The 42,048-nt window shown below is 68.8% G+C and carries 41 protein-coding genes; 23 read left to right on the top strand and 18 right to left on the bottom strand.

The window, feature by feature from the left end; translation table 11 throughout:
• Positions 1 to 60: 60 nt before the first annotated feature.
• From NBG84_RS06945 to NBG84_RS06925, 5 genes are all read left to right on the top strand, one after another.
• Entirely contained in the window at positions 61 to 1,038 is a 978-nt protein-coding gene (locus NBG84_RS06945) for a carbohydrate ABC transporter permease (protein ID WP_250918393.1), read from the top strand.
• Entirely contained in the window at positions 1,038 to 1,868 is an 831-nt protein-coding gene (locus tag NBG84_RS06940; RefSeq protein WP_250918392.1) for a carbohydrate ABC transporter permease, read from the top strand. The genes NBG84_RS06945 and NBG84_RS06940 overlap by 1 nt, the downstream gene beginning before the upstream one ends.
• A gap of 5 nt (positions 1,869 to 1,873) precedes the next feature.
• Positions 1,874 to 3,409 carry a glycoside hydrolase family 3 protein gene (locus NBG84_RS06935; RefSeq protein WP_250918391.1) on the top strand — a complete coding sequence of 512 codons (1,536 nt, stop codon included), beginning with the start codon at positions 1,874 to 1,876 and terminating at the stop codon, positions 3,407 to 3,409.
• Positions 3,410 to 3,926: 517 nt separating this feature from the next.
• A complete protein-coding gene (locus NBG84_RS06930) occupies positions 3,927 to 4,997 on the top strand; it encodes an SIS domain-containing protein (RefSeq protein ID WP_250918390.1) in 1,071 nt (356 codons plus the stop codon).
• A 394-nt stretch (positions 4,998 to 5,391) separates the two neighbouring features.
• A complete protein-coding gene (locus NBG84_RS06925) occupies positions 5,392 to 6,876 on the top strand; it encodes a sensor histidine kinase (RefSeq protein ID WP_250918439.1) in 1,485 nt (494 codons plus the stop codon).
• A 193-nt stretch (positions 6,877 to 7,069) separates the two neighbouring features.
• On the opposite strand, the gene NBG84_RS06920 is transcribed toward NBG84_RS06925, so the two are convergent.
• Together NBG84_RS06920 and NBG84_RS06915 are read right to left on the bottom strand one after the other, a co-directional pair.
• On the bottom strand, positions 7,070 to 7,327 hold the full coding sequence (locus NBG84_RS06920; protein WP_003953983.1) for a WhiB family transcriptional regulator: 258 nt from the start codon (positions 7,325 to 7,327) through the stop codon (positions 7,070 to 7,072).
• 317 nt (positions 7,328 to 7,644) lie between these two features.
• Positions 7,645 to 8,613 carry a diacylglycerol/lipid kinase family protein gene (locus tag NBG84_RS06915; RefSeq protein WP_250918389.1) on the bottom strand — a complete coding sequence of 323 codons (969 nt, stop codon included), beginning with the start codon at positions 8,611 to 8,613 and terminating at the stop codon, positions 7,645 to 7,647.
• Between the two features lie 122 nt (positions 8,614 to 8,735).
• Here NBG84_RS06915 and NBG84_RS06910 point away from each other — a divergent pair, with 122 nt between their 5' ends.
• Positions 8,736 to 9,152: a hypothetical protein gene (locus NBG84_RS06910; RefSeq protein WP_250918388.1), complete on the top strand. Its 417-nt coding sequence runs from the start codon at positions 8,736 to 8,738 to the stop codon at positions 9,150 to 9,152.
• 435 nt (positions 9,153 to 9,587) lie between these two features.
• Here NBG84_RS06910 and NBG84_RS06905 read toward each other — a convergent pair whose 3' ends face one another.
• From NBG84_RS06905 to NBG84_RS06895, 3 genes are all read right to left on the bottom strand, one after another.
• Positions 9,588 to 10,586 carry an RNA polymerase sigma factor SigF gene (locus NBG84_RS06905; RefSeq protein WP_250918387.1) on the bottom strand — a complete coding sequence of 333 codons (999 nt, stop codon included), beginning with the start codon at positions 10,584 to 10,586 and terminating at the stop codon, positions 9,588 to 9,590.
• Positions 10,583 to 10,996: an ATP-binding protein gene (locus NBG84_RS06900; protein ID WP_250918386.1), complete on the bottom strand. Its 414-nt coding sequence runs from the start codon at positions 10,994 to 10,996 to the stop codon at positions 10,583 to 10,585. The genes NBG84_RS06905 and NBG84_RS06900 overlap by 4 nt, the downstream gene beginning before the upstream one ends.
• Before the next feature lie 242 nt (positions 10,997 to 11,238).
• Entirely contained in the window at positions 11,239 to 11,499 is a 261-nt protein-coding gene (locus tag NBG84_RS06895; protein WP_250918385.1) for a UBP-type zinc finger domain-containing protein, read from the bottom strand.
• Positions 11,500 to 11,737: 238 nt separating this feature from the next.
• Between NBG84_RS06895 and NBG84_RS06890 the strand changes: the two genes are divergently transcribed.
• Positions 11,738 to 13,342: a Na+/H+ antiporter gene (locus NBG84_RS06890; protein ID WP_250918384.1), complete on the top strand. Its 1,605-nt coding sequence runs from the start codon at positions 11,738 to 11,740 to the stop codon at positions 13,340 to 13,342.
• On the opposite strand, the gene NBG84_RS06885 is transcribed toward NBG84_RS06890, so the two are convergent.
• Positions 13,315 to 14,247, bottom strand: coding sequence for a 1-aminocyclopropane-1-carboxylate deaminase/D-cysteine desulfhydrase (locus NBG84_RS06885; RefSeq protein ID WP_250918438.1), 933 nt, complete (start codon positions 14,245 to 14,247; stop codon positions 13,315 to 13,317). The genes NBG84_RS06890 and NBG84_RS06885 overlap by 28 nt on opposite strands.
• Positions 14,248 to 14,499: 252 nt before the next feature.
• Positions 14,500 to 15,090: an N-acetylmuramoyl-L-alanine amidase gene (locus NBG84_RS06880; RefSeq protein ID WP_250918383.1), complete on the bottom strand. Its 591-nt coding sequence runs from the start codon at positions 15,088 to 15,090 to the stop codon at positions 14,500 to 14,502.
• 284 nt (positions 15,091 to 15,374) lie between these two features.
• On the opposite strand from NBG84_RS06880, the gene NBG84_RS06875 reads away from it, so the two are divergent.
• From NBG84_RS06875 to NBG84_RS06855, 5 genes are all read left to right on the top strand, one after another.
• Complete coding sequence (locus tag NBG84_RS06875; protein WP_250918382.1) at positions 15,375 to 16,799, top strand: family 2B encapsulin nanocompartment shell protein; 1,425 nt, start codon at positions 15,375 to 15,377, stop codon at positions 16,797 to 16,799.
• 37 nt (positions 16,800 to 16,836) lie between these two features.
• Positions 16,837 to 17,190 (top strand): hypothetical protein, encoded by a 354-nt coding sequence (locus tag NBG84_RS06870; protein WP_250918381.1) that lies wholly within the window; start codon positions 16,837 to 16,839, stop codon positions 17,188 to 17,190.
• On the top strand, positions 17,165 to 18,196 hold the full coding sequence (locus NBG84_RS06865) for a family 2 encapsulin nanocompartment cargo protein polyprenyl transferase (RefSeq protein WP_250918437.1): 1,032 nt from the start codon (positions 17,165 to 17,167) through the stop codon (positions 18,194 to 18,196). The genes NBG84_RS06870 and NBG84_RS06865 overlap by 26 nt, the downstream gene beginning before the upstream one ends.
• Before the next feature lie 150 nt (positions 18,197 to 18,346).
• Positions 18,347 to 18,925 (top strand): dihydrofolate reductase family protein, encoded by a 579-nt coding sequence (locus tag NBG84_RS06860; RefSeq protein WP_250918380.1) that lies wholly within the window; start codon positions 18,347 to 18,349, stop codon positions 18,923 to 18,925.
• Between the two features lie 389 nt (positions 18,926 to 19,314).
• Positions 19,315 to 19,755: a DUF6304 family protein gene (locus NBG84_RS06855; RefSeq protein ID WP_250918379.1), complete on the top strand. Its 441-nt coding sequence runs from the start codon at positions 19,315 to 19,317 to the stop codon at positions 19,753 to 19,755.
• A gap of 337 nt (positions 19,756 to 20,092) precedes the next feature.
• Here the strand turns inward: NBG84_RS06855 and snpA are convergent, their stop codons facing one another.
• On the bottom strand, positions 20,093 to 20,755 hold the full coding sequence (gene snpA, locus NBG84_RS06850) for a snapalysin (RefSeq protein WP_250918378.1): 663 nt from the start codon (positions 20,753 to 20,755) through the stop codon (positions 20,093 to 20,095).
• Positions 20,756 to 20,990: 235 nt separating this feature from the next.
• Between snpA and NBG84_RS06845 the strand changes: the two genes are divergently transcribed.
• Complete coding sequence (locus tag NBG84_RS06845; protein WP_250918377.1) at positions 20,991 to 21,947, top strand: LysR family transcriptional regulator; 957 nt, start codon at positions 20,991 to 20,993, stop codon at positions 21,945 to 21,947.
• Between the two features lie 18 nt (positions 21,948 to 21,965).
• On the opposite strand, the gene NBG84_RS06840 is transcribed toward NBG84_RS06845, so the two are convergent.
• Positions 21,966 to 22,505: an NUDIX hydrolase gene (locus tag NBG84_RS06840; RefSeq protein WP_250918376.1), complete on the bottom strand. Its 540-nt coding sequence runs from the start codon at positions 22,503 to 22,505 to the stop codon at positions 21,966 to 21,968.
• A gap of 262 nt (positions 22,506 to 22,767) precedes the next feature.
• Here NBG84_RS06840 and NBG84_RS06835 point away from each other — a divergent pair, with 262 nt between their 5' ends.
• The gene (locus NBG84_RS06835) at positions 22,768 to 23,112 is read left to right on the top strand and encodes a hypothetical protein (RefSeq protein WP_250918375.1); all 345 of its coding nucleotides are present in this window, start codon (positions 22,768 to 22,770) and stop codon (positions 23,110 to 23,112) included.
• 254 nt (positions 23,113 to 23,366) lie between these two features.
• Here NBG84_RS06835 and NBG84_RS06830 read toward each other — a convergent pair whose 3' ends face one another.
• Positions 23,367 to 23,846 (bottom strand): hypothetical protein, encoded by a 480-nt coding sequence (locus tag NBG84_RS06830; RefSeq protein ID WP_250918374.1) that lies wholly within the window; start codon positions 23,844 to 23,846, stop codon positions 23,367 to 23,369.
• 596 nt (positions 23,847 to 24,442) lie between these two features.
• Positions 24,443 to 24,838, bottom strand: a complete 396-nt coding sequence (gene sodN, locus NBG84_RS06825; RefSeq protein WP_250918373.1) for a superoxide dismutase, Ni — start codon at positions 24,836 to 24,838, stop codon at positions 24,443 to 24,445.
• 150 nt (positions 24,839 to 24,988) lie between these two features.
• Here sodN and sodX point away from each other — a divergent pair, with 150 nt between their 5' ends.
• The gene (gene sodX, locus NBG84_RS06820; protein ID WP_250918372.1) at positions 24,989 to 25,411 is read left to right on the top strand and encodes a nickel-type superoxide dismutase maturation protease; all 423 of its coding nucleotides are present in this window, start codon (positions 24,989 to 24,991) and stop codon (positions 25,409 to 25,411) included.
• On the opposite strand, the gene NBG84_RS06815 is transcribed toward sodX, so the two are convergent.
• Positions 25,312 to 25,944, bottom strand: coding sequence for a CGNR zinc finger domain-containing protein (locus NBG84_RS06815; RefSeq protein ID WP_250918371.1), 633 nt, complete (start codon positions 25,942 to 25,944; stop codon positions 25,312 to 25,314). The two genes, sodX and NBG84_RS06815, sit on opposite strands and share 100 nt — an antisense overlap.
• A gap of 77 nt (positions 25,945 to 26,021) precedes the next feature.
• On the opposite strand from NBG84_RS06815, the gene NBG84_RS06810 reads away from it, so the two are divergent.
• On the top strand, positions 26,022 to 26,801 hold the full coding sequence (locus NBG84_RS06810) for a class I SAM-dependent methyltransferase (RefSeq protein WP_250918370.1): 780 nt from the start codon (positions 26,022 to 26,024) through the stop codon (positions 26,799 to 26,801).
• A 175-nt stretch (positions 26,802 to 26,976) separates the two neighbouring features.
• Here the strand turns inward: NBG84_RS06810 and NBG84_RS06805 are convergent, their stop codons facing one another.
• The 3 genes from NBG84_RS06805 to NBG84_RS06795 form a co-directional block, all read right to left on the bottom strand.
• Positions 26,977 to 27,744: an amino acid ABC transporter ATP-binding protein gene (locus tag NBG84_RS06805; RefSeq protein WP_285366399.1), complete on the bottom strand. Its 768-nt coding sequence runs from the start codon at positions 27,742 to 27,744 to the stop codon at positions 26,977 to 26,979.
• Entirely contained in the window at positions 27,741 to 28,679 is a 939-nt protein-coding gene (locus tag NBG84_RS06800) for an amino acid ABC transporter permease (RefSeq protein WP_250918369.1), read from the bottom strand. The genes NBG84_RS06805 and NBG84_RS06800 overlap by 4 nt, the downstream gene beginning before the upstream one ends.
• A gap of 207 nt (positions 28,680 to 28,886) precedes the next feature.
• Positions 28,887 to 29,870: an ABC transporter substrate-binding protein gene (locus NBG84_RS06795; protein WP_250918368.1), complete on the bottom strand. Its 984-nt coding sequence runs from the start codon at positions 29,868 to 29,870 to the stop codon at positions 28,887 to 28,889.
• A gap of 531 nt (positions 29,871 to 30,401) precedes the next feature.
• Here NBG84_RS06795 and NBG84_RS06790 point away from each other — a divergent pair.
• Both NBG84_RS06790 and NBG84_RS06785 read left to right on the top strand, forming a co-directional pair.
• Positions 30,402 to 31,613, top strand: coding sequence for an NAD(P)-dependent malic enzyme (locus NBG84_RS06790; RefSeq protein ID WP_250918367.1), 1,212 nt, complete (start codon positions 30,402 to 30,404; stop codon positions 31,611 to 31,613).
• A gap of 414 nt (positions 31,614 to 32,027) precedes the next feature.
• A complete protein-coding gene (locus NBG84_RS06785) occupies positions 32,028 to 32,993 on the top strand; it encodes a zinc-binding dehydrogenase (protein ID WP_250918366.1) in 966 nt (321 codons plus the stop codon).
• 377 nt (positions 32,994 to 33,370) lie between these two features.
• Here NBG84_RS06785 and NBG84_RS06780 read toward each other — a convergent pair whose 3' ends face one another.
• Complete coding sequence (locus NBG84_RS06780) at positions 33,371 to 34,264, bottom strand: PadR family transcriptional regulator (RefSeq protein ID WP_250918365.1); 894 nt, start codon at positions 34,262 to 34,264, stop codon at positions 33,371 to 33,373.
• A gap of 1 nt (position 34,265) precedes the next feature.
• The gene (locus tag NBG84_RS06775) at positions 34,266 to 35,258 is read right to left on the bottom strand and encodes a DUF4097 family beta strand repeat-containing protein (protein WP_250918364.1); all 993 of its coding nucleotides are present in this window, start codon (positions 35,256 to 35,258) and stop codon (positions 34,266 to 34,268) included.
• 162 nt (positions 35,259 to 35,420) lie between these two features.
• Between NBG84_RS06775 and NBG84_RS06770 the strand changes: the two genes are divergently transcribed.
• On the top strand, positions 35,421 to 36,236 hold the full coding sequence (locus NBG84_RS06770; RefSeq protein WP_250918363.1) for a hypothetical protein: 816 nt from the start codon (positions 35,421 to 35,423) through the stop codon (positions 36,234 to 36,236).
• A gap of 58 nt (positions 36,237 to 36,294) precedes the next feature.
• Here NBG84_RS06770 and NBG84_RS06765 read toward each other — a convergent pair whose 3' ends face one another.
• Positions 36,295 to 36,477: a DUF6104 family protein gene (locus tag NBG84_RS06765; protein WP_250918362.1), complete on the bottom strand. Its 183-nt coding sequence runs from the start codon at positions 36,475 to 36,477 to the stop codon at positions 36,295 to 36,297.
• Between the two features lie 3 nt (positions 36,478 to 36,480).
• Here NBG84_RS06765 and NBG84_RS06760 point away from each other — a divergent pair, with 3 nt between their 5' ends.
• The 4 genes from NBG84_RS06760 to NBG84_RS06745 form a co-directional block, all read left to right on the top strand.
• Entirely contained in the window at positions 36,481 to 37,221 is a 741-nt protein-coding gene (locus NBG84_RS06760) for a CU044_2847 family protein (RefSeq protein ID WP_250918361.1), read from the top strand.
• Positions 37,218 to 39,263 carry a VMAP-C domain-containing protein gene (locus NBG84_RS06755; protein ID WP_250918360.1) on the top strand — a complete coding sequence of 682 codons (2,046 nt, stop codon included), beginning with the start codon at positions 37,218 to 37,220 and terminating at the stop codon, positions 39,261 to 39,263. The genes NBG84_RS06760 and NBG84_RS06755 overlap by 4 nt, the downstream gene beginning before the upstream one ends.
• Before the next feature lie 202 nt (positions 39,264 to 39,465).
• Complete coding sequence (locus NBG84_RS06750) at positions 39,466 to 40,482, top strand: AAA family ATPase (protein ID WP_250918359.1); 1,017 nt, start codon at positions 39,466 to 39,468, stop codon at positions 40,480 to 40,482.
• 4 nt (positions 40,483 to 40,486) lie between these two features.
• The coding region (locus tag NBG84_RS06745; protein ID WP_285366398.1) for an SAV_2336 N-terminal domain-related protein at positions 40,487 to 42,048 on the top strand (1,562 nt) is incomplete at its 3' end.

The following is a 42,048-nucleotide window of genomic DNA, read 5'->3' as shown; positions in this document are numbered from 1 at the left end:
ACACGTGCCGCCCCCAGACTTCTGCTTCCCCCCAGTTGCCTAAGAAGAGATGGCAAGAGCATGACCGTGCAGACCGAGAGGCCGCCATCCGGCCCGATGAAGGTCCACCGGCGGACCAATGGAGGACACGGGAAACCTCCGGAGAGCAGACGAGCGGGAGCGCTTCTGCCCTATCTGCTTCTGCTCCCCGCGGTCGCGGTCACCCTGGTGTTCCTCGGTTACCCGCTGATCAACAACGGCATTCTGTCGTTCCAGAACCTGAACATGAGGCAGCTGATCCAGCACCTCACGGAATGGAACGGAATCGACAACTACAAGGAAATCCTGACCGGTTCGGATTTCTGGCGGGTCACCGGCCGCTCCATCGCCTTCACCGCCGCGAATGTCGTCCTCATCATGCTGCTGGGAACGCTGGTCGGGCTGCTGCTCGCCCGTCTCGGCAAGCGGATGCGTGTCGCCCTGCTCATCGGTCTCGTGCTGGCCTGGGCCATGCCGGTCGTCGCCTCGACCACCGTGTACCAGTGGCTCTTCGCCCAGCGCTTCGGTGTCGTCAACTGGGTCCTCGTACAGTTCGGCTTCGAGAACATGGCGGAGTACAACTGGCTAGGCGGCCAGATGTCCACGTTCTTCGTGGTTACCCTGCTGATCGTCTGGCAATCCATACCGTTCGTCGCGATCAACCTCTACGCCGCGACGACCACCATCCCCAAGGAGCTCTACGAAGCCGCGTCGCTCGACGGCGCCGGCGCGTGGAAGAGCTTCACCTCGGTCACGCTGCCCTTCATGCGGCCGTTCCTGTACGCAACGACCTTCCTAGAGATCATCTGGGTTTTCAAGGCGTTTGTACAGGTGTACACGATCAACGCCGGTGGCCCCGACCGTCTCACCGAGATCCTGCCCGTGTACGCGTACATCGAGGGAATCGGTAACCAGCACTACGGCATGGGCTCGGCGATCGCCATGCTCACCATCGTCCTCATGCTGGCGCTGACCGCGTACTACCTCCGGATCGTCCTGAAGCAAGAGGAGGATGCGTGATGAAGCGTTCTATCGCTGGCCGGCTCTGGCCCAACATCACCGCCGTACTGCTGATCATCGGCTTCATCTTCCCGGTGTACTGGATGTTCGCGACGTCGTTCAAGAAGACGCCGGACATCGTCTCGGACACCCCGGTCTGGTTCCCCACGAGCCCGACCTTCGAGCACTTCGAGACGGCACTGAACGCCGACAACTTCTGGACGCTCGTCCGCAACTCGCTGACCGTCACGATCCTCGCGGTGGTCTTCTCGCTGATCATCTCGCTGGCGGCGTCCTTCGCCCTGGCACGGATGCGGTTCAAGGGCCGGCGCGGCTTCATCGTCGGCTTCATGATGGCCCAGATGGCTCCCTGGGAAGTCATGGTCATCGCGATCTACTTCATCGTGCGTGACGCCGACATGCTCAACAGCCTCATCCCCCTGACCCTGTTCTACATGGTCATGGTCCTGCCCTTCACCCTCCTCACGCTCCGCGGCTTCGTCGCCGCCGTGCCGAAGGAACTGGAGGAGTCGGCGATGGTCGACGGCTGTACGCGCCGCCAGGCATTCCTCAAGGTGATCCTGCCGCTGCTCGCTCCCGGTCTGATGTCGACCTCCATGTTCGGCTTCATCACCGCGTGGAACGAGTTCCCGATGGTGCTGGTGCTCAACAAGGACGCGGAGTTCCAGACGCTGCCGCTCTGGCTGTCCAGCTTCCGCTCCACCTTCGGCGATGACTGGGGCGCCACGATGGCCGCCTCGACCATCTTCGCCATCCCGATCCTGCTCCTCTTCGTCTTCCTTCAGCGCAAGGCCGTCAGCGGCCTTACTGACGGCGCAGTGAAAGGCTGATCTCGGTGGGAATCCCGACCAGCGGAGTCCGTGCGCAGGACCCTCTGTACAAGGACGCCCTGGCTGTACTGCAGCCGGGCTTCGCAGGCACCACGGCACCCGAGTGGGTCCGCCGCACCGTCGCCCAGGGCCTGCTCTCGGTGGCCCTGTACGGTCGCAACTGCAGCGACCCCGAGCAGGTTGCGGCGCTCACCTCGGAGCTGCGCAAGGAGAACCCCGACATCCTCGTCGCCATCGACGAGGAGGGCGGGGACGTCACCCGGCTGGAGGTCATGGGCGGCTCGTCCTGGCCGGGTAGCCTCGCGCTCGGCGCGATCGACGACCTCGCGGTCACCCGCGATGTGGCCCGTGAACTGGGCTACTCGCTGGCCGCCTGCGGCGTCAACTTCAACTGGGCACCATCGGCCGACGTCAACGCCAACCCCGACAACCCCGTCATCGGGGTCCGGGCCTTCGGCTCCGACACCCAGCTCTGCGCCCGCCACACGGCCGCCTGGGTCGAGGGACTTCAGTCCGTCGGCGTCGCCGCCTGTGCCAAGCACTTCCCCGGCCACGGTGACACCGCGGTCGACTCACACCTCGGGCTGCCGACCATCGAGGTGGCCGAGAGCGTGCTCAGGGAGCGGGACCTCGTCCCCTTCCAGGCCGCGATCGACCAGGACGTCAAGGCCGTGATGACGGCACACATCATGGTCAACGCACTCGACACCCAGCACCCCGCGACCCTGAGCCGCAGCGTGCTCACCTCGCTGCTGCGCGCGCCGCAGTCCGAGGGCGGCCTCGGCTTCAACGGCCTGATCGTCACGGACGGCATCGAGATGGGTGCCATCGCCCGGACCTATGGCGTCGCCAGAGGCACCGTGCTGGCGCTCGCCGCCGGTGCCGACGCGATCTGCACCGGCGGTGACTCCTTCGGCGAGGACACCACCACCGGCCTCGCCGACGCCATCGTGGACGCGGTCCACGCCGGCGAACTGCCCGAGGAGCGGCTGGTCGACGCCGCGAACCGGGTCCGCACACTTGCGGCATGGACCGCCGAGCAGGCCCTGCCCGACGGCCGTCGGGCACCCGACGCGGCGGTCGGTCTGGCCGCCGCCCGGCAGGCGCTGCGCATCACCCGCGGCGCTCAGCACACCGCCGTCACCGGCCCCGTCCAGGTGGCGACCTTCTCGCCGCAGGCGAACTGCGCCGCAGGCGCGGAGACCCCCTGGGGCGCCGGCGCGGCGATCGGCGAACTGCTGCCCGGCTCCGGCCAGGAGACCTACACCAGCGAGCAGGCAGCGGCGGACGGCACGGATGTGCTGGTCGCCAAGATCCTGGGCGCCGCCGGAGAGCGTCGCACGGTCGCCGTGGTGCGCGACGTCCACCGGCACCCCTGGATGTCCGAGGCACTGACCGCGCTGGTGGCTGCCCGCCCCGACACGATCGTGGTCGAGATGGGTGTGCCGCAGGCAGCGCCGACCGGCGCCCTCCACATCGCCACCTTCGGGGCGGCACCGGTCTGCGGCCGGGCGGCGGCGGAGATCATCGCCGGCGGTTGACAGTGAGCGGGCCTCTCACCGCCGCACACCCCGACCAGGTGGGCAGTCGCATCGGGAGGCCCGTTCGTGCAAGCCCCAGGAAGGGCCGCCGCGAGTGTTGAGGGCGGCCGGCTCCAAGGGCCGGTGCCGGGCGTGGCACAGCAGGAGGGGACCACGCCCGCCACCGGCCTTTTGCGTAGCGGGAGGTACGCCCCGACAGGGCCGGATCCCACGGCCCGGGCGGGCGACATGCTGCCCCTGTCGGTAGACCTTACGATCGTTCCAGTGGTGCGCACGCTCCCGCCCGAAAGCGTCCCGCAGAGGGTTCCGAGGTGGCAGACACCGCGGAGGTCGCCTCGACCGGGTGACAGAAGCGCCGCGTACCGCGCCCATGGCGCCCGCCCGCTGAGGGCCCGACGACACCGCGAGAGGCCCGACACCGCGGAGGACGGTCGCAGCGGACCCCACCGCGCCGGGTTGGTGGCAGCCCGTCTGATCGCCGCCCCGGAGCCAGGAACGTCCTCTGGAGGCACATCGCATGTCAGCCACGATGCCGGCCGATCACCGCGAGCGCCCCGGCCGGATCATGTCCAGCGAGATGGCGGAGCAGCCCGCGGTGCTGCGGCGCATCCTGGAGCGGGGCGCGCCGAGGATCCGCGAGGTGGCGGCCGCGATCGCGGAGCGCGCGCCGAGGTTCGTCCTGCTCGCCGCCCGCGGCACCTCCGACAACGCGGCGCTGTACGCGAAGTACCTGCTGGAGATCCGGCTCGGGCTGCCCTGTGGGCTGACTTCCATGTCCACGACGACCGCCTATGGAGCCCGCCCCGATCTGCGCGATGTGCTGGTGGTCACCGTCAGCCAGTCGGGCGGCTCGCCCGATCTGGTCGCCTCCGCCCAGGCCGCCCGTGCGGCGGGTGCGATCACCCTGGCTGTCACCAACAACCCGGATTCCCCGCTGGCCGCCGTCTGCGAGTTCCATGTCGATGTCCTGGCCGGCCCGGAGCAGGCGCTCCCCGCAACCAAGACGTACACCGCCTCGCTTCTCTCGCTGTACCTCCTGGTGGAAGGTCTGCGCGGGGATGCCGGAGCCGCCGCGCACATGCTGCCTGACCTGGCCGCCGAGGTCCTCGCCCGGCAGGAGGAGGTACGTCAGCTGGCATCGCGCTACCGGTTCGCCGAGCGGATGGTGATCACCTCGCGCGGCTACGGCTACCCCACCGCGAAGGAGGCCGCGTTGAAGCTGATGGAGACCAGCTACATCCCGGCGCTCTCCTACTCGGGTGCTGACCTGCTCCACGGCCCGCTGGCGATGGTCGACAACATCTCACCGGTGATCGCCGTGGTCACGGACGGTCAGGGCGGCAAGGCCCTCCAGCCGGTTCTCGACCGTCTCCGGGGCCGGGGCGCCGATCTGGTGGTGGTGGGGCCCGCCCCGCAGGTCGCGGCCGCGTCGGCGGGGTTCACCCTGCCCACGGCCGGTGTCCCGGAGGAGCTCCAGCCGGTGCTGGAGATCCTGCCGCTGCAACTGCTGGCGTACGAGGTGACGATCGCCCGCGGACAGGACCCGGATGCGCCGAGGGCGCTGGCGAAGGTGACGGAGACCCACTGACAGCGAGCGCGCGTCCTGTCGTGGCCGCGAGCGGTCGCCGGCCCCGGTGAACGGGGCCTGGCCCGGAAATACCCGCGGGCCGCGGCGCCTGACGGGACCCTCAACCCGTCCGGCACCGCAGCCCGGAGTGCTCCGGCCGGGCGGGTGTGCGGGCCCGCCGGGCCGTGGGGGAGGACTCGATGCAGTCAGGGCAGAGAGCACCGGGGCCTCGGTTCCACTCTCCTGTGCGGGGAGAGCGGAAGTTTCTGTGTTCGTTATTCTGGACTAGACCATTCGATGATGTCCATCTATCTGGCGCTGTTTGTTCGTACTCTCATCCATCTCTCATCAAGTCTCATCAAGCCCACCCCTAACCCCGGACCATCCCGCGGGTACGCTCGCAGACGTGCCCTCCATGAACGACCTCGTACGCCAGCACACCGCGCTCGGCGAGACCGACCTCGAATGGCTGCATCTGCTGGTCTCGGAGTGGCAGCTGCTCTCCGACCTGTCCTTTGCCGACCTCGTCCTCTGGGTCCCCACTCGGGACGGTTCCCGCTATGTCTCGGTGGCCCAGATGCGGCCGAACACGGGCCCGACCTCCTACCACGACGACATGGTCGGCCATCTGGTGCCCCGGGGCCGCCGTCCGTTGCTCGACGCCGCGCTCGATGAGGGCCGGATCGTGCGCGAGGGCGACCCCGAGTGGCGCGAGGAGGTGCCGGTGCGGGTGGAGTCCATCCCCGTACGGCGCGAAGGCCGGGTCCTGGGGGTGATCGCGCGCAATACGAACCTGCTGACCGTTCGCACCCCGTCCCGGCTTGAACTGACCTATCTCCAGAGCGCCTCCGACCTCGCCCAGATGATCGCGGCGGGATCGTTTCCCTTCCTGGGGCAGCAGGTCGACATGGATGCCTCGCCACGGGTCGGCGACGGGCTGATCCGGCTGGACGCCGAGGGGATCGTCCAGTACGCCAGCCCCAACGCCCTCTCCGCGTACCACCGGCTCGGTCTCGCGTCCGATCTCGTCGGACACCACCTGGGGCAGATCACCGCCGACCTCGCGCCCTCACGCGGCCCGGTGGACGAGGCCCTGGTCAAGCTCGCCAGTGGCTATGCGCCTCGGGAGACAGAGGTGGAGGGCAACGGGGGAGTGATCCAGCTGCGGGCCATCCCGCTCAAGCCCAAGGGCGCCCGGATCGGCTCGCTCGTACTGCTGCGGGACGTCACCGAACTCCGGCGCCGTGAGCGGGAGTTGATCACCAAGGACGCCACCATCCGGGAGATCCACCACCGGGTGAAGAACAATCTGCAGACGGTCGCCGCCCTCCTGCGGCTCCAGGCCCGGCGGATGGACTCCCAGCGCGGGCGAGAGGCGCTCAACGAGGCCGTACGACGGGTCGGTTCCATCGCCATCGTGCATGAGACGCTCTCGCAGACCCTCGATGAGCGGGTCGAGTTCGATGAGATCGCCGACCGGGTGATCGCGATGGTGGCCGAGATCTCCCCGGGCAAGGTGGACTGCCGTCGTACCGGCCGCTTCGGCGTCCTGGACGCGGAGGTCGCCACTCCGCTCTCCATGGTGCTGACGGAGGTTCTTCAGAACGCGCTGGAACACGCCTTCCCGGCCGGCGAGCGCGGCTCGGTCGAAGTGGCGGCGGTACGCGGTGACCGCCCCGGCGATCCACAGGCCAGGGGACGGCTTCTGATCACCATTCAGGACGACGGCTGCGGATTGCCGGAGGGATTTGATCCGCAGCGAACGGGGAATCTCGGACTACAGATCGTACGGACCCTGGTGGAAGGCGAGTTGGGCGGAGGGTTCGACATGCTTCCTGTAGCAGAACCGGGACATGGCACCCGGGTCGTGCTGGATATTCCGGTCAGTGCTCAGAAATAGCGTCATGGGATTTCCGGGATTCCCGCATTTTCTGGTGAGAAGCCCGGACATGGCATAGCAGCGAGCCCCGGACCAATAAGACTGCGGTCCGGGGCTCGAATGCTGTGGGTTTATCTGCGCGCTGCGACTCGTGAGCGGTGAGTGCGTACTCGCTGTACGCGCCGCCGGAGGCTCAGGCTCGGTGCGGTGGCAATTAGGCGCTTGCGTTACGCGCCCGGTTGCGAGCGGCACGGCGCTTCATTGCGCGGCGCTCGTCCTCGCTGAGGCCACCCCAGACGCCGGAGTCCTGGCCGGACTCAAGCGCCCACTGAAGGCACTGCTCCATGACGGGGCAGCGACGACAGACGGCCTTGGCTTCCTCGATCTGCAGCAGCGCAGGACCGGTGTTGCCGATGGGGAAGAAGAGCTCGGGGTCTTCCTCGCGGCAAACGGCGTTGTGACGCCAGTCCATGGCTGCTACCTCTCCTTGTATGACATGTGGGTTGCTTGTGAATGTGAACGCTTTCACGAATCCCCCCGCAACGGAAGGGCCGAACGCCGAACACGCCGACGTGGTCCAGGGTTTAGAGGAGGGGTTCTGGCGGTCTGTGGGGCCGATTCTGCGGGCCGTCCCGATCGCCATGAAGAGACTCGCAAACCTCGGCGACGGATACAACCCCTTCCGGAAACTTTTTTTTGATTCCTCGGTGTCGACTAGGTCACAGCCGTACTTCTATGGGGTGGAGTCCAGTCCGTACGTTCGAGATAAAGGGCTATCGGCCCTTCCACTCACACAATCACACGCAGTGCACGGCGTACGCCTGTGAACGTCACGCTCGTACGCAGTCCCAGATGGTCACCGTCCATCTGAAAGGGCAGTGGAACCTTTGAATTCAAGGTGAAGTCAGTCAGGTCATGGAGTGTGGTCGCATGCTTACCGTGCGGCCCGCGCTCGGGGCTCGACATCAGCAGTTGGGTGGCATAGCGGGCCACGGCCGGTGTCGACAGCTTGGTGAGCCCCAGCACATCCAGACCGGTGTCGAAGGACGCCTTCGGGGATGCGTACAGCGGGCGATTGCCCAGGTAGCTCCACGGAGACGTGTTGCAGACTATGGAGAGCGCCAGATCGTTGACCGGCTCGGCGTCGGGGCGCTCCAGGGAGATCACCCCTCGTCTGCGGTGGGGCTCGTCGAGGAACTGCCGCATCACCTGACGCACATAGAGCGCGTGGGTCGAGCGCTTTCCGCGCTCTCGCTGCTGTTCGACCCGGCCGATCACACTGGCGTCAAAACCGACCCCGGCACAGAAGGTGAACCAGCGAGCCGGGACGGCTTCGTCCTCGGTGTCCGGCGTGCCGGAGGCGAGGCCGAGCCCCACGGTCCGCTCGCTCTGCTCACGGAGCGCGTCCAAAATCGCGCCGGTGGCCTCGACGGCGTCATTGGGGATACCCAGTGCGCGGGCGAAGACATTGGTCGAGCCACCGGGGACCACGGCGAGGCGGGGCAGTGCCCCCGGGTCAGGGCCGTGGTGGAGTAGACCATTGACCACCTCATTGACCGTGCCGTCGCCGCCGAGTGCGACCACCAGGTCGATTTCCCCGGACTCAGCGGCTCGACGCGCCAGATCCCGGGCGTGCCCGCGGTATTCGGTGGTGATGGCTTCCAGCTTCATCTCGCTGGCGAGCGCGTGGATCAACACATCACGGGTGCGGGCACTGGTGGTGGTTGCTGCTGGATTGACCACGAGGAGTGCGCGCATATGAGGCAGCGTACCTACTGAGAGGTACCTGGCCCCAGTCCGGGTGTGAGGGCGACCACGCCCCGGCGAGGGGCCCGCCCTACCCCGGTCCGGGGGCCGCGGGGGACGGCTACCCTGCTGGGGTGAGTACTGACCGGACCCCCCGCCCCGCCCGTCTGACCGCTGCGGCGGCCGTCTCCGGACTGGAGGGCCTGGCACTGGCTGGTTACGGCGTCTACATGCTGGTGATGGGGCTGCTGGGTCGGCCCGACAGCCCCACTCAGGCCGAGATGGGCGGGGTGACGTTGATCGCACTGGGTGCGATTCCGCTGTTCGCCGCGCGGGGGCTGCTGGCCCAGCGCAGCTGGAGCCGAGGGCCGGCGCTGATCACGCATCTGATGGCGCTGATCCCCGCGTACACCTTGCTGAAGTCCTCGGGCGGGCTGATTCCGCTCGGCATCGTGGTGGCCGCGGTCGCCGTGACCGGTCTGGTGCTGGTGGTGAACCCGGCGACGACCGAGGCCCTGGACATCCGGGGTCCGGGCGCCCGCGACGCATAGTCGTCCGGTCCTTTGGGCACCTGCCTTCCGTGACGGGGCAGCGGTCAGCACTTTCGTACGGTGTGGGAGTCCGATGAGACGCCGGCTCCACCCTCGGGTGCCGAACGGTCCAGCACCGCCATCGAGTCGAAGCCATCCGGCCACAGAGCTCCGTCGGTACCGGGCCGGGCGGGCGATGGGGCGAGAGGGCGTTTGAGGGGGCTCTGGGGCGATCTTCGGGACCTTCGAGGCATTGGAGTCGGCCCTCTGCTTCCGAGGGCGCGACAACCGTACTGAGCCCCGGGTGCGACCTGGACGGCTACCCCGTACCGGAGCCGGTCCCGGATGGCGGTGCGCTGGAGGACCGTCGGCCGACCGGAGCCGTGGTAGCGGGCTGTGACCGCCGAGACGGCCACAGCCCCTGATCCGGGCCGGGAACTGCGCGGCCCTCGTCCGCTACTCCTCCACCAGCAGTTTCTCCCGCAGTTGCGCCAAGGTGCGGGCCAGCAGCCGGGAGACGTGCATCTGCGAGATACCCACCTCCTGTGCGATCTGCGACTGCGTCATGTTTCCGAAGAACCGCAGCAGCAGAATGCGCTTCTCGCGCGGCGGCAGGTCCTCCAGCAGCGGCTTCAGGGATTCGCGGTACTCGACGCCTTCCAGCGCCTCGTCCTCCGAGCCCAAGGTGTCCGCGACCGCCGGGGACTCATCGTCCGTGTCGGGGACGTCCAACGAGAGAGTGGAGTAGGCGTTCGCCGACTCAAGCCCCTCCAGGACCTCTTCTTCGGAGATGCCGAGCCGCTCGGCCAACTCGTGCACGGTCGGCGAACGGCCGTGCTGCTGGGAGAGCTCGGCCGTCGCCGTCGTCAGCGAAAGCCGCAGCTCCTGAAGCCGGCGGGGCACCCGAACCGCCCAGCCCTTGTCCCGGAAGTGCCGTTTGATCTCACCGACCACCGTGGGAGTGGCGTAGGTCGAGAACTCAACACCACGTTCAGGGTCGAACCGGTCCACGGACTTGATGAGACCGATCGTCGCGACCTGGGTGAGGTCGTCCAGTGGCTCCCCGCGGTTGCGGAACCGTCTGGCCAGATGCTCGACCAGCGGTAGATGCATGCGGACCAGTCGATTACGCAGCTCGGCCTTCTCCGATGAGCCCTCCGGGAGCTTGCCGAGCTCGACGAACATCGCCCGCGCGCCGCTGCGGTCGCGTGGGTCGTGCGGCTGATCGTCGTTCATGAATTCTGCCCTCCCCCTGACGCTCGGCTGGCCTGGGTTCTCCTCGACTGGGCCAGGGGGCGCACCCCCCGCCTGTGCCTGCTCCGCCACGGCTGCCTGGCCACCGGGTCCGTCCACCGGGTGTGGCCTTGCCTGCTGTTCCGGGAAGTCATGCACCGCGGGTGGCTCGTTGCGCACCGGACCGTCCTCGTTCCGCACCGGACCGTCCCCGTCTCTCATGCCGGCCCGGGTCCGGCGCCGCGCTGTTTGTACAGACTGATGGAGACCGTGCGGTCATCGGCGACCGTCGAGTCAACCTTCCCCGCCAAGGCGGAGAGCACCGTCCATGCGAAGGTGTCGCGCTCCGGCGCTCGGCCGTCGGTCGTCGGCGCGGAGACCGTGACTTCCAGCGAGTCGTCGATGAGCCGGAACACGCAGCTGAGGACTGAACCGGGAACCGCCTGCTGCAACAGGATGGCGCACGCCTCGTCGACCGCGATTCGCAGATCCTCGATTTCGTCGAGGGTGAAGTCCAAACGCGCCGCGAGACCGGCCGTGGCCGTACGCAACACCGACAGATAGGCACCCGCTGCGGGCAGCCGGACTTCCACGAAGTCCTGGGTCCCGGGCTCGCCTGCGATCTGGGACACCCTCACCTCCAAGGTGACACATGCTCTTTCGGGGCCGCGGGAGAAAGATCCCGAAGCCGTCGCTACACAGTCCTTGCGTAGCAGTACTGGCCCGGCGACGCTATCGCGATCCACCGCGCCGTGTCGTCGGACCCCCATCTTCAGCAACTGTCACTCATGGTAGGCATACGGCGACACACAGTGGCTAGTGGTCTGCGTGACCCAATTGCGAGGAAGTGGGGGAGGGTTGACGTACCCACACCTCAGACGATCGAACCGTCGACAAAGCACCATCGCCAGCTCTCGCCGGGCTCGAAGCTCCGCATCACCGGGTGGCCGGTCTCGGCGAAGTGCGCGCTCGTGTGCCGAAGTGGTGACGAGTCGCAGCAACCCACATAGCCGCAGGTCAGGCAGAGCCTCAGATGCACGGGCTGGGCTCCGGCCGTCAGGCACTGCCGGCAGGTGTCGTCCAGTGGGGTGGGCTCCGGGTGAGGCAGTGCTGTGATGTGCGGACACTCGCTCATGGTGGCCAGGTTACGACGTGAGCGAAGGGCGCTCCGGTGGGAGTACCGAAAACGCCTCAAATTCCCAAAGCATCTTAAATCTATAGAAAAAACTGAAGAAAGACCCGAACTCGTCAGGCCGCGGAACGGCGCGCCCTGCTCGGTGGCGCCGCCATCCGAACTCGCCGGCGTACCGGGTGGTCGGGCGAAACCCATGTCAGATCATGAAGCTCGGTGACTCAAGCATGAGGGACGGCGCATGGACGCATTGCCACTGGTAGCACTGATCGCGTTCAGTGCGATGATCGCCGGAGCGGCCCGGCGGACACCCGTACCCGCGCCGCTGCTCCTGGTGACGGTCGGGCTGATCGCCGCGTACATCCCCGGAGTGCCGGACTACACGCTCGATCCGCATATCGTCCTACCGCTGCTGCTCCCCCCGCTGCTGCACACGGCGGCACTCGACAGCTCCTATCTCGATCTGCGCGCCAACGTACGGCCCGTCGCGCTGCTCTCGGTCGGCTATGTCCTCTTCGCCACCCTCTCGGTCGGCTATCTCGCCCACCAGCTGATCCCGGAACTGCCGCTGACGGCCGCGCTGGTGCTCGGCGCCGTGATCGCACCACCGGACGCGGTGGCGGCGACCGCCATCGCCCGACGGCTCCGTCTGCCGAACCGGATCACCACCATCCTCCAGGGCGAGTCCCTGGTGAACGACGCGACCGCGATCACCGCCTACAAAGTGGCGCTCGCCGCCGCGATCGGCGAGGGAGCGAGTTGGGCCGGTGGCGTCGGGGAGTTCCTCCTCGCGGCGGTCGGCGGGGTCGGCGTGGGTCTGCTGCTGATGGTGCCGATCCACTGGCTGCGAACGCATCTGAAGGAAGCGCTCCTCCAGAACACCCTCTCGCTGCTGATCCCCTTCGTCGCCTATGCCGCGGCGGAGCAGGTACACGCCTCCGGGGTGCTCGCCGTCGTCGTGGTGGCGCTCTACCTCGGCCACCGCCGGTGGCAGGTCGACTTCGCCACCCGGCTCCAGGAGGAGGCGGTGTGGAAGATGGTGGCCTTCATCCTGGAGTCCACGGTCTTCGCGCTCATCGGCCTTCAGCTGCCCTATGTGCTGGAGGGCCTCGGCACCTACGGGGTCGTTGAATCGCTGGGGTATGCCGTCGGCGTCTTCGTCTTCGTGGTCGCGATGAGATATCTGTGGGTCTTCCCCGCCACCTTTCTGCCGCGCCGGCTCTCCCGGCGGATCAGGGAGCGCGAGCCGGGCGTCGACTGGCGGGCGCCGGTGATCGTGGGCTGGGCGGGGATGCGTGGTGTGGTCTCGCTGGCGATCGCCTTCTCCATCCCGCTGACCACCGCCGATGACGAGCCCTTCCCGGCGCGCAACCTGGTCCTCTTTCTGACCTTCACCACCGTGATCGGCACCCTGGTGGTCCAGGGACTCACCCTGCCGGCACTGATCCGGCTGCTGAAGCTGCCGAAGAAGGACCTCAACGCCGAGACGCTCGCCGAGGCCCAGGCCCAGAACGAAGCGTCACAGGTCGCCGATGAACGGCTTGACGAACTGCTGACCGATGAGCGCAACAGCCTGCCGCAGCCACTTCAGGACCGACTGCGGACCGTGATGGAACGTCGGCGCAACGCGGTCTGGGAGCGACTCGGCGCCGTCAACGAACTGACCGGGGAGTCCGCCGATGACACCTATCGGCGGCTGGCCGGGGAGATGATCGAAACGGAGCGCGAGGTGTTCGTCCGGCTGCGCGATGCCCGCAGCATCGATGACGAGATGATGCGCACGCTGCTGCGACGGCTCGATCTGGAGGAGGCAGCCGCCTATCGGGAAGAGGAAAGCCCCAACTGATCCGCCTGGTCCGGCTGCCCCGTGATGATCGCGGCCAGCCTGGTGCCGGGAGGGAAAGCGCCCTCGGCGGCGAGGACGGTCAGACCCCAGAGCATTTTGGCGACATATGTACGCTCCACGGCCAGTCCATGACGGTCTTCGAACTCCTTGGCGAACGCGTTCAACTCGGGGGTGGTACGGGCGTAGCCGCCGCAGTGGAAGCGTTCGTCGAGCGACCAGTCGCCGACTCGCCCGCCGAAGGCGCTGTGCTGGATTCGCAGTGTCTCGGCTGCCAGGAAACCGCCCTTGAGCACCGGAAACGCAAGGGCACGCTGCCCCGGGGCAAGTCCGGCCGCGAGTCCGGCGATGGTCCCTCCCGTACCGCAGGCGACGGCGGCGACATCGACGCGACCGTGCAGCTCCTGGCCGAGTGCGGCGCAGCCCCGGGCGGCGAGGGCGTTGCTACCGCCCTCGGGGATCACATAGACGTCGTCGGGCCCGCTGTCGCGCAGTACGCGGGCCAGCACCTCGGGGTCCGACTTGTGGCGGTAGGTCGTCCGGTCCACGAAGACCAGCCGCATACCGTTGGCCACGCACTGGGCGAGGGAGGCGTTGAGCGGGCGGTCCGCCAGTTCGTGGCCGCGCACGACCCCGGTGGTGGGGCAGCCGAGCAGCCGGCCGGCCGCGGCCGTGGCGCGCAGATGGTTGGAGTAGGCGCCGCCGAAGGTCAGCAGGGGGCGGCCGGCGGCCGCGCGCAGGTTGGGCGCGAGTTTGCGCCACTTGTTGCCGGGGAGCTCGGGATGGATCAGATCATCCCGTTTGAGCAGCAGCTGGACGCCCTGGCGGGTGAAGCGTTCATCGTCGGCCGGCTGCAGCGGCGAGGGCAGCCGGGGCTCCAGGGCGGCGGTGGGGTCGGGTGCTGACATGGGCATGTACCCATTGTCACCTGCGAGGACGCTCACCTGCGCGGACGTTCGTAGGCGAGGGCGTTCATCGGTCAGGACGTTTCGCGCGAGGGCGTTCATGGGCGATACGGGTACGGAGGGGAGCCGGGCGGTTTGCGGCGGGGCGACGGGCCGCGGAAGAGAGGCATCCGCGGCCCGCCAAGCTGGCGGGAGGAGCCGGTTCTCCGGGATCGGAGGTTGCTGGTCGGTCTTGTCAGTCGGGCCTGTCCGCGGTCACTTCAGGCGCTCATGGACGCGCTCGCGCAGGGAAGCCATGGTGAAGCCCTTGGGGTCGGGCTTCCCCGGCTGCCACTCCAGATGTCCGATGACCGAGCGTGACCCCCAGCCGTGTACGCGGCAGATGGCGGCCGATGCCTTCTCGATGGCCTCCAGTTGCGCGTCGGGCCATGGGTCCCTGCCGTCACCGAGATTGATGCACTCGAAGCCGTAGAAGTAGCGATTGCCGTCGGCGTTGACTTCATTGTCCGGTGGTAGCTCCTTCTCCGCGATGACGGCCCGCAGCACGTCGTCATCCCCGGCGCCCGCGTGGTTGGCACGGCCGTAGCCGACGAGATGCACGGTGCCCTGCTTGTCGATGACCCCGTGGCACAGCGGCCCGGGCAGATCGCTACGGCCGTCGCGACAGAGGGCGACGCTGTTGGCGGTGCCCTGGGTGACGGTGTGATGGATCATCACACCGTGCACGGGCCCCCAGGGCCCCTTGTGGTTGCGGTTGTGGGTTCGCCAGTCGCCGACTTGGACGACGGTCAGTCCCTCGCCGCGGAGCGCGTTGAGGAAAGTACTCGCAGACATGGGTGTGGACATGGCCGACTCCCTGAGGTACGAGGAGTACGGAATGTTCCGTACTTGCCATTTACAGCTTTTACTCCACTAGCCCGGTGGGCGGCTATACGTACGAGTGCTGTGCGAGCCGATCCAGTCAGCGAATCAAACGGATTGTTGAATTCAGTCCAATGTGCCCCGTTTATCGGTAAGTAGTCCCATCCGTTTGTGTAATGGTGCTGGGGCGCATCGCGCTGGAAGTCTTTCCCTCGCAGACCAGACCAAGGGTCGATCTGCGGATCAAGCCATGATCGAGAGGGAGTTCTATGTCGGTTGGTTCGGTTGGCTCTATCGGCGACGACGTACGTGATCAGCAGACGCCGAAGCAGCAGAGCCTCGGCACCGCTGCCGCGCGGAATCTCGCGACCACCACCAAGTCCGTGCCGCAGATGCAGGAGATCACCTCCCGGTGGCTGCTGCGCATGTTGCCGTGGGTGCAGGTGCAGGGCGGCACCTATCGGGTGAACCGTCGACTGAGCTACGCGGTGGGCGACGGCCGGGTGACCTTTGTCCAGACCGGCGATCAGGTAGCAGTGATCCCCGCGGAGCTCGGTGAGCTGCCCGCTCTTCGGGAGTATGACGACGAGGCGGTCCTCGCCGAGTTGGCGAATCGTTGTGAGCAGCAGGAATTCAGTGCCGGCCAACTGCTCGCAGAGGCCGGTGCGGTCGCGGACCGCGTCTTTCTGCTGGCCCACGGCAGGGTCGAGCAGATCGGTACGGGTCCCTACGGGGACGAGGCGGTCGTCAATGTCCTCGCCGACGGCGCCTATCTGGGCGAGCAGTCCCTGGTGGAGGCAGACACCACCTGGCAGCACACGGCCCGTGCGGCAACGGCCTGCACGGTCCTCGTGCTCACCCGTAGCGATGTGCTGAACCTCGCCGAACGGGCGGAGTCGCTCCAGGCCCATCTGGCGCGGCTCGCCGCCCTACCCCGGCAGCGCACCAACAAGTACGGCGAGGCGGCGATCGACCTCTCCGCGGGCCATGTCGGCGAAGCCGTCGTTCCGCACACCTTCGTCGACTACGAAGCATCCCCGCGCGAGTATGAACTGAGCGTCGCGCAGACCGTCCTGAAGGTCCACAGCCGGGTCGCGGACCTGTACAACCAGCCGATGAACCAGACCGAGCAGCAGTTGCGGCTCACGGTCGAGGCGCTGCGGGAGCGCCAGGAGGATGAACTGATCAACAACCGGGAGTTCGGTCTCCTGGCCAACTGTGACTACGAGCAGCGGCTCCAGCCGCACGATGGCGCGCCCAGCCCCGACGACATGGACGAACTGCTGTCGCGGCGGCGCGGCTCCAAGCTCTTTCTCGCCCATCCGCGTGCCATCGCCGCCTTCGGGCGCGAGTGCAACCGCCGCGGTCTGGTTCCCCAGAGCGTCGAAGTGGGCGGTCACCATGTGCCGGCTTGGCGCGGTGTGCCCATCTTCCCCAGCAACAAGATCCCGATCACCGCGGCCAGGACCACCTCGATCATCTGCATGCGTACGGGCGAGGCCGAGCAGGGCGTCATCGGACTCCAGCAGGCGGGCATCCCGGACGAGATCGAGCCGAGCCTCTCCGTGCGCTTCATGGGCATCGACGAGCAGGCGATCATCTCCTACCTCGTCACGGCCTACTACTCGGCCGCGGTGCTGGTCCCCGACGCGCTGGGCATTCTGGAGAACGTCGAGGTGAGCCGCTGGAGCTGAGCGTGAAGAGCGGCCGGGGGCTGTCGTTGCTCACTCCATGCCCCCGGCCGCTCTCCCCTGCTTCCAGCTCCACGGCGCCGGCCGTACCCGTTCTGTCCGCTCGGGCCCGCGTACCCGCCCCGGTGGGGCCGTCGACTGCCGACCCCGGCCCCACCCGGCCGCGCTCCACGACACCCGGGACCTGGGCACCCGGGACCTGGGCACCCGGGACCTGGGCACCCGGGACCTGGGCACCCGGGACCTGGGCACCCGGCACCTGAGCACCCGGGACCTGGGCACCCGGCACCTGAGCGCCCGGGACCCGAGCACCTCGGTCCTGTGGCAGAACTGCCCCACCCACCCCCTGAGAGGACTGCCAGTTGACCATGTCGGAGGCCATCGAGGGCCGTGAGGCCCTTGCCCTTCTCGAACGCACCCGCGACGCCGTCGACCCTCGGATCCGGGCAGCCGTCGAGTCCCTGCCCGGCTCCCTGCGCCATGTCGCGATGTACCACTTCGGGTGGCAGAACGCCGATGGAACCTTCGCTGCCGGCCCTGGCGGAAAGGCCATCAGGCCCGCACTGGTGCTGGCCACCACGCGAGCCCTGGGCGGGGACCCGCGAGCGGCCGTCCAGGCGGCGGCGGCGGTGGAACTGGCGCACAACTTCACCCTGCTCCACGACGACGTGATCGACGAGGACTCCACCCGTAGACACCGCCCCACCGCTTGGACGGTCTTCGGTACCGCCGATGCGATCATCGCCGGCGACGCCATGCTCGCTCTCGCCCTGCGACTGCTCGCCGAGGATCTGCACCCCGCCGCCGCGGCGGCCTCCGAGCGGTTGGCGAACTGTGTGATCGAGCTCTGCGCGGGCCAGCAGGCGGACTGCGCGTTCGAGGAGCGCGCGCCGCACGAGGTCTCACTCGATGAATGCGTGGAGATGGCCACCGCCAAGACCGGCGCACTGCTGGGGTGTGCCTGCGCCCTGGGCGCGCTCTATGCGGGAGCGGGCCCGGAAGAGACGGATGCCATGGATGCCTTCGGCCGGGAGGCCGGCTTGGCGTTCCAGCTCATCGACGATCTGATCGGCATCTGGGGAGACCCCGGCCGCACCGGCAAACCGGCCGGCGCGGATCTCGCCGCGTACAAGAAGTCGCTGCCCGTGGTGGCGGCGCTCACCTCCGGCACCCCGGCCGGGGCGGAACTGGCCGAGCTGTATCGGGGTCCCATGACCGGCGGCGCCATCGGCTTGGCCGCGGACGCCGTGGAACGGGCCGGGGGCAAGGACTGGGCGCAGTTGCAGGCGTCGGACCGGATGGCCAGGGCGGTCCATGAACTGTCCAGGGCGGTTCCGGACCTGGCTTCGGCGGGGGAGCTCCTGGCCTTGGCGGAGTTCGTCACCCGTCGTACCCGTTGAGGGCGCCGGGGGGATGCGGCCGACCCGGTCCGCGGGGTGAAAGGCACTTGCTAAACCACTATAGGTGAAGCACTATGGGTGGAGTGGTCGCTGTTGGCGCTGTGACGCGCCGGGCGGCTCGATGACTACTCCACGACGAATGGGGCCGGTTTGCGCAAGCTCAGCTACTACGTCGCCGCATCGATCGACGGCTTCATCGGCGCCCCCGACGGGGATGCCGAGTTCCTCAACCGCTTTGTGGTCGGTGATCTCCTCGACTACCTCCGCACGGAGCAGGCGGACACCCTGTCGACCATGGCCCGCCAGTACTTCGGGGTCGACGACCAGCCCCTCAGTCAGTACGACACGGTGATCCAGGGGCGTGCCAGCTATGACATCGCCCTCCGTGAGGGGAACACTCGCCCCTATGCCCATCTGCGGGAGCTGGTCGCCTCGCGAACTCTCACCGAGTCCCCCGATCCCGAGGTGGAGATCGTCTCCGGCGACGTGGTGGGCCGGGTGCGGGAACTCAAGAAGGAGGACGGGCTCGCCATCTACCTCTGTGGCGGTGCGAATCTCGCCGGTCAGCTGCGCGATGAGGTGGATGAGTTGGTCATCAAGACCTACCCCGTGATCCTCGGTGACGGGATGCGGATGTTCGATACCGGCTTCCGGATGGACGAGTTCACGCTGATCTCCATGCGGAGCTTTGATAACGGTGTCATCGTCAGGAAGTACGCCCGCACCTAGTTTTTGGTCGATTCCGCTACCCCTGTGCCCCGCCGGAAGGCCCCTGGCGGTGGGTCGTCCCCGAAATGGCGCCGTTGAGCTTTCCGACGCCGACATATCGTAATATTCTGGTCATATGGTGAGTGAACGACGTCCGGCTGCCCGCATTCCGCAGGCCGACGACCGATGCCCGGTCTGCGGCCATCCGGTCGATACCGTCATTAAGCGCCGTAAAACGCTGGGGGCATTTGTTCCCTCGTGGGGACCTGGTCCCTGCCACAACCGGGACTGTGCCGCCTATGTCGAGCGGTCCGGGGGGCGTCCTGAAGAGCACCCTGGCCCGGCGGTCGGTAGCACCTGAGCCATCCCGGCTGTTCAGGGATGGGCCACATACCGCTACAGTCCGCGCCATGTCATCGGAGTCGACTGAAGTCTGGGCGGGCTGGTACCGCGACCGACGTGGCGCGGAAGCGGTCACGATCGCGGCGCACGGACGGCAACTGCGCACGCGCATCAGGGGTGTTGAGTACGAAGGGGCGACGTTCGCCGCCCTGGAGGTCGTGGGGGCGGAGGGAGTCCTTTCCTCCTGTGTATTGGAATGGGACATACCGCTACCGATCCATGCCGTCAGCGGAGTCGAGCGGGCCACGCTCAGCTGTCTGCTGACGCTGGGCGAACTGAGGCCCGAAGGGTCCCTCGATCGGGCGGATCTCAATCTGACCCTGCACTACGGCGGGGCCGCCTATGAGTCCGGGGTCGCGGGCGGCGACTTCGAGGACGCGCTCGATCGCATCCAGAAGCAGCTACCGCCCGGCGCCGAACTGGCCACCTACGCCGCCGCCGAGGCCTGAGCACCAGCCGTCGGCATGACCACCAGCCGTCGCTGTGAGCACGGCAAGGGCGTCCCCTCGTGAGGAGCGAGGGAACGCCCTTGCCGTGCCTGCCTCCCGTGGGGCATCAGCCAACGGGAGTGACGAGACCGGCAGCCGGTGCGGTCTGACTCGACCATCGCCGGGCCTTGACTGGTGTGTGTCGGTGGCCCTCGGCGCGACCCGACCGGTCGGCCGGTGAGCCGTGACACCCCAGCAGAAGGAGGGGGCGTCCCGCTTCCTGGTAACGGGACGCCCCCGGCAGTGCGGGCCCTGCCCCTGCGGTCCTGGCGGTGGAGACCTCAGGGCCCACTCATGGTCACGAGGCGCGGGCCACCGCGGCCGCGAGGCCGTACGCGAAGATGGAGTTCACCCGGGCGCGCTCCTGCGCGTTCGGCACCGCATTGGTGCAGGACGGGCCCGGGCCGCCACCCGACATCAACTCGCTGCACGGACCGCGGTAGTTGTCCGGCAGGCCGAGCACATGACCGGTCTCATGAGAGGTCACGCGGTACGAGTTGTACTGCTGGTTCTGCCGGTAGTCGAGGAAGATGTAGCCGCGTCCGCGCCCGTCGGTGCTGGCGTACGAGCCGCGTGCGTCATTGCCCTCGTAGTAGCGGAAGTTCGGGTTGTTGCCCTCCTGGAGCCGCACATTGGTGACGGAGCTGTTCCATATCTGGGCACTGCGGGCTATCTGCGCGCGGAAGCTGGGGGCGTTGGCGGCGTTGTAGGTGACCGTCACGGCCCGGGCGCCCGGGTTGGCGGCACGCTGCTCGGCGACCGACTTCACGACGGCCTGGAAGAACGCCTTGGTCGCCTTGGTGTCCGCGGTGGACCCCTCGTAGGCGACATAGGACGGGACGGCCGCGGTGGTGGGGGAGTCGGCCGGAGTGGCGGCGGTCGCGGGTACGGCACCGAGCGCGGCGGCCAGACCAAGGCCGACTGCGAGGGTGGCGGAGAGTACGGTTCTGGGGTGACGCATGGGGGGCTCCTACTCGTCCGGTTGGGAATCCGGTGAATCGGATGGGTGCGCACGCAACCGATGAGTCCTGCTGGACCCGGGGAACGGATGCGTAACGCAGAGTCTCGGGGAGACACCCCGGCGCGCGGATGATGCCAACTGCCGATAACACCGGTGCATCACACTGTCCCCGTCCGTCCCCTGTGCCCGAACTGTGTGTCTGGTGCGGCCGTTGGGACCGGCCTACTCTCGGGTCATGGAGCTTGAGGTGAGGCACCTGCGCGCCTTGTGCGCCATCGCGGAGACCGGCAGCCTGCACAAAGCAGCGCGCCAACTGGGCGTCAGCCAGCCGTCCTTGACCACCCAGTTGCGGCGGATCGAGAACTCGCTGGGCGCCGAGTTGTTCTCCCGGGAGCGCTCCGGCTGTCGGCCGACCCCGCTGGGGCGGGCCGTACTGACCAGGGCGCGACCACTGGTGGCCGAAATGGCCGCCCTGGTGGTGGAGGCCAAGGCCGCCGCCGCCAGGGCCCACGGCGCCCGGCTGCGGGTCGGCTCCACCGCCAGCAGCGCACTGCCCGGCTGGCTCGGCAGACTACGGCGGCGACTGCCGGACGCCGATATCTCGCTGAATGTGGATGTCTCGGCGAACGCCCTGCTCAGAATGGTCGCGGCAGGGCAACTCGACGTCGCCTTCGTCCATGAGGTGGAGGGCTGTCCGCTGCTGGTTCCCGACGGGCTCTTCCGCCGCGTGCTGATGGAGCGCGAACCGCAGTTCATCTCCATGTCCCTCGACCATCCGGCGGCCGCGGCAAGCGTGGTGGAGCTCAGTGATCTGGCCGAAGACCGCTGGATCGTCGACCCCACCGTCGACGGCGAATGGGACGGACTGCGCAGGGTTTTGACCGCGGCCGGACTGAACCCGCCGGTGCTGCACGGCGACTACCACACCGCGGCCTCCCTGATCGCGGTCGGCGAGGCAGTCGCCCCCTGCCAGCCGACGTCCGGCTCCCGTGAGGACATGGCGATAAGGCCGCTACGGGGGGACCCCCTCGCCGTACGGCTGCTGCTCTGCACTCCACCGGGACCGCAGGAGCCCTACGACGATGTGTACGCCGACCTGGAGTCGGCGTACCGGGAGTCGGCGACCCGGGCGGCCGTCTACCGGCAGTGGCTGCGCCACCACAAGAACCCGCTGTTCACCCCGGCTGCCTGAGCGCCCCAGGACTGACGGTCACGGCCCCTTGGTGGCCTCGTCCAGGAGGAGGTACAGCAGCCCGATCAGGCTGCCGCCGCTGACGACCTCACGACGGTCGATCATCGCGCGGATGTCCGTCAGCGGAAGCCACTCGATGCGGTCGGACTCGTTCAGTTCGGTCGGCGGTCCGGCGTACTCTGCGCCATCGGCGCGGAACACATGGTGCTCCGAGTCCGTGATGCCATTCGCCGGCTGCGCGTAGACCAGCGGTTTCAGTGCGCCGACCCGCCAGCCGGTCTCCTCTTCGACCTCCCGGGCGGCCGTCTGCGCCGGAGTCTCGTCCGGTTCGATCAATCCCATCGGCAGCTCCCAACCCCAGGTGTCGGTGATGAACCGGTGGCGCCACATCATCAGCACCCGCGCCCGATCGTCCACCACCGCGGCGACCGCGAGATGCCGCATCCGGACGATGTGGTGTTCAATGCGGTGGCCATCCGGCTGCTGAACATCGGCGAGCCAGAGGTTGACCCAGGAGTTGTTGTAGATCTGCCGTTCCCCATGGACGGTCCACCGCATAAGTCCAACTCCTTTACGAGGGCTGCTCCGCGCGATATCAGCGCCGGTTCGATTCTCCGGACTACTGTCTACGCCCATGACCGAGTCGCGTGGGTATCCGTCACCCGTGCGGCCTACGACGCAACGGCAGTTGACGACGCTGGCGCTGCCCTACCGAAGGCGAACGCGAGGTCCGGGCCGCTGCCGCTCTCACCGTCCTCGCGGAACTCGTCCAGAGCGAGGCGCTGGCAGCGGTCATCGAAGCGGGGAGCGGCCGGGGCGGGTGACGGCCTACCTCCACGCCGATGGCCTGGGCGCCCACGGCGGATCTGTCTCCGCAGCCGGTGGCGCCCGCCCGGAGGACCCCTCCGGGGTGCGGCCCGAGGAGGGCTCGACGCCGAGTCCGGCCGCGGCCGCTGGCTCCATCGGGCGGCCGGGCGCCCGGTACTCGACCATCCGCATCGTGCCGGAGCAGCCACCGGACGTCCGTGCGGAGTTCCCTCGGGTGCTGGCCCCGGGCGGCCGGTCGCTGCGCGCCTTCCAACTGGGCGACGAACCGTTTCACCAGGCCGCTGGCCGCTGGTCGAGGCCCTCGTCAGGGGCCTCTCGCTCGGCTTCCACCGGCTGAGACCCAGAACGGATCGCCGAGCTGCCGGATCGCGACGGACTGCCCGTACGGGTCACTCTGACGCGCGAACCCGAGCCGGGGAGCCGACCCCGCGTGGGCGTCCGCCGGTGGGGAAGCCCACCGCGGAATACGAGACTCCGCACTCAACTACCCGCGGGTTCCGGGGCGGCAGCGGGCCGCACGGGTCCAGGGCCGGAGGTGGCCACAGGGTCCGGGGTCGGCGGCGGTCGCGGTGGGGTGATCTGGGGATCGGCTCAGCGCTTGCGTTTGCGATGGGACTCCCAGCGGGCGATGAGCCCCTCCGCCTTCTGGTCGAACTCCCTGTCCAGCAGTGACAAGGGAGCCGCCAGGGTGAATCGCCTGCCGTCCTTCAGGGCGACCACCACCCGGCGCCCGAAGATGCTGGGCCCCACCTGGATCGCCACGACATCGGCCCACGGTATCCTTCCCCGTGCGCTGCGCCCCACGACCAGCGCGGACCTGGTGGCCTGCACTCCCTTGGGCCGAGGCAGGACAAAGCAGGCCGCACCGGCGATCAGGGCCAGCAGCAGCCCCTTACCGAGGTCGCCCGCCGGCAGCGGATCCTCGGTGAACAGCAGCCCCAAGTACAGCAACAGGGTCGCCACCACGATCGCGGACGCGGCAGGAAGCGCGATCTGCACCCGGCTGGGCCGGTACACGATGACCTCATCGCCCGCTTGGTCGGCCCTCGCCGGTCGCTTGAACTTGTTCACTGCGGCCACCATTCCCGTCGCCCGCCCTGAACGGGGCACCTCGCCCCACGGGTGAGCATGACAGTACGACAACGGCCGACGGCCCCGCCTGGAATCCGCCGCAGGCTGACACCGGGCGCACCCCGGCCACCTGCCGGGATGCGATCGCCGGCCGGCGCATCGCCGAAAAACACCGTCCGGTGGCTGGCCGGGAAGTGGCCGGGAGCGCGGTCGCCGGCGGCCCGGCTCCGGGGCGGACGTCCATGGCCCCACGGTCAGACTCTGCCGCATCCACGCTCGTACGTATGGGCGGGCGGGCGGACGTTCGGGCGGACGGGCATGGGCCCCATCCGCACAGTCCTACGATGCGCCATCTGCGACCATGCTGACCCCGGATGGGGCGTCTAACCTCCGCTCCCTGCGGCCTTCTTCCACCGCGCCGACGACGGTACGAAGCCCTGGATGCGGCGACCGCCCGCGGCGGTCCTCAGCAGCGCGCAGGGCGAGCCGTGGGCAGTTCCTCCCAGCTGGTCGACGCAACAGGGAAGGGTTCTACCGCTCGCGAGCGGTAGAACCCTTGTGATGTGCGGCTGAGCCTCCCGGAAGGGACGCTCACATCAGGCCTGCTTGGTCTCCCAGAAGATCTTGTCGACCTGGGCGATGTAGTCCAGCGCCTTCTGGCCCGTCGCCGGGTCAGTCGACGCCTTGGCGGCTGACAGCGCCTTCAGGGTGTCATTGATCAGCTGGTGCAGCTCCGGGTACTTCTCGAAGTGCGGCGGCTTGAAGTAGTCGCTCCACAGCACCGAGATGTGGTGCTTGGCGAGCTCCGCGCGCTGCTCCTTGATGACAGTGGCACGGGCCCGGAAGTGCGGGTCCTCATTGGCCTGGTACTTCTCCTGGACTGCCTTGACCGACTCGGCCTCGATCCTGGCCTGAGCCGGGTCGTAGACACCGCAGGGCAGATCGCAGTGCGCGCTGACCTTGACCTTGGGGGCAAATAGGCGGGAGAGCATGGAGCCGTCCTTCCTCGTGATCGTCTTCTCAGGTGGGACATTACTCCGTGAGAGAGCCGATTTCGCGAGTGCCCCCTAGGGCTTAGGACGAAAGTCCGGGGTCAGATGGGACTGGTGGCGGAACATACCCTGGTACCCGGAGGTGGCGGAATGACTGAGCGGGGGCGGGAGCCGACGGCTCCGTTCGGGTTCGCCGAGGTGTTCGGGCCCTCGATGTATCCGACCCTGAGACCCGGGGATCAGCTACTCGTCCACTACGGCGCACAGGTGAGGCCCGGAGACATCGCCGTCCTTCGTCATCCGCTCCAACAGGATCTCCTCATCGTGAAGAGGATCGCCGAGCGGCGGGACGGCGGCTGGTGGGTGCTGGGGGACAACCCCGGCGCCGATGGGGACAGCAGGGTGTTCGGGGCCGTCCCGCCAGAGCTGCTGCTGGGGCGGGTGCGCGGGCGCTACCGTCCCCGTGGCGAGGATCAGCGCTCCATGCTCGGAGCGGTCTCCTGGGCCCTGACCGCCGTACGGCCGGTGCTGGGGGATCGCTCGGCGCCCTCCAGCCGCTTGCGCGCGCGGTAGGCGGCCACATTGGCACGGGTGGCGCACCGGTCCGAGCAGTAGCGGCGGGAGCGGTTGGTGGAGGTGTCCAGATAGGCGTTGCGGCAGGGGGCCGCCTCGCAGAGTCCGAGCCGATCCACCCCGTACTCCGTGAGATGGACGGCCAGTCCCATCGCCGCGATGGCCGCATAGCCCGCGGTCGCGTTCGAGGAGTGCTCGGCGAGATGCATGTGCCACTTGGGCCGGCCGTCCTCATCCCGGAAGTCATGGCCGGAAATCTGCGGGCTGACGGGGAACTCCAGCAGCAGTGAGTTCAGCAGGTCGACCGCCTGGGCCTCATCGCCCGCGTCCGCCGCCGTGAAGACCGCCCGCAGTCGACCCCGTACCGAACGGAACCGGGTCACATCCGCGTCGGTCGCCCGCCGAGCGGCTTGGGCCGAGGCGCCGAAGAGCTCCCGGATCACCTCCACCGAGGTGAGCGAGTCCTTGTTGCGAGCCGGCTCCTCGGTGTTGACCAGTCGCACGGCGAAGTCCGAGTAATGGGCCAGTTCCACTTGTAGTCCTTACCGGGGCGGTTTAGGGTCGGTCTGCCGGGAGGTAATGGATGGTGCCGGTTTCAGGGTATTACGAGATGGAGGTTTACGTGATGGAGACGGTGACGGGCGCGGGCGGCGACTGGAGCGCCTGGCAGCGGAGCTGGGACCGGCAGCAGGAGTGGTACATGCCCGATCGCGAGGAGCGACTGCGGGTCATGCTCGACATGGTCGAGGCGACCGTGGGGCCCGCGCCACGCGTCCTGGACCTGGCGTGCGGTACGGGCACGATCACCGACCGGCTCCTGACCCGGTTCCCGGACGCGACGAGCACGGGGGTGGACCTCGACCCCGCCCTGCTGGCGATCGCCGAGGGCCACTTCGCGGCCGACCGGCGCGTCACCCTGGTCACCGCCGACATCGCCGACCCCGAGTGGCGGGCGAAACTGCCCCATGAGTCCTATGACGCGGTCCTGACCGCGACCGCCCTGCACTGGCTCCGGCTCGGGCCGCTCGCCACGCTCTACGGTCAGCTCGCCGGGCTCGTCCGCGACGGGGGCGTCCTCCTCAACGCCGACCGCATGATCGACAACTCCACCCCCAGGATCAGCGCCGCCGAACGAGCCCACCGCCATGCCCGGATGGCCCGGGCCAAGGAGGCCGGCGCCGTGGACTGGGCCGAGTGGTGGGCACTGGCCGCTCAGGACCCCGCACTCGCCGGGCCGGTCGCCGAGCGCTTCGCCCTCTTCGGCGAGCACGCCGACGGCGAGACCCCCTCGGCCCGCTGGCATGCCGAAACCCTCGTATCGGCGGGGTTCGCCGAGGCCCGGACCGTCTGGTCGTCGCCCTCGGACTCCCTTGTACTCGCGCTGAAGTGAGCCACCTCCGTGGCGATCCCGATCCCGGTCGCTCTCGTGCTCCCTGATGACGGCGGGAGCGCGCGGCTGTCGGGGCTCCTGGTCGCGCCGGGGTCACCAGCCGCTCGACGTCGAAGAGGGCGGTACGGGGCAGCGGCCCGTACCGCCCTCTTCCGTATCGCCCTCTTCCGCAGGGTCAGAGCACCTTGGACAGGAACGACTTCGTACGGTCGTGCTGAGGGTTGGTCAGCACATCACGTGGGTGGCCGGACTCGACCACCACGCCGTCGTCCATGAAGACCAGGGCGTCGCCGACCTCGCGGGCGAAACCCATCTCATGCGTCACCACGACCATGGTCATGCCGTCCTCGGCGAGACCGCGCATCACATCCAGCACATCGCCCACCAGTTCGGGGTCGAGCGCGGACGTCGGCTCGTCGAAGAGCATCAGCTTGGGCTCCATCGCCAGGGCCCGGGCGATCGCCACCCGCTGCTGCTGACCGCCCGAGAGTTGCGAGGGATAGCTATCGGCCTTGTCCGCCAGGCCCACCCGGTCGAGCAACTGCTCTGCCCTGGCGAGGGCCACGGCCTTGGACTCGCGCTTGACCTGGATCGGCGCTTCCACGATGTTCGCGATCGCCGTCATGTGGGGGAAGAGGTTGAAGCGCTGGAAGACCATGCCGATGTCCCGGCGCTTGACGGCCACCTCGCTGTCCTTCAACTCATAGAGCTTGTCGCCCTTCTGGCGGTAGCCGACCAGCTCGCCGTCCACGTAGAGCCGGCCGGCGTTGACCTTCTCCAGATGGTTGATACAGCGCAGGAAGGTCGACTTACCGGACCCGGACGGGCCGATCAGGCAGAACACCTCACGCGGAGCGACCTCCAGATCGATGCCCTTCAACACCTCGACGGGTCCGAAGGACTTGTGCACACCCTCGGCTTTGACCATGGCGTTCGCGCTCATGCGGTGACTCCCTTCGGACGGCGCACCGAGAACACGGTCGACTTGATCTTCTGGAACGGGGTGGGCGGCAGACTTCGGCTGGAGCCACGCGCGTAGTGCCGCTCCAGGTAGTACTGGCCCACGCTGAGGATCGAGGTCATCACCAAGTACCAGGAGGCGGCCAGGAAGTACATCTCGACCGGGGCTCCGGAGGACTGGCCGATGTTCTGGGCCTGCCTGAAGAGCTCGGTGAACTGCACCGCGGCCACCAGGGAGGTCGTTTTGAGCATATTGATGACTTCGTTGCCCGTGGGCGGCACGATCACCCGCATGGCCTGCGGGATGACGACCCGGCGCAGGGTCTTCCCCTGGCTCATGCCGAGCGCGTGCGAGGCCTCGCTCTGGCCCTCGTCGACCGAGAGCAGACCCGCGCGGCAGATCTCCGCCATGTACGCGGCTTCGTTGAGGCCCAGACCGAGGAGCGCCGTGAGCATCGGCGTCATGAAGTCCGACCACTCGTCCTGGTAGAAGCCCAGGTTGATGGTCTCGAAGACCAGTCCCAGGTTGAACCAGACGAAGAGCTGGACCAGGACGGGCGTCCCGCGGAAGAACCAGATGTAGAACCAGGCGATGGACGACGTCACGGGGTTCTTGGAGAGCCGCATCACCGCGAGGATGATGCCTCCGCCGATTCCGATCACCATGGACCAGAACGTGAGCACCAGGGTCTTCCAGGCGCCGTCCACGATGCGGTCGTCGAAGAAGTAGTCCGGGATGGCCCCCCAGTTGATCTTGCCCTGGGAGAAGGCGTAGACGATCAGCGCGAACAGCCCGATCGCGACGACCGCGGCCACATAGCGGCCGTAGTGGCGGACCGGGATGGCCTTGATGGCCTCCGGCTGGGTCGGTGGTGGCGGTGTGTCGTCCGGCCCAGTCTTTTCGATGTCGACTGTCACAAGGAGCCTTTCAATGCCGAGTCGGCCGGGTCATGGCCTGATCGGGGGTCCAGTACTCCGCCGGGGTCGGGTACCAGGGCAGGGTGCGGCGGTGGGGCACCTGCGTACCCTCGTTCGCCTGCGTGCCGCTGTAGTGCCCTGGTACCCGACCCCGACGGGGCCCCGGCCGGGGGTCGGTCGCCGGCCGGGGACGCATACCCGGTGCGGTCAGGTACCACCATTGATCTTGGCCTCGGTCACCGCGCCCGCGGAGACACCCCACTTGTCGACGATCTTCTTGTACTCGCCGTTCTTGATGATCGCGTCCAGCGCCTTCTGGATGGCGTCACGGAGCTGGTCGTTGCCCTTGGCCACGGCGATGCCGTACGGGGCCGCCTCGACCTGCTCGCCCACGATCTGGAAGTCGTTGCCGCCGCCCGAGGTCTTCACAGCGTACGCGGCCACCGGGAAGTCGGATGAGCCGGCGTCGGCGCCACCGGCGCGCAGCCGGGTCTGGGCCTCCAGGTCGTTGTCGAACGCCTCAATGGTGATCTTGCCCTTGGCGCCGCACTTGGCGTTCTCCGCCTTGGCCATGTCCTCGGAGACCGTGCCGCGCTGGACGGCGATCTTCTTGCCGCAGAGATCGGCCCAGGACGCGATGCCCTTGTCGTCGCCCTTCTTGGTGTAGATCGAGACACCGGCGGTGAAGTAGTCGACGAAGTCAACGCCCTCGCCGACCTTCTTCTTGGTCTCGGAGTCGACACCCTCCTGGCGGTCCTTGGTGTCGGTCATGGCCGACATGGCAAGGTCGTAGCGCTTGGAGCGCAGACCGGTGATCAGGGTGTCGAAGGTGCCGTTCTCGAACTCGAACGTGACCCCGAGCTGCTTGCCCAGGGCAGCGGCGATGTCCGGGTCGATGCCGACGGTCTTGCCCGCGCTGTCCTTGAACTCGACCGGCGGGTAGGCGATGTCCGAACCGACCTTGATCTTGCCCTTGTCCGCGATCGCCTTGGGCAGCTGATCCTTGAGCGGGGCTCCGGCCTGAGAGCTCGAATCGGTGCTTTCGGTCTTCTTGCTGCTGTTCGTCTGGTCGCCGCACGCGGTCAGCAGCATGGAGCCGGCGACCGCGACAACGCCTACCGCGAGAATCCGGGAGTTGAGGGTCTTCCGGGTCTTCGGGGTGGTCGTCTTGCGCGTGATGCTTGCGGTCATGAGCGGGGTCCTCCGGCGTGTCAGAAAGCTGCCATTTCTTGTTCGTATACCGGTCGTGTACTCGTCTTCGAGTGTCGCGACCTTGTGTGTTTTCGGCATCTTGCCACTCGGAATAGCCCATTCAGGGGGCCGCGCATGTCAAAATCGGGTAACGGGACACCCCCGACCTCCCCCTCGGCCGGTACAGCAGTGACCGGACCATTCACGGGATGGCCGCCTCTCAGCCGGAAGATCTGCGGCCCGTACCCCCTCGTGGCAGGGACATATCAGAGCAAGGCTCATGTGTCCTGATTTTCGGTGATGAGTCATGCCACCAATCTGGATATGGACTCGTCGTCAGTGGCCTCCGTCCGGTATGAAGGACGATTACACCCCTCATCCGGGGCTCAGGGCGCGTGTGCGGCGCGCCCGCGCGTGCGTATTCACCCTGCCCGGCGGGCCAACCGCCGAGGCGGGGCGCGGACGCGGTGCCCGCCCCTCCTCAACCAGGAGTGGAAACCCTCAACTGATGAAAAATTAAGGGGTCAACCCATGGCAGCGGAGATCGTCAATCCTCGAAGCGACAGCAGTACGGAGAGTGCTCCCGAGGAGCCCTTCGATCCGGCTTTCGCTTTGCACCGCGGGGGGAAGATGGCCATCGTGGCCACCGTCCCCGTGCGGAACAAGGACGACCTGTCCCTCGCGTACACCCCCGGCGTGGCCAAGGTGTGCTCCGCCATCGCTGAGCAGCCCGAGCTCGTCCATGACTACACCTGGAAGTCCCAGGTCGTCGCCGTGGTGACCGATGGCACCGCGGTGCTCGGTCTCGGTGACATCGGCCCCGAGGCATCCCTCCCGGTGATGGAGGGGAAGGCGATCCTCTTCAAGCAGTTCGGCGGAGTCGACGCCGTGCCGATCGCGCTCGACACCAAGGACACGGACGAGATCATCGAGACCGTGGTCCGACTCGCCCCCTCCTTCGGTGGGGTGAATCTGGAGGACATCTCGGCACCCCGGTGCTTCGAGATCGAGCGCAGGCTCCAGGAGCGGCTCGACATTCCCGTCTTCCACGACGACCAGCACGGCACGGCGGTGGTCACCCTCGCCGCCCTGCGCAACGCGGCCAAACTGACCGGCCAGGGCCTCGGTGAGCTGCGGGCGGTGATCTCGGGCGCGGGCGCGGCCGGTGTGGCCATCGCCAAGTTCCTGCTGGAGGCCGGCCTCGGCGATGTGGCCGTGGCGGACCGCAAGGGCATCGTCAGCAAGGACCGTGACGACCTCAACCCGGTCAAGCGGGAGCTTGCGGAGATCACCAACAGGGCCGGTCTGACCGGCACCCTGGAGTCCGCGCTCGCCGGAGCGAATGTGTTCATCGGAGTCTCCGGTGGCACGATCCGGGAGGAAGCGGTGGCGTCGATGGCCCCGGGCGCGTTCGTGTTCGCGATGGCCAACCCGACCCCCGAGGTTCACCCGGACATCGCCCACAAATACGCGGCCGTGGTGGCAACCGGCCGTAGCGACTTTCCCAACCAGATCAACAATGTGCTGGCCTTCCCCGGGATCTTCGCGGGCGCGCTCCAGGTGCGGGCGTCCCGCATCACCGAGGGCATGAAGATCGCCGCGGCAAACGCACTCGCGGATGTCGTGGGAGACGAGCTGTCGGCCGACTATGTGATCCCCTCGCCGTTCGATGAGCGCGTCGCGCCGGCGGTCACCGCCGCGGTGGCGGCAGCCGCCCGGGCGGAGGGCGTGGCCCGGCGGTGACGCCGGTGCCACCGCGGCACTGGTGGGACGGACGCCGACCCCTCGGGAGGAAGCGTTCCGCGCACGGTGCCACCGGGCGACCTTGAACGGGTCTCCCGACCAGGAGCCCTGGCTCAAGGGCCCCGCCCCTCCGGGGTTGGGGCCCTTGCCGCTGTTCAGGGGCATAACGACCCAGGGCATACCGGGCCCGCGGCTGTGTCCCCAGGGGCGCTGCCACCCACTCGGCCCGGGTCCTCGCGGGGACGGGTGGCCCCCGTGGGTTCGATCTCTCGGATCGGCGCAAGCGTGGGCGTGGGCGCCGCGGTGGTGTCCGGGTGAGGGGTCCCGCACCGCGACCGGCCACCGAGAGCGGGCGGCGCGTGTCACACCCGGACGCGGTTCCACTGCCCGGTGGTCAGCCCTAAGGTCAAGGTCATGTTCGCCGCCTATGCCGCCCGAATCGACCCGGATCAACCCCTCGACGGACTCCAGCTGGGCGAGCGCCCGGCCCCTGAGGACCGGCCCGGCTGGACCACCATCACCGTCAAGGCCGCCTCCCTCAACCACCATGACCTCTGGTCCCTACGAGGCGTTGGTCTCCCTGAAGGCAGACTGCCGATGATCCTCGGCTGTGACGCCGCCGGGATCGACGCCGAGGGCAACGAGGTGGTGCTCCACTCCGTCATCGGCCAGACCGGGCACGGTGTCGGCCCCACCGAACCTCGCTCCATCCTCACCGAGCGCTACCAGGGCACCTTCGCCGAACAGGTCTCGGTACCCACCTGGAACGTCCTGCCCAAGCCGAGGGAACTCACCTTCGAACAGGCCGCCTGCCTCCCCACGGCATGGCTCACCGCCTACCGGATGCTCTTCACCAACGCCGGGGTACGCCCCGGTGACTCGGTCCTCGTACAGGGCGCCGGCGGGGGAGTGGCCACCGCCGCGATCGTCCTCGGGAAGGCGGCGGGACTACGGATGTACGCCACCAGCCGCGATGAAACCAAACGCGCTCGGGCCGTCGAACTAGGGGCGGTAGACGCCTTTGAACCGGGCGCTCGGCTACCGCACCGAGTGGACGCGGTCATGGAAACCGTCGGCGCGGCTACCTGGTCCCACTCGATCAAATCGCTCCGCCCCGGAGGGACCCTGGTCATCTCGGGCGCCACCAGCGGGGACCGGCCCTCGCACGCCGAGCTGACCCGGGTCTTCTTCCTGGAGTTGAAGATCGTCGGCTCCACCATGGGGTCCAGGGACGAACTCCAGGCCCTGCTGAACTTCTGTGCGGCGACGGGGGTGCGGCCGGTGATCGACGAGGTGCTGCCGTTGGAACGGGCGCGCGAAGGGTTTGAGCGGATGGCGGATGGCGGGGTGTTCGGGAAGGTGGTGCTGACACCATCCTGATGCCTGATGCCTGATGCCTGATGCCTGATGCCTGATGCCTGATGCCTGATGCCTGATGCCTGATGCCCTGGCCTCTGCCCGGGTTGTTCTCGTCGGGTAGGGCGTGCTCAGGCGCCCGGCGGACGTCGGCTGGCTCCCGTAGAGCGCTTGTCCTGGCCGGGGCTATGGGCGCCCGAGGGGCTGGGGACCTGGGCCCCGGCCCCCTACGGGTCATCCGGTCCCGGGGACGGCCCGGGGTCTCTGGTCCCGGGGGACGTCCGCGGGCGTTGGACGGGATGGGGCCATCCCGCCGCGAGGCGACCCCACGCCGGCGAAGGCCCTGAGGAGGGCGGCCCCCAGCGGCAGTCCCGCGGGGGCGCCTCGGCTTCCGAGCGGGACTACTTGTCCTGGATGAGGGCCGCGACGATATGGGCCGAAGCCGTGGAGAGATGGCGGCGGGCGGCGGACAGTTGGGACTCCGTGACGCCGTGGTCCCTGGCAGCGTCGCGGATGTCGTCGCGGAAGCGATCGAGGAGCCGCTCCAGGTCGCGGGTGGGATCGCCCGTTGAGGGAGTGTCCTTGGGCCAGTCATCGTCCGCCAGGTCAGCCTGGGGGGCCTCCGGCTTGACCGAGGAGGGAGCCCCGCTCCGGGCCAACACGCTGAGCTGGGAGGTCAGTTCGGACAGGCCCTCTCGTACGCCCTTGGGCCAGTCCCCGCGGGCGAAGTGGTCCTGCACCTGGTCCTGGACCTGCTTGGCGATGCGTTGGACCTCGTGCCGGGCCTTCTCATGGGCTTCCTTGGCCTGACGGCGGGCCTGTTGGGCGTCCTCGCGGGCCCGGCGGGCCTGTTCCTGCCACTCGTGGGTGGCCTTGGCCCACTCTTCCTTCTCGGCGCCGGCCGAGGTCCGGGTCCTGGAAGCCGCGGCCCGCATCTCATTGCGTAGCTTGCCCGCCGCGCCGCGCACGTCGTCGCGGATCTCGGCGGCGAGTTCGGAGACGGATTCCCGGATCTCCAACTCCAGATCGGCCAGTTCGCCGCTGCGTCCGGCCAGTTCGGCACGGCCGGCGTCCGTCAGCGAGTAGACCTTGCGGCCGCCCTCGGTGGCGTGGGTGACCAGGCCCTCGGCCTCCAGTTTTGCCAGCCGGGGGTAGACCGTTCCGGCGGAGGGTGCGTACAGGCCCTGGAAGCGTTCCTCCAGGAGGCGGATCACCTCGTACCCGTGGCGCGGTGATTCGTCCAGGAGCTTCAGCAGGTACAGGCGCAGTCGGCCGTGGGCGAATACGGGAGGCATGTCAGAGCACCTTTCCGGTGTCGGTGGCGTCAGTTCCATCAGCGCTGCCGTCGGCCGGGCGGTCAGTGGGCGGACCGGCTGCGGTATCGGTGCCACCCGCGTCATCCGCGGTGGCCGCGTCGGCCGTGCTGCCAGCCCGTTCCGGACTCTCCGGGTGATCGAGGTCAGTGGGCGGCCGGCGGAGCAGGGCGATGGAGCCGGACATGCTGGTCGCCTTGAGTTTGCCCGTCCCCGGGCCCAGGGTGCCGGTGATCTTCTTCGCGCCCCACTGCCCGCTCACCCGCAGGTTCTCGAAGGCATTGGACACCGAACCGCTCGCGGTGTTCGCATCGACCTCCGCGTCGGCGGGATGGGGCAACCGGATCGCCACCTCGCCGGAGACCGTGGTGAGACTGATATCGGCGGGGACCGATGTGCCGTCGTTCTGCCCGGCGAGGTCGACCAGCATGTCACCGCTGACCGAATCGGCGCGAACCCGCGAACCGGCCCCGCCCTCGATCACCGTCAGTTCACCGGACACGGAGTTGTAGCGCAGCCGCCCGGTGACGCCCTGGGCCTCCAGGCTCCCCGACACCGTCTCGACCACCACATCGCCCGTCAGCCGCACCAGGGTGGCGTCACCGCTGACACTGCGAACGGACGCCGCTCCCCGAATGCCGGAGACCACCGCTCCCGCGCCGACCACTCCGATCTCGACGGCCGCGTCGGCCGGCACCGCGAGGGAGACGACCACACCGCGGTGCCAGCCCTTGCGGTCGAGCCACTTCAGCCAGTTGTGCCACGGCAGGTCTTCATAGGCCACGGTGAGGGTGGAGCCCTGCCGGGTAACGATCAGCGGGGGGCCTTCGATCTGGGCCACTTCCAGTCGGGCGGAGGGCTCATCCGTCCCCACGACATTGACCGTGCCATTGACCACGCGCACATTGAGCGTGGTCACCGGCTCGTCGAAGGTGAGCTTCTGCGGCTCTGTGACCTCCCACGTCGACACTGACATGACGTTGACCTCCCCATTGGCCCTGACGCAACATATCGCGTCTTCTCGGCAATACGATATATCGCGAATAGAGGGTGTCAAGGGTCCTTCCGTGGTCGCTCGGTAGGCGATTGGAGGGGCGTAGTACGTCAGAACCGGACGAACTGGCCTAGCGTGAGATGCATGAACGCGACACCCACCGGCGCGCTGCTGCTCTGTCGGGCCGACGCATCCGCCACTCGGGCCCCCGCCCAGCTGCTGCGTGAGCAGTTGCTGCTCGCCCCAGCCGGGGAGGGCTGGAGCGTGCTCGTACCGGAGGGAAGGCCCTGGCGGGACAGCGGCGAGTCCGTGGAGCGGGTGCTCGCGGGCTGGGCCTCGGCGGTCGCCATCGGCACCAGCGGGCCCGTCGTCGCCCTCTGGTGGGACGGTGAGCGCGCCGGCTTCACCCTGGCCTCCGGATTTCGCCGGCAGGTCGGATACGTATGGCTCGCGGACGGTACCGCCGTCGGTGAGGACGAGGCGATGCGGACCTTCGCCGCCCGGCTCGGCCTCGATCCGGTACTCGATGTGCAGTCGCTGGAACCCCTGACCCGGCCCGACCCCGAAGCCGATGCCAGGTCCCGGCTGCTGGGGCTGATCGCGTTGCTCTCCCGGGCCGGACTCGAACTGCCTCCCGGGCTCGCCCCGGGGGAATCGGCCGGGCGGCTGCGCGCCACCGCCCATGCCCACGGTGCCCAGACCGTTGAGTGGGCAGGCTGGCGCGACGCGGTACGGGCGGAGATCCAGGCCGTGGAAGAAGGGCTCGACCACTGGCTGCGCGCCCCCAGGCAACGAACGCGCGCCCAGGTCATCGGAGCCGTACAGCTGGGAGCGGGCGTTCCGCTGGCGATCTGGGGGCTGCGCCGGCACAGCGCCGGCTGGTTCACCGCGGGCACGGTGTTGATCATCAACGGGGTCATCGACCTGGCGGTCGACCGGGCGCGCATCCCGGGCAGCTGACCCGGACGCTCGCCGTTACTGAGCGTCGCTGTACGTCCTCAGCCCGGACTACGCGCCGCTACTCGTCGTCGTCATCGTCGTCCAGGCGCGCCAGCCATGTGGCCAACCGCTCCACCGGCACTTCGAAGTCCGGGTTGAGATCGACGAACGCGCGCAGCTGCTCGGCAAGCCACTCAAAGGTGACTTCTTCCTGGCCGCGACGCTTTTCCAGCTCCTCGATGCCACGATCGGTGAAGTACAAGACATGCTCCTGGGGCTAACGGGGGACTACCCCATCAGATTACGGCGCCTGCCGGGGCCGACAGACGGCCGGCCCGGTGGAGCGTGCGACAGGTGCCTGGCCGTCGAGAGCGGGGAAACCGTGAACGGACGCATCCAACAGATCGCACTGCCCGGGGGAACCGTGGTGCACGCGCGCCTGTCCGCACCCGGCGGCGGCTACTGGGAGGAAGAGGAGGACGTGGGCGTCGGCGATCGGGCCGTCGCCAAGGTCCAGCAGCTCGCCGAGCTGATAGCGGGGGTGGGGGACTCGGTCCTGGCGGCGGCTGCCGCCGCCGGTCCCGATGAGGCGACCGTCACCTTCGGCGTGGAGTTGGCGGCCAAGTCCGGGGCCGCGCTCGCGGTACTCGCCACCGGAGAGAGCAAGGCGTCCATCCAGGTCGCACTGACCTGGTACCTCAAGGACCAGCCGCCGGGCCTGCCGCGCCCGCCCGGAGGTCAGGGCGAGCCGGCGCCCTCGACCCCTCAACAGCCAGATCCAGCCGTATTACCCGGCCCGCCGTCCCCTGCCCCCGGACCGCAGCCGCCAGCCGTGGGCATCCCGGCCGCGGCAACGCCACCGCCGCCACCACAGCCCCCGACCGTCCCCACCTCGGGACCCGCCGGAGTCCGGGGACACCAGGCGGACCCGGTGCCGGCACCACCGCAACGTCCACCTGCCCCAGCGCCGCCCAGCGGTCCTCCCCGCCCCGCCGTCGCGCCGTGAACCCCTTGGAGTCGGGCCCTGACCTGGTCATCGACGCACTCGCCCGCGCTGCCACCGTCCACCTCGGTGCCGTCGACGCGACCGGTGAGGGGAGGGGCGACAGCTGGGGCACCGGGTTCTTTGTCGCTCCCGGCCGACTCCTGACCTGCGCCCATGTGGTGGCGCCTCATCTCAAGGCCGCCTCCGACCGGATCTTTTGGATCACCGGCAGCGAGGTCAACGGTGGCGAGCCGCTGGCAGCCCGCCTCGATGCCTGGCTGCTCGACGGCCCTCCCAGGCCCGAACTGAGGGTGCCCGTCGAACAGGACCTCGCGCTGGTGCGGCTGCTGGAGCCGGACGTCGAGCATGAGTGCGTCTGGCTGACCGACCGCACCGACTACCCCGGTGGCCGGGGCGTGGTCCAGGGCTACCGCCCGGCTCCCGACCCCGCCGGGGACGCCGAAGCCTTCGACGACGGCCGTTCCCGTCGAGCCGCCGTGCGTTGGAAGGCCACCGTCCGGATCAATGGCTTCGACGATGACCACGGACTGCGCTTCCTGCCCGAGGCGGAGTTCCCCAAGGGCGGCTCGGGCTCTCCCGTACTCGACGCGCACACCGGCGCGGTCGTCGGCGTACTGAAGTCCCGGCGCATCGGCCGGGACGGCGGCATGGCCATCGCCGCCACCGCGTTACGCCGGTTCGGCCCCGTCTACCAGCGGCTGATGGCCGACCACGACCGCTGGCACGGCCACTCTCCCAAGATCACCGGGCACAACTGGATCGAACGCCAGCACCAACTCCCCGGCTCCGGAGTCCATACCGGAGGTGATCAGTGGAGCCCCCGGGACCGTCGGGAGGCGCTGTCCCAACTGTCGGCCATCACCGCCCCTGAGGGCATCCGTCCCGTCGCTGAACTGGTCAAGAAGGCCCGCGGCGGTGTCGCCCCACCCCCGGGACAGCTGCCGCCCCACGCCTGGCGCGATGGCCATGGACTGCTGTACGAGGCGGGGCAGCCGGTCGCCGCCATCGCCGCGCTGCACTATCTCCAACTGGTGGTGGAGTACGAACGCGGCCGCGGGGGTGATCCAGCGGCGCTGGCCGACTGGGTCAGCCTGCGGCTCCAGGAAGTGCCCCGCATCGTGCACACCGTGGTCACCCAGGCGACCCTGCCGCCCGCGCTGCTCTCGGCACGCACATCCCAGGGACAGCATCCCGTCATCGTTCGCTACCCGCGATCCGGCGATGGCTCGGCCGTGGTCGTCATCGAACTGGAACCCGTGAGCGACGCCCAGGTTCCCCGCTTCTACTGGCGCGTCCGGGTCGACGACGGCCATAGCGTCAATGAGCCGCTGTACGAGGAGCAGAACGGCGACGGGGTATCACCCGAGCGGCTCGTCCAACGGCTGCGCACACCCCTCGCCGAGACCTTCGCCATGGTCGACGCTCCCGGCACACCGGCCCCACTCGAAGTCGCCCTCCCCTTGGACCACTTCGATACGGCCGTACACCGCTGGCAGCTCACCGAGATGGCCCATCTGCACCTCCCGGCCTATGTCGGGGTGCGGCGGATGGTGGTGCTCCGCGACATCGCCAGACGGGGGGAGCCGGACGCCGGATGGCGGCGGCGCTGGGAGGCGCTGGAGAACGCCGGAGCGCCCAAGGCCTGCCGTACGCCCCCACGGCGTCAGGTCCCGCGCGACCGCCACTTCAGGGAAATGGCGGAATCTGCCGTACCGGTCCTGTGCCGGCCGGTTGGCAGCGGCGTGGGACGTCGGGCCATAGGGATGGCGCTCGCCGCCGGACACGGCATCGCGCTCTGGCACACCGACGGCCACCCCGAGTACGGCTGTACGGACTTCTGCGACCGGCTCCACGAAGGCGCGGCCCTCCTGCTGTCGCAGGCCACCGACGCCATGGAACTGCCGGAGCGGTTGCGACGCGTCAGGGACGACATCAGCGGATCGCGGAACAGCAGGCACTGGGCGGAGTCAGTCGCCATGCTCTATGACGACCCGGGCCGCCCGCTACCCGCTGACCAGGGAGAGCCGGTGGACTCCCCTTGAGACCAGACCATCGGCACCTGAGACCGGACCTTCGGTATGCGAGACCCACCCGTCGGTATACGGGTACGGACCGCCGGCTCGGGCTGAATTGCGGCGAGTCGGCACGACGAGCCGTCCAGCACCAGTCATGGGACAGCGAGGCCTTGGGTACATATCCCGCGTTGCCCGCCACGGTCCCCCGGCCGCCAGTGAGGAGCGAGCGATGGACGACTGGCTGATCTATCGAGGCATGGGAGCCCCCGACCCCGATCGGATACGGACCCTCCCGCCACCCCCGCCGTGGCGCGCCTTCTCAGGAGAGCCGCTGCCCGGCTTCGCGCCACCCGACATCGACGCCTCATCGATACGCCGGCTCGGCAATCGGGGGGAAGCCCCACCGGCCCAGGACGCCGAAGCACTCCAACTGATCAACGCCGCCCTCTACCTGCGCCGGCCCCTCCTGGTCACCGGTGAACCCGGCTCGGGCAAATCAACGCTGGCCCACTCCATCGCCTATGAACTGGGCCTCGGCCGGGTCCTCCAGTGGCCCGTCGTCAGCCGTACCGAACTGAAGGACGGCCTCTACACCTACGACGCCATCGGCCGGCTCCAAGACGCCCAACTCGCGGAACGGCTCCATCCGGGGGAGAGCGACGACATCGGGCGGTACATCAGACTCGGTCCGCTCGGCACCGCGCTGCTACCCGCCGAACGCCCCCGGGTGCTGCTCATCGACGAACTCGACAAGAGCGATATCGACCTCCCGAACGATCTGCTGAACGTGGTGGAGGAGGGCGAGTTCGCCCTCCCCGAACTGGAGCGCATCGCCGACCGACCGGGCCAGGACCAGGTACGGGTGCTCACCGACGACGGGCTGCGCGTACCGGTGCACGCCGGCCGGGTGCGCTGCCACGCCTTCCCCTTCGTCGTCATGACCAGCAACGGCGAGCGGGACTTTCCCGCCCCACTGCTGCGCCGCTGCATCCAACTCCATCTCGACCCGCCCCGTGACGAGCGTCTCGCCGCCATGGTCCAGGCACACTTCGGAGTCGGCGCCGATGAGCTCAACCTCGATCTGATCGGCCACTTCACCAGCGAGGACGGCGATGGTGAACTGCGCCCCACCGACCAGTTGCTGAACGCCATCTACCTCACCCAACACACCCTGCGGACGGAGCCCGATCGACGCGAGGAGATCGCGGACCTGCTGATGCGGCCCCTCGACATCAGGCACAGGTGACGAGATGGGCTCCAACGGGAGCGCGGAGAGCGCCGGGCGGCACCCGGACCACCCAAGGCCCCGCCCACCATCAGGGCACGCGGCGACCAGCCGGGCCGCCGGGCGGTCCCATCCCCTGGGACCCGGTGTACGCACCACCCTCATCGCCCTCGCCGCCCGGCTGCACGACGCCGAGCTCACCCCGACCGCCGTGGAACTCGCGGACGCCCTCTGGCTCGCCCGGCACACCCCCACCACAGGGCTCCCACCCACACCCGCCCCGACGCCCGCGGCCGACCCCGGAAGCCCGGGGCAGCCGACGGCACCCGGCCCCGAGCCGCTCGCCGAACCCCTGCCCGCCACCGAGCGCCCCAACGGCCCCGGGCACCCCGGCTCCCCGACGCCCCCGCGCACCACCGGTCTCTACGGTCCCGCCCCTTCGGAGGCGGCATCCGGGGCACTCGCCGGGATCGGCCTACGCAAGGTGCCCGTCCCCGCGCCCGCCGCCCTACCCGATCCGCTGGCCCTGGAGCGCTCCCTGCGCCCCCTCCAGCGCTACCGCCCACCGACCAGGCCGGTCCGTCGCCAACTCGACGAGAGCGCCACCGCCGACCGCGCCGCCGACACCGGACTCGTACTCCCCGTGTTCTCAGCCCGCCGCCGCCGAGAGGCCCGACTCGCCCTCGTCATGGATGACTCCAGCTCCACGGTGGTGTGGAACGGCGCGCTGGATGAGCTGCGGCAGGTATGCGAGCGCGCCGGAGCCTTCCGCGATGTCGTCGTCCACCGCATCCATCCCGACTCCCCCGTACCCGCCCAACTGGGCGATTCCGCCGGACGCCAGCTCACCCTGGTCCTCAGCGACTGCGCGGGGCCGCTGTGGCGGAGCGGGCGGATGCAGCGGTTGCTCCACGCGTGGGCATCGACCGCACCGGTCGCCGTCGTCCAGCCGCTGCCCCAGCGGATGTGGGGGCGCACCCACCTACCGGCGCGCACCGGACTGCTACGGCGGCGCGAAGGGCCGGCGGGACGTCTGGAGTTCAGCCCCCACCAGGGCAACTCCCCTCCAGGCGGCGGCATCCCCATTCCGGTGCTCGCACTGCGCCGCTCGTCCTTCGAGGCCTGGAGCCGACTGGTCACCGGCGCCACCGGGCAGACACTGACCGCGGCGGCGGCCGTGGTCCTGCGCCGCCATCCACCCGTGGCGGGACGCCCGCGCGCCGGGGGCCCCATGGAACCCGCCGAGCGGGTTCGGACCTTCCGGGGAACCGCCTCACCCGCCGCCGCCCAACTCGCCGTCTATCTGTCCGCCGTACCCCTGGTGCTCCCGGTGATGCAACTCGTCCAGCGCGCGATGCTGGTGCGCAGCAGCCCCGACGTCCTGGCCGAAGTGCTGCTCAGCGGGCTGCTCAGGCGCGATGACACCGGCCCCGACGAAACCGCGGGCGGACCTGCCTACGCCTTTCTCGACGGCGTACGGGAGGAACTGCTCGGGCAACTCGGCGCCAGCAGCGCCGCCCTGGTGCTCAAGCACTGCTCGGACTACATCGAGTCACGCTACGGGCGGACCGTACGCAACTTCCCGGC

This window comes from Streptomyces albipurpureus (genome assembly GCF_023701525.1).
Classification (GTDB): Bacteria; Actinomycetota; Actinomycetes; order Streptomycetales; family Streptomycetaceae; genus Streptomyces; species Streptomyces albipurpureus.
This window is presented reverse-complemented; position numbering and strand designations above follow the sequence as displayed.

What these genes read in the sequence shown, in the direction of transcription:
- sodX (WP_250918372.1), top strand. Translation starts at nt 24,989, where the DNA reads ATGACTGAGCGGGGGCGGGAGCCGACGGCTCCGTTCGGGTTCGCCGAG.
- NBG84_RS06775 (WP_250918364.1), bottom strand. Translation starts at nt 35,258, where the DNA reads ATGTCAGTGTCGACGTGGGAGGTCACAGAGCCGCAGAAGCTCACCTTC.
- NBG84_RS06905 (WP_250918387.1), bottom strand. Translation starts at nt 10,586, where the DNA reads ATGAGAGACGGGGACGGTCCGGTGCGGAACGAGGACGGTCCGGTGCGC.
- NBG84_RS06785 (WP_250918366.1), top strand. Translation starts at nt 32,028, where the DNA reads ATGTTCGCCGCCTATGCCGCCCGAATCGACCCGGATCAACCCCTCGAC.
- NBG84_RS06915 (WP_250918389.1), bottom strand. Translation starts at nt 8,613, where the DNA reads ATGCGCGCACTCCTCGTGGTCAATCCAGCAGCAACCACCACCAGTGCC.
- NBG84_RS06750 (WP_250918359.1), top strand. Translation starts at nt 39,466, where the DNA reads ATGGACGACTGGCTGATCTATCGAGGCATGGGAGCCCCCGACCCCGAT.
- NBG84_RS06780 (WP_250918365.1), bottom strand. Translation starts at nt 34,264, where the DNA reads ATGCCTCCCGTATTCGCCCACGGCCGACTGCGCCTGTACCTGCTGAAG.
- NBG84_RS06880 (WP_250918383.1), bottom strand. Translation starts at nt 15,090, where the DNA reads ATGTCCACACCCATGTCTGCGAGTACTTTCCTCAACGCGCTCCGCGGC.
- NBG84_RS06925 (WP_250918439.1), top strand. Translation starts at nt 5,392, where the DNA reads ATGAACGACCTCGTACGCCAGCACACCGCGCTCGGCGAGACCGACCTC.
- NBG84_RS06805 (WP_285366399.1), bottom strand. Translation starts at nt 27,744, where the DNA reads ATGAGCGCGAACGCCATGGTCAAAGCCGAGGGTGTGCACAAGTCCTTC.
- sodN (WP_250918373.1), bottom strand. Translation starts at nt 24,838, where the DNA reads ATGCTCTCCCGCCTATTTGCCCCCAAGGTCAAGGTCAGCGCGCACTGC.
- NBG84_RS06945 (WP_250918393.1), top strand. Translation starts at nt 61, where the DNA reads ATGACCGTGCAGACCGAGAGGCCGCCATCCGGCCCGATGAAGGTCCAC.
- NBG84_RS06770 (WP_250918363.1), top strand. Translation starts at nt 35,421, where the DNA reads ATGAACGCGACACCCACCGGCGCGCTGCTGCTCTGTCGGGCCGACGCA.
- NBG84_RS06855 (WP_250918379.1), top strand. Translation starts at nt 19,315, where the DNA reads ATGTCATCGGAGTCGACTGAAGTCTGGGCGGGCTGGTACCGCGACCGA.
- NBG84_RS06845 (WP_250918377.1), top strand. Translation starts at nt 20,991, where the DNA reads ATGGAGCTTGAGGTGAGGCACCTGCGCGCCTTGTGCGCCATCGCGGAG.
- NBG84_RS06810 (WP_250918370.1), top strand. Translation starts at nt 26,022, where the DNA reads ATGGAGGTTTACGTGATGGAGACGGTGACGGGCGCGGGCGGCGACTGG.
- NBG84_RS06895 (WP_250918385.1), bottom strand. Translation starts at nt 11,499, where the DNA reads ATGAGCGAGTGTCCGCACATCACAGCACTGCCTCACCCGGAGCCCACC.
- NBG84_RS06885 (WP_250918438.1), bottom strand. Translation starts at nt 14,247, where the DNA reads ATGTCAGCACCCGACCCCACCGCCGCCCTGGAGCCCCGGCTGCCCTCG.
- NBG84_RS06890 (WP_250918384.1), top strand. Translation starts at nt 11,738, where the DNA reads ATGGACGCATTGCCACTGGTAGCACTGATCGCGTTCAGTGCGATGATC.
- NBG84_RS06940 (WP_250918392.1), top strand. Translation starts at nt 1,038, where the DNA reads ATGAAGCGTTCTATCGCTGGCCGGCTCTGGCCCAACATCACCGCCGTA.
- NBG84_RS06865 (WP_250918437.1), top strand. Translation starts at nt 17,165, where the DNA reads ATGTCGGAGGCCATCGAGGGCCGTGAGGCCCTTGCCCTTCTCGAACGC.
- NBG84_RS06760 (WP_250918361.1), top strand. Translation starts at nt 36,481, where the DNA reads ATGCTCCTGGGGCTAACGGGGGACTACCCCATCAGATTACGGCGCCTG.
- NBG84_RS06840 (WP_250918376.1), bottom strand. Translation starts at nt 22,505, where the DNA reads ATGCGGTGGACCGTCCATGGGGAACGGCAGATCTACAACAACTCCTGG.
- NBG84_RS06930 (WP_250918390.1), top strand. Translation starts at nt 3,927, where the DNA reads ATGTCAGCCACGATGCCGGCCGATCACCGCGAGCGCCCCGGCCGGATC.
- snpA (WP_250918378.1), bottom strand. Translation starts at nt 20,755, where the DNA reads ATGCGTCACCCCAGAACCGTACTCTCCGCCACCCTCGCAGTCGGCCTT.
- NBG84_RS06920 (WP_003953983.1), bottom strand. Translation starts at nt 7,327, where the DNA reads ATGGACTGGCGTCACAACGCCGTTTGCCGCGAGGAAGACCCCGAGCTC.
- NBG84_RS06795 (WP_250918368.1), bottom strand. Translation starts at nt 29,870, where the DNA reads ATGACCGCAAGCATCACGCGCAAGACGACCACCCCGAAGACCCGGAAG.
- NBG84_RS06875 (WP_250918382.1), top strand. Translation starts at nt 15,375, where the DNA reads ATGTCGGTTGGTTCGGTTGGCTCTATCGGCGACGACGTACGTGATCAG.
- NBG84_RS06790 (WP_250918367.1), top strand. Translation starts at nt 30,402, where the DNA reads ATGGCAGCGGAGATCGTCAATCCTCGAAGCGACAGCAGTACGGAGAGT.
- NBG84_RS06870 (WP_250918381.1), top strand. Translation starts at nt 16,837, where the DNA reads ATGCCCCCGGCCGCTCTCCCCTGCTTCCAGCTCCACGGCGCCGGCCGT.